Source organism: Pseudomonas sp. SA233, from assembly GCF_054792385.1.
Genome location: NZ_CP096449.1, coordinates 3,886,385 through 3,943,908, shown reverse-complemented (window position 1 = coordinate 3,943,908; position 57,524 = coordinate 3,886,385). Strand labels below are relative to the sequence as shown.

At 62.9% G+C, this 57,524-nt stretch carries 49 protein-coding genes (2 of these 49 running past the window's edge); 33 read left to right on the top strand and 16 right to left on the bottom strand.

The annotated features are described in order from the left end of the window. The 3 genes from M1D87_RS18205 to M1D87_RS18195 form a co-directional block, all read left to right on the top strand. A protein-coding gene (locus M1D87_RS18205) for a response regulator (protein ID WP_123085906.1) crosses the window boundary here: on the top strand, positions 1-16 show its end. The gene continues 668 nt to the left of window position 1, outside the view; only the last 16 of its 684 coding nucleotides appear in the window; its start codon lies beyond the left edge, outside the window; the stop codon is at positions 14-16. Further along, on the top strand, positions 13-1,335 hold the full coding sequence (locus tag M1D87_RS18200; protein WP_039615127.1) for an ATP-binding protein: 1,323 nt from the start codon (positions 13-15) through the stop codon (positions 1,333-1,335). Before M1D87_RS18205 ends, M1D87_RS18200 begins: the two co-directional genes overlap by 4 nt. 217 nt (positions 1,336-1,552) lie before the next feature. Continuing rightward, positions 1,553-2,944, top strand: a complete 1,392-nt coding sequence (locus tag M1D87_RS18195; RefSeq protein ID WP_123085907.1) for an aspartate aminotransferase family protein — start codon at positions 1,553-1,555, stop codon at positions 2,942-2,944. 39 nt (positions 2,945-2,983) lie between these two features. Here M1D87_RS18195 and M1D87_RS18190 read toward each other — a convergent pair whose 3' ends face one another. Then, positions 2,984-4,105, bottom strand: coding sequence for a cupin-like domain-containing protein (locus M1D87_RS18190; RefSeq protein ID WP_061551074.1), 1,122 nt, complete (start codon positions 4,103-4,105; stop codon positions 2,984-2,986). A 142-nt stretch (positions 4,106-4,247) separates the two neighbouring features. Here M1D87_RS18190 and M1D87_RS18185 point away from each other — a divergent pair, with 142 nt between their 5' ends. After that, a complete protein-coding gene (locus tag M1D87_RS18185) occupies positions 4,248-5,213 on the top strand; it encodes an alpha/beta hydrolase (RefSeq protein WP_322264649.1) in 966 nt (321 codons plus the stop codon). A 144-nt stretch (positions 5,214-5,357) separates the two neighbouring features. Here the strand turns inward: M1D87_RS18185 and pvdN are convergent, their stop codons facing one another. Further along, complete coding sequence (pvdN, locus tag M1D87_RS18180) at positions 5,358-6,644, bottom strand: pyoverdine-tailoring periplasmic protein PvdN (RefSeq protein WP_123085876.1); 1,287 nt, start codon at positions 6,642-6,644, stop codon at positions 5,358-5,360. Positions 6,645-6,661: 17 nt separating this feature from the next. Further along, positions 6,662-8,008, bottom strand: coding sequence for a pyoverdine-tailoring dipeptidase-like protein PvdM (gene pvdM / locus M1D87_RS18175; protein ID WP_013973463.1), 1,347 nt, complete (start codon positions 8,006-8,008; stop codon positions 6,662-6,664). 343 nt (positions 8,009-8,351) lie between these two features. On the opposite strand from pvdM, the gene pvdP reads away from it, so the two are divergent. Next, on the top strand, positions 8,352-9,971 hold the full coding sequence (pvdP, locus tag M1D87_RS18170) for a pyoverdine maturation tyrosinase PvdP (protein WP_123085875.1): 1,620 nt from the start codon (positions 8,352-8,354) through the stop codon (positions 9,969-9,971). A 133-nt stretch (positions 9,972-10,104) separates the two neighbouring features. Here the strand turns inward: pvdP and M1D87_RS18165 are convergent, their stop codons facing one another. From M1D87_RS18165 to M1D87_RS18155, 3 genes are read right to left on the bottom strand one after another with little or no spacing between them, the layout of a single operon-like run. Beyond that, the gene (locus M1D87_RS18165) at positions 10,105-11,523 is read right to left on the bottom strand and encodes an efflux transporter outer membrane subunit (protein ID WP_061551078.1); all 1,419 of its coding nucleotides are present in this window, start codon (positions 11,521-11,523) and stop codon (positions 10,105-10,107) included. A 3-nt stretch (positions 11,524-11,526) separates the two neighbouring features. Beyond that, positions 11,527-13,491 (bottom strand): MacB family efflux pump subunit, encoded by a 1,965-nt coding sequence (locus M1D87_RS18160; RefSeq protein ID WP_061551079.1) that lies wholly within the window; start codon positions 13,489-13,491, stop codon positions 11,527-11,529. After that, the gene (locus M1D87_RS18155; RefSeq protein ID WP_061551080.1) at positions 13,492-14,664 is read right to left on the bottom strand and encodes an efflux RND transporter periplasmic adaptor subunit; all 1,173 of its coding nucleotides are present in this window, start codon (positions 14,662-14,664) and stop codon (positions 13,492-13,494) included. It lies immediately after the preceding gene. A gap of 478 nt (positions 14,665-15,142) precedes the next feature. Between M1D87_RS18155 and M1D87_RS18150 the strand changes: the two genes are divergently transcribed. From M1D87_RS18150 to M1D87_RS18140, 3 genes are all read left to right on the top strand, one after another. Further along, positions 15,143-15,619, top strand: a complete 477-nt coding sequence (locus M1D87_RS18150) for a sigma-70 family RNA polymerase sigma factor (protein WP_123085873.1) — start codon at positions 15,143-15,145, stop codon at positions 15,617-15,619. Positions 15,620-15,787: 168 nt separating this feature from the next. After that, positions 15,788-16,267: a histidine kinase gene (locus tag M1D87_RS18145; protein ID WP_123085872.1), complete on the top strand. Its 480-nt coding sequence runs from the start codon at positions 15,788-15,790 to the stop codon at positions 16,265-16,267. Positions 16,268-16,339: 72 nt separating this feature from the next. Then, positions 16,340-17,665 (top strand): MFS transporter, encoded by a 1,326-nt coding sequence (locus M1D87_RS18140; RefSeq protein ID WP_421091799.1) that lies wholly within the window; start codon positions 16,340-16,342, stop codon positions 17,663-17,665. A gap of 182 nt (positions 17,666-17,847) precedes the next feature. Here M1D87_RS18140 and M1D87_RS18135 read toward each other — a convergent pair whose 3' ends face one another. After that, on the bottom strand, positions 17,848-19,512 hold the full coding sequence (locus M1D87_RS18135) for an electron transfer flavoprotein-ubiquinone oxidoreductase (protein ID WP_015271102.1): 1,665 nt from the start codon (positions 19,510-19,512) through the stop codon (positions 17,848-17,850). A gap of 556 nt (positions 19,513-20,068) precedes the next feature. Between M1D87_RS18135 and M1D87_RS18130 the strand changes: the two genes are divergently transcribed. The 9 genes from M1D87_RS18130 (at position 20,069) to M1D87_RS18090 (ending at position 27,195) form a co-directional block, all read left to right on the top strand. Beyond that, positions 20,069-20,818: an electron transfer flavoprotein subunit beta/FixA family protein gene (locus M1D87_RS18130; RefSeq protein ID WP_025339979.1), complete on the top strand. Its 750-nt coding sequence runs from the start codon at positions 20,069-20,071 to the stop codon at positions 20,816-20,818. Further along, positions 20,819-21,748, top strand: a complete 930-nt coding sequence (locus M1D87_RS18125; RefSeq protein WP_013973453.1) for an electron transfer flavoprotein subunit alpha/FixB family protein — start codon at positions 20,819-20,821, stop codon at positions 21,746-21,748. A gap of 77 nt (positions 21,749-21,825) precedes the next feature. Continuing rightward, positions 21,826-22,647, top strand: a complete 822-nt coding sequence (locus M1D87_RS18120; protein WP_123085871.1) for a substrate-binding periplasmic protein — start codon at positions 21,826-21,828, stop codon at positions 22,645-22,647. A gap of 9 nt (positions 22,648-22,656) precedes the next feature. Continuing rightward, on the top strand, positions 22,657-23,010 hold the full coding sequence (locus M1D87_RS18115; RefSeq protein ID WP_013973451.1) for a DUF4398 domain-containing protein: 354 nt from the start codon (positions 22,657-22,659) through the stop codon (positions 23,008-23,010). Beyond that, entirely contained in the window at positions 23,007-23,819 is an 813-nt protein-coding gene (locus M1D87_RS18110) for an OmpA family protein (RefSeq protein ID WP_123085870.1), read from the top strand. Before M1D87_RS18115 ends, M1D87_RS18110 begins: the two co-directional genes overlap by 4 nt. A gap of 336 nt (positions 23,820-24,155) precedes the next feature. Beyond that, positions 24,156-25,598 carry an aminotransferase-like domain-containing protein gene (locus M1D87_RS18105; protein WP_013973449.1) on the top strand — a complete coding sequence of 481 codons (1,443 nt, stop codon included), beginning with the start codon at positions 24,156-24,158 and terminating at the stop codon, positions 25,596-25,598. 63 nt (positions 25,599-25,661) lie between these two features. Next, positions 25,662-26,171: a hypothetical protein gene (locus M1D87_RS18100; protein WP_123085868.1), complete on the top strand. Its 510-nt coding sequence runs from the start codon at positions 25,662-25,664 to the stop codon at positions 26,169-26,171. 130 nt (positions 26,172-26,301) lie between these two features. Continuing rightward, on the top strand, positions 26,302-26,556 hold the full coding sequence (locus tag M1D87_RS18095; RefSeq protein WP_023661894.1) for a YkgJ family cysteine cluster protein: 255 nt from the start codon (positions 26,302-26,304) through the stop codon (positions 26,554-26,556). Positions 26,557-26,589: 33 nt separating this feature from the next. Further along, positions 26,590-27,195, top strand: coding sequence for an START domain-containing protein (locus M1D87_RS18090; protein WP_123085867.1), 606 nt, complete (start codon positions 26,590-26,592; stop codon positions 27,193-27,195). Positions 27,196-27,374: 179 nt separating this feature from the next. On the opposite strand, the gene M1D87_RS18085 is transcribed toward M1D87_RS18090, so the two are convergent. Together M1D87_RS18085 and gltA are read right to left on the bottom strand one after the other, a co-directional pair. After that, positions 27,375-28,685, bottom strand: coding sequence for an IS4 family transposase (locus M1D87_RS18085; protein WP_461241458.1), 1,311 nt, complete (start codon positions 28,683-28,685; stop codon positions 27,375-27,377). A gap of 123 nt (positions 28,686-28,808) precedes the next feature. Beyond that, a complete protein-coding gene (gltA, locus tag M1D87_RS18080) occupies positions 28,809-30,098 on the bottom strand; it encodes a citrate synthase (protein ID WP_013973445.1) in 1,290 nt (429 codons plus the stop codon). 352 nt (positions 30,099-30,450) lie between these two features. Here gltA and sdhC point away from each other — a divergent pair, with 352 nt between their 5' ends. The 11 genes from sdhC (at position 30,451) to M1D87_RS18025 (ending at position 44,622) form a co-directional block, all read left to right on the top strand. After that, positions 30,451-30,837, top strand: a complete 387-nt coding sequence (gene sdhC / locus M1D87_RS18075; RefSeq protein WP_012315350.1) for a succinate dehydrogenase, cytochrome b556 subunit — start codon at positions 30,451-30,453, stop codon at positions 30,835-30,837. After that, a complete protein-coding gene (sdhD, locus tag M1D87_RS18070; RefSeq protein WP_003254214.1) occupies positions 30,831-31,199 on the top strand; it encodes a succinate dehydrogenase, hydrophobic membrane anchor protein in 369 nt (122 codons plus the stop codon). Before sdhC ends, sdhD begins: the two co-directional genes overlap by 7 nt. A gap of 3 nt (positions 31,200-31,202) precedes the next feature. After that, a complete protein-coding gene (gene sdhA / locus M1D87_RS18065; protein WP_013973442.1) occupies positions 31,203-32,975 on the top strand; it encodes a succinate dehydrogenase flavoprotein subunit in 1,773 nt (590 codons plus the stop codon). An 11-nt stretch (positions 32,976-32,986) separates the two neighbouring features. Continuing rightward, complete coding sequence (locus M1D87_RS18060) at positions 32,987-33,691, top strand: succinate dehydrogenase iron-sulfur subunit (RefSeq protein WP_011534752.1); 705 nt, start codon at positions 32,987-32,989, stop codon at positions 33,689-33,691. Between the two features lie 245 nt (positions 33,692-33,936). Beyond that, positions 33,937-36,768, top strand: coding sequence for a 2-oxoglutarate dehydrogenase E1 component (locus M1D87_RS18055; RefSeq protein WP_013973441.1), 2,832 nt, complete (start codon positions 33,937-33,939; stop codon positions 36,766-36,768). 42 nt (positions 36,769-36,810) lie between these two features. After that, on the top strand, positions 36,811-38,031 hold the full coding sequence (odhB, locus tag M1D87_RS18050; RefSeq protein WP_013973440.1) for a 2-oxoglutarate dehydrogenase complex dihydrolipoyllysine-residue succinyltransferase: 1,221 nt from the start codon (positions 36,811-36,813) through the stop codon (positions 38,029-38,031). A 93-nt stretch (positions 38,032-38,124) separates the two neighbouring features. Next, entirely contained in the window at positions 38,125-39,561 is a 1,437-nt protein-coding gene (gene lpdA / locus M1D87_RS18045; protein WP_123085608.1) for a dihydrolipoyl dehydrogenase, read from the top strand. 172 nt (positions 39,562-39,733) lie between these two features. Further along, a complete protein-coding gene (gene sucC, locus M1D87_RS18040) occupies positions 39,734-40,900 on the top strand; it encodes an ADP-forming succinate--CoA ligase subunit beta (RefSeq protein ID WP_003254205.1) in 1,167 nt (388 codons plus the stop codon). Next, positions 40,900-41,784, top strand: coding sequence for a succinate--CoA ligase subunit alpha (gene sucD / locus M1D87_RS18035; protein WP_004376004.1), 885 nt, complete (start codon positions 40,900-40,902; stop codon positions 41,782-41,784). The genes sucC and sucD overlap by 1 nt, the downstream gene beginning before the upstream one ends. 479 nt (positions 41,785-42,263) lie before the next feature. After that, positions 42,264-43,577: a branched-chain amino acid transport system II carrier protein gene (gene brnQ, locus M1D87_RS18030; protein WP_015271095.1), complete on the top strand. Its 1,314-nt coding sequence runs from the start codon at positions 42,264-42,266 to the stop codon at positions 43,575-43,577. Positions 43,578-43,872: 295 nt separating this feature from the next. Beyond that, complete coding sequence (locus M1D87_RS18025) at positions 43,873-44,622, top strand: DUF599 domain-containing protein (protein ID WP_004375995.1); 750 nt, start codon at positions 43,873-43,875, stop codon at positions 44,620-44,622. A 67-nt stretch (positions 44,623-44,689) separates the two neighbouring features. Here the strand turns inward: M1D87_RS18025 and M1D87_RS18020 are convergent, their stop codons facing one another. Then, positions 44,690-44,983, bottom strand: a complete 294-nt coding sequence (locus M1D87_RS18020) for a hypothetical protein (RefSeq protein WP_015271093.1) — start codon at positions 44,981-44,983, stop codon at positions 44,690-44,692. A gap of 154 nt (positions 44,984-45,137) precedes the next feature. On the opposite strand from M1D87_RS18020, the gene M1D87_RS18015 reads away from it, so the two are divergent. From M1D87_RS18015 to M1D87_RS18000, 4 genes are all read left to right on the top strand, one after another. Next, positions 45,138-45,614 (top strand): PaaI family thioesterase, encoded by a 477-nt coding sequence (locus M1D87_RS18015; RefSeq protein ID WP_004375991.1) that lies wholly within the window; start codon positions 45,138-45,140, stop codon positions 45,612-45,614. Further along, positions 45,611-46,093: a PaaI family thioesterase gene (locus M1D87_RS18010; protein ID WP_421091845.1), complete on the top strand. Its 483-nt coding sequence runs from the start codon at positions 45,611-45,613 to the stop codon at positions 46,091-46,093. The genes M1D87_RS18015 and M1D87_RS18010 overlap by 4 nt, the downstream gene beginning before the upstream one ends. A gap of 71 nt (positions 46,094-46,164) precedes the next feature. Continuing rightward, positions 46,165-48,069 (top strand): molecular chaperone HtpG, encoded by a 1,905-nt coding sequence (htpG, locus tag M1D87_RS18005; protein ID WP_023661535.1) that lies wholly within the window; start codon positions 46,165-46,167, stop codon positions 48,067-48,069. Between the two features lie 79 nt (positions 48,070-48,148). Continuing rightward, the gene (locus M1D87_RS18000) at positions 48,149-48,874 is read left to right on the top strand and encodes a dienelactone hydrolase family protein (RefSeq protein ID WP_015271090.1); all 726 of its coding nucleotides are present in this window, start codon (positions 48,149-48,151) and stop codon (positions 48,872-48,874) included. 133 nt (positions 48,875-49,007) lie between these two features. Here the strand turns inward: M1D87_RS18000 and M1D87_RS17995 are convergent, their stop codons facing one another. Next, entirely contained in the window at positions 49,008-49,871 is an 864-nt protein-coding gene (locus tag M1D87_RS17995; RefSeq protein ID WP_123085605.1) for a pirin family protein, read from the bottom strand. A gap of 117 nt (positions 49,872-49,988) precedes the next feature. On the opposite strand from M1D87_RS17995, the gene M1D87_RS17990 reads away from it, so the two are divergent. Further along, entirely contained in the window at positions 49,989-50,990 is a 1,002-nt protein-coding gene (locus M1D87_RS17990) for an amidohydrolase family protein (RefSeq protein ID WP_061551087.1), read from the top strand. 176 nt (positions 50,991-51,166) lie between these two features. Here M1D87_RS17990 and fabB read toward each other — a convergent pair whose 3' ends face one another. The 5 genes from fabB to M1D87_RS17965 all read right to left on the bottom strand — a co-directional run. After that, positions 51,167-52,387 carry a beta-ketoacyl-ACP synthase I gene (gene fabB, locus M1D87_RS17985; RefSeq protein ID WP_013973429.1) on the bottom strand — a complete coding sequence of 407 codons (1,221 nt, stop codon included), beginning with the start codon at positions 52,385-52,387 and terminating at the stop codon, positions 51,167-51,169. A gap of 11 nt (positions 52,388-52,398) precedes the next feature. Continuing rightward, positions 52,399-52,914 (bottom strand): 3-hydroxyacyl-[acyl-carrier-protein] dehydratase FabA, encoded by a 516-nt coding sequence (gene fabA / locus M1D87_RS17980; protein ID WP_003251509.1) that lies wholly within the window; start codon positions 52,912-52,914, stop codon positions 52,399-52,401. Positions 52,915-53,121: 207 nt separating this feature from the next. Beyond that, positions 53,122-55,053, bottom strand: a complete 1,932-nt coding sequence (locus tag M1D87_RS17975; protein WP_123085604.1) for an ATP-binding protein — start codon at positions 55,051-55,053, stop codon at positions 53,122-53,124. Next, positions 55,050-55,940, bottom strand: a complete 891-nt coding sequence (locus M1D87_RS17970) for an ABC transporter substrate-binding protein (protein ID WP_123085603.1) — start codon at positions 55,938-55,940, stop codon at positions 55,050-55,052. Before M1D87_RS17970 ends, M1D87_RS17975 begins: the two co-directional genes overlap by 4 nt. Further along, positions 55,940-57,524 carry the 3' portion of a TonB-dependent receptor plug domain-containing protein gene (locus tag M1D87_RS17965; protein ID WP_183596767.1) on the bottom strand. 563 nt of this gene lie beyond the right edge of the window, so only the last 1,585 of its 2,148 coding nucleotides appear in the window; its start codon lies beyond the right edge, outside the window; it ends in the stop codon at positions 55,940-55,942. Before M1D87_RS17965 ends, M1D87_RS17970 begins: the two co-directional genes overlap by 1 nt.

Below are 57,524 nucleotides of genomic sequence, written 5' to 3'. Positions count from 1 at the left end.
GGAGGCGGCATCATGAGCCTGCGGGTACGCCTGAGCCTGATCCTGGGCAGCGCCTTCGTGATCATCTGGGCGCTGGCCGCCGCGTGGATGCTGCGCGACCTGCGCCAGCAGATGATGTTCTCCCTCGACCAGCGCCTGGTGGCTTCGGCGCGCATGGTTGCCGGGCTGATCGACCAGCTGCCGCAGCCGCTGACCGCCAAGGGCGGGGAGGCGCACTTTTCCGCCGACCAGTTCAGCGTGCCGGACGGCATGGCCTGTCAGGTCAGCTCACTGCGTGGCGAGATTCTCGCCAGCAACCACAAGCACGATGGCGTCATGGACGATGAACGCAGTGGTTTCCGAGACCAGACCATCGACGACGCCCTGTGGCGCACCTTTACCTACAACCATGGCGATGTGCGCATTACTACCGCCGACCGGCACATGGAGCGAGAGGCACTGAACCAGTCGATCCTGCTGGCGGCCTCCGCGCCGGTGCTGATGGCCCTGCTTGGCAGCCTGGGGTTGTTGTGGATCGGCCTGGGCAAGGGCCTGGAGCCGCTCAACCGCATGCGCGATGCCCTGCGCCGCCGGCGCGCGGACAGCGTCGAGCCGCTGCAGGTGGCGGGCATGCCCAGCGAACTGCAACCGTTGCTGGAAACCCAGAACCAGCTGTTTCTGCGCATTGCCCAGACCATCGAGCGTGAGCGGCGCCTGACCGACGATGCCGCGCATGAACTGCGCAGCCCGCTGACGGCGATCAAGACCCACCTGCAGGTAGCACGGATGACCGATGGCGCCGTGCGCGAGCAGGCGCTGGAGCATGCCGAGCAGGGCGCCGACCGCATGCACCGCACGCTGGAGCAGTTGCTGATGCTGGCGCGAGTGGAGGGCAGCCTGTCGTTCGAGGATGGCATACAGTGCAGCGCCGAGCAGGTGGCCCGGCAGGCGGTGCAGGATGCCGGCGGCGGTGACAACCGGCGCATCGTGCTGCGCTTGCCTGACTCCGCTACGCAGATCTACCTGGGCATGCCGGCACCGTTGGCGGTGGCGGCGCTGCGCAACCTGCTGGACAACGCCTTGCGCCATGGCGGCGACGAAGCGGTGGAGCTTGAGGTGCAGATGGCTGACGGCCAGGTGGGCTTCATGGTGCGGGACCATGGGCCGGGGATTGCCGAGGCGGACCTTGAGCACCTGACCGAGCGCTTCTGGCGTAACGGGCAGAGTGGTGGATGCGGGCTGGGGCTGGCGATCGTACAGGCGATCGTGCAGCGTTGTGCCGGTAGCCTGAAGTTCGACAGCCGCAGTGATGGGTTGCGGGTGTTGTTGCAAGTGCCGGCGCGCTCGGGGCATTGATTTTTATTGCCTGTGCCGGCCTCTTCGCGGGTAAACCCGCTCCCACAGGTACTGCATCAACCCTGAGATCTGTGCCAATCCTGTGGGAGCGGGTTTACCCGCGAAGAGGCCGGGCCTGCTTTCAAAAATCCCACAGCAACCGCTAAATCCTCCCCGCACTCAAGCGTTTTCCAAGCGACGAACACCCGCACTTTCGCTTGCTTGCGAGGATTCACCCATGTCCACCGCTTCCTGCCTTGCCCAGGTCCCGCCGGCCAGCGCGCCGCGTGCCTTGTACGAGTTCACCGATTCACCCTTGCTGCAACGCCAGCAACAACAGGAGTCCAATGCCCGCAGCTACCCGCGGCGCATCCCGCTGGCACTCAAGCGCGCCCGTGGCATCCATGTGGAGGATGTCGAAGGCCGCCAGTTCATCGACTGCCTGGCCGGCGCCGGCACTCTGGCGCTGGGCCACAACCACCCGGTGGTGGTCGAGGCGATCCAGCGGGTACTGGCCGATGAACTGCCACTGCACACCCTGGACCTGACCACGCCGGTCAAGGACCGTTTCGTCCAGGACCTGTTCGGCGTGCTGCCCGAGGCGTTACGCCGTGAAGCCAAGGTCCAGTTCTGCGGCCCGACCGGTACCGATGCGGTGGAAGCAGCGCTGAAGTTGGTGCGCACTGCCACCGGCCGCAGCACCGTGCTGGCCTTCCAGGGCGCCTACCATGGCATGAGCCAGGGGGCGCTGAGCCTGATGGGCAGCCATGGGCCGAAGCAGCCGTTGGGGGCCTTGCTGGGCAACGGTGTGCAGTTCATGCCGTACCCCTACGACTACCGTTGCCCGTTCGGCTTGGGCGGCGAAGCCGGGGTCAGGGCCAACCTGCATTACCTGGAAACCCTGCTGCTCGACCCGGAAAGCGGCGTGCCGCTGCCAGCGGCGGTGATCCTCGAGGTGGTGCAGGGCGAGGGCGGGGTGATCCCGGCCGATATCGAGTGGCTCAAGGGGGTACGCCGTATCACCGAGCAGGCCGGCGTGGCGTTGATCGTCGATGAGATCCAGAGCGGTTTCGCCCGTACCGGGCGCATGTTCGCCTTCGAGCATGCTGGCATCATCCCGGATGCGGTCACCTTGTCCAAGGCCATTGGCGGCAGCCTGCCGCTGGCGGTGGTGGTGTACCGCGACTGGCTGGACACCTGGAAGCCGGGCGCCCACGCCGGCACTTTCCGTGGTAACCAGATGGCCATGGCGGCGGGTTCGGCAGTGATCGATTACCTGGTCGAGCATCGCCTGGCCGAGCATGCCGAGGCCATGGGGCAGCGCCTGCGCCAGCACCTGCAGCAGTTGCAGCGGGATTATCCGCAGTTGGGTGATATTCGCGGGCGTGGCCTGATGCTTGGGGTGGAACTGGTGGATCCGCAAGGCCAGCGGGATGCGCTTGGGCATCCGGCAGCCAACCGCGAGTTGGCGGCGAAGGTGCAGCGCGAGTGCCTCAAGCGAGGGCTGATCCTGGAGCTCGGTGGGCGGCATGGGGCGGTGGTGCGCTTCCTGCCGCCGTTGATCATCAGTGGCGAGCAGATCGATGAGGTCGCGCAGCGCTTTGCCGAGGCGTTGATCGCGGCGGTCTGATCGATTGCCGGGGCCGCTGCGCGGCCCTGGCAATCCCGGCTACCAGCCGCGCCCGGAATTCACCCAGAAGTTCACCGACAGCGAGGTGGTCACAGACTCCACCTGGTGGAACCACCCTTCGGGCAGGAACAACAGGTCACCGGCCTGCAGCACCACGCGCAGGAACGGCACCTCGCGCGCCGCCGGGAAGCGCTGGTAGTCCGGGGCGTCGGGGTTGAAGTCGCAGCCGTCCAGGCCGCCCTTGGGGCTGGTCGACCAGGTACCCAGGGCCGGGCGATGGTGCGGCGCGGCAAGGATGAACGACTTTTGCCCCCATACCTGTGCGAACAGGTTGTCGGTGTCGTCGCGGTGCAATGGCGTCAGTGTGCCCTTGGGACCGATCCAGATGCGTGGCGCAATGAACTTCTCGCGGGCGAAGTACTGCGGGTAGCGAATAAGCGTCAGTAGCTTTTCCGGCACGATGTTGTTGCCCATGTAGGCCGGGGTTTCGCCGGGTTTGGCAGGGGTGTCCAGCGAGGCGATGAAGTCGGCCATGGAAGTGGAACGGAAGTCGCGGTCGGTGGAGAAGGTCTTCTTCACGTAGTCGCCGTGCCGGGTGATGCCCTGCAGTTCGGCAAAATGCTCCAGCGAAGCTTCGCGGCCCATGGTGAACAGCGGCCAGTCCTGCAGGGCATCGCTGATGACCACCGGCGTGCCGTGCTCCAGGTAATCGCCCTGGAAGCGCGCCAGTGGCATGTCGGCGCGGGCAATGCGTGCCACCTCGCGCTGCACCGGTTGCGCGGCCGACACCCGTTCGCTGAGGCGTGCCGGTGTCGGGTAGCGTTGGTTCATCGACACCTTGGTCGCTGGCGCGCCGCGCCGGGCGTTGCTGATGATCTGCGGCAGCAGGGTGGCCAGGCCCATGTTGCCGCTGATCTTCAGGCGGGCGCTGGCGAACAGTTCTTCGACGTTGGCGGTGCCGCCCATGATGCCCATGAAGTCACGCTCGGCCACCTCGATGGTGACGTCCGGGGCGCTGTGCCGGCCGGCACCGGTGCGGCTGCTGTCGCGCACCTCCGACCAGAAGGCCCGGTCCTGGCCGAAGACGAACTGGAAAACGCCTTCGATGCCGACGGCATGGGCGTTGGCGAACAGTTTGCTGAGGATGCTCTGAAGGTCCACGGTATGCCTCTGGCGGTCTTTCGTTGTGCAGGGATAACGAGTGCCTGCACCAACGATTTAGCCGTGTGGGCGGGTAATTTTTCGGCGTGCTGCTACGTCCCGTAGGGAGGCTCGAGTCACATTGTTCACCCAAGGAACCCACATGGCACTGCACCCTGATCTGGCGGCATTTCTGGAACTGGTCGAATTTGGCCGGCTGACGGGCAGGAGCCTGCCCATGCACGCGATGGACGTGGCCCAGGCCCGTGCCGAGTTCGAAGGCAGCTCGCCGGTACTCGACCCGAGCCCGCCCGGCAACGTCACGGCCAGCGAGTTGCAGATTACCGCGCGCGACGGTGCCCGCCTGGCTGCTCGCCTGTACCGCCAGGGCGATGCTGGTGCTGCCTTGCAGCCAGTGATCCTGTACCTGCATGGCGGCGGCTATGTGGTCGGCAGCCTCGATTCGCATGACTCGGTGTGCCGTCGCCTGGCGGCCCTGGGCGAGTTCGCGGTGCTGGCGGCGGACTACCGGCTGGCACCGGAGCAGCAGTTCCCGAAAGCCCTGCACGATGTGCTGGACGCCGCCAACTGGCTGGCGGAGCAGGCGGCCTCGCTGGGCCTGGACAACCGCCGGGTGGTGCTGGCAGGTGACAGCGTGGGTGCCAGCCTGGCGGCGGTGCTGGCCATTACGGCGGTGCAGCAGCCCGAGGCGCTGGCGTTCAAGCCGCTGGCACAGTTGCTGTTCTACCCGGTGACCGATATCTCCTGCTGGCGTGAGTCCCATCGCGAGCATGCCGAGGGTTACCTGCTGGAGACGCCTACCCTGGAGTGGTTTTATCAGCACTATGCGCCGCAGCGCGAGCAGCGCCTTGACTGGCGGGTATCGCCGTTGCTGTCGACGTTGCGCCAGCCGTTGGCACCAGCTTACCTGTTCGTGGCCGAATATGACCCGTTGCATGATGAGGGCATGGCTTATCGTGACTGGCTGGAGGCGGGTGGGACGGCGGTGACCTTGGCCCGGGTGGAGGGGTTGACCCATGACTTCTTGCGCATGTCGGGGATCGTGGGGCAGGTAGAGGGGATTTACCGGGATGTCGGGGCGTGGTTGAAGCGGGTCGGTGGCCTGTGATGGGCCGAGATTGCCGGGGGGGCGCTGCGCGCCCCTTTCGCGACACAAGGCCGCTCCTACAGTAGACCGCGTCAATTCGAACTTGGCGCTGTGCCTGTAGGAGCGGCCTTGTGTCGCGATGGGCCGCAAAGCGGCCCCCCGGCCTCACCCGCGAAGGTGCTTCTTCAACACATCGACCAATCGCTCGATCTCCGCCTCGGTATTCAACACCCCAGGCGCCGTCCGCACCACCGGCCCGACATCCCGAGACACCGCATCGACCACGATGCGCTGGCTGTTGAGATACCGGGCCACCTCGTCAGCATCCTGCCCCGTGACCCGGAAGAAGGTGAACCCCGCCGAATACTGCGTGCTGCGCGGTGTCACCAGCTCGACCCCCGGCAGCGCCTCTAGCCGCTGCCTGAGATAGCCATTGAGCCCATGAATCCGTGCCTGCACCGCCGCCTTGCCCAACTGTAGGTGCAGCTCGAACGCCTTGCCCAATGCCCAGCGGTGCTCGAACGCGTGGTAACCCCCGGGCGTCATCACCGTGGCAAAGTCCTCGTTCTCGGAAAACGTGGCAATGGTCGGGTTCAGCTGCTTCAGTTCGATGGACGCCGCGCAGATGATCCCGGTACCCCGCGGCCCGAACATCCACTTGTGCGTGCCGGCGATGAAGTAGTCGCAGTTGAGATCGGCAAAGCGCATGTCTTCGACGCCGAAGCCGTGCACACCGTCGATCACGTAGATGATCTGGTCCTGCTCGTCACGCTGGCGATTGACCTCGCGCACCAGTGCGCCGATCTCGCCGACGGGCAGTTTCACGCCACTGCCCGAGTGCACCCAGGTCATGCCCAGTACCCGGGTTTTCGGCCCGATGGCCGCGGCAATGGTGGTCAGTACCTGGTCGCTGTTGACCTTGGCGGGGTCGTCGAACAGGCGCAACCGGTGCACCGGTGTGCCATCGCGCGTAGTGCGAAAGCCCATGGTATGGCGGGCGGCCGAATGCTCGTGCACGGTGGTGAGAATTTCCTGCCCCGGGGCAATCTTCAGCCCGCCATAGATCAGCCCCAGGCCTTCGGTGGTGCTGCCGGTCAGGGCAATTTGCCGGGGCGTCACTTCGAGGTAGCGGGCTGCCCATTCACGCACGGCGGCCTCGTGCTTCCACTCCGATTGGCTGTCCCAGTCGACCATGCGGGCCGGGTGGCGGTCGAAGCGGGCGCGCAGCGCCTCGATGGCTTCGCGCACGGGCCTTGGGTGCGAGGTGATCAGGAAGTTGGCAAAGTGCGCGTACGCCGGGTCCAGCTCGAACAGGTTGCGAAACCCGGCCCAGTCGCTGGCGGTTGCAGGCTGCGCAGCCGCCGCTTGGGCGGCAGGCAGCAGTGGGCCTGTGAGGGGCAGGGCGGCCGCAAGCAGGCCGGCCTGCTTGAGAAAGGTGCGACGATCGTTCATCAAATGGCTCGCAAGGGTCAGGGGGATGAGGTGGCGACAGGTTGCGCGGCGCGCTGCACCTGCTCCCACACCCGCAGGAAGTTGCCGCCCCAGAGCTTGGCGATATCCGCTTCGGAGTAGCCGCGGCTGATCAGTTCGGCGGTGACGTTGCGTGCTTCACTGGCGTTCTGCCAACCGTCGATGCCACCGCCTTCGTTGAAGTCCGAGCTCAGGCCGACATGATCGATGCCGATCTTGCGCACGGTGTAGTCGATGGCGTCGCCATAGTCCTTGAGCGTGGCCGGCGGTTCCTCCTCTAGAATGCCGTACAGCGCGTTGGCATATTGGCCGACCTTCTGCTCGGGCCAGCCGGCAATCACCGGGTCACCTGGCATCAGTGCGTAGTCGAGGTTGGCCAGTGGTGGCAGGTCGTAGTGGGCGCGCAGGGCGTTGAGTTTGTCCTGGGTCTTGCTGCTCAAGGGCTTGAGGTAGGTGGAGAAGGCCACCAGCTGGACCACGCCGCCGCTGTCCTTGATCAGCTGCAGCTCCTTGTCGGAGAGGTTGCGCCTGATGTCGACCATCGCCCGTGGCACCGAGTGCGAGGCCACCACCGGCGCGCGGCTGAGGGCAACGGCCTGGGCCAGCGCCTTGCTGGACATTTGCGACACATCGATGATCACACCCAGGTCGTTCAGCCGCTGCACGGCGCGCTTGCCGACCGGCGACAGGCCGTCCAGGGCATCGGCGGTGTCATTGAAGAACGGCAGCGGGCGCGAAGAGTCGGCCCAACTGTTGTTGCCCACGTAGCTGAAGCCGAACATGCGCACGCCGCGCGCGGCCCAGCGGTCGAGCTGGTCGATGTCATCGCCCAGCGCATAGGCGTTGAGCATGCTGAGGAACACCGCGAACTTGCCTTCGCCGTGCAGGCGCCGCATGTCTTGCGGGGTATAGGCAATACCCACCTGCTGCGGGAAGTCGCGGACCATGGCGGTGATGGCGTTGTAGCGCACCTCTTGGGTGTGGCGGGCGGCTTCGACGAAACCTGGGGTCGGGCGGTGCGGGCCGCCGTCTCCGGTCCAGGACTCTGGCCAGGCGAAGATGGTCAGGGCCGCGCCGGACAAACGCCCGCGTGCGGCCTTTGCCAGGTCGAAGCGGCCATCGCCATCCTTGTCGGCCTCACTGCCTTCGGTGCCGAAGGTCAGCGGCAGGGTGACGTGGCTGTCGAACGAGATGATGCGTTCCTGCAGGTCGTTGGCCTGGCGGGTCACCTCCCTGGAATAGCCAGCGGGTGTGGCGAAGTAGTGCCAGGCGGCAAACCCGGCACCAGCGGCAACCGCCGCGGACAGGCTGATAAACAGGGCTTTCTTCCAGCGTGGAGTCGTCATCTTGGTCTCAGTAGGTTCACCGTCGAGGGATGGGCACAGAGGTCGCCGCTACCTGCAGTGAACGAGCTCGCACCCGGGAAATTTAGCCGCTATCAGGTCGCTGGCGCAGGGCCCTGTAGGAGCGGCCTTGTGTCGCGACAGGGGTGCGCAGCGCCCCAGGATCTTCGACCTCTGCAAAATTGCCGGGGCCGCCTTGCGGCCCTTTCGCGACACAAGGCCGCTCCTACATTGACCGAGTTGCCCTCAGGGCGGGGGTGGCAAGCTGTTAAATTTCGCCTGCCGTGCAACGTTCTAGCCTTGGACGGGCCGTGCTCCATGGCCGCAATGAATGCACAGGTATGCAATGACGATTTCCCGACGCGGTTTCATCGCCGGTGTGGCACTGACGGGTGTGGTGGTGCCCGGTGCGCTGGGGGCGCTGTATGTGCAGCGCCAGCGTGCCGCCGAGGAATTCCCGGAAACCCCTGGCGAGGCCGTAGTCGAGTTGGCCGATACCCGCCTGCAGCAGTTGGGCGATACCCTGCGCGGGATCTGGCGTTGGACCCTGCAAGGCAAGGATGCGGGGTTGGACGGCCTGCCCACAGGTGAACTGGAACTGTTCCTGGATGTGGCAACCAGCGGGCGCGCCCTGCGCGGCTACCTGGATACCCCCGAGCGCCTGCGGGGGCAGGAAGAGCCGCGCTACCGCGTGGTAGGCGACCTGTTGGCAGACAAACCGGGCACCCTGCGCTGGCGTCTGTTTTCGGCCCGTGCCCGCTATGAATGCCATATCGTGCTCGACGAGGTCTGGGGCCGGTTCGGCAACGCCGGGCCGGCGACCCTCAACGGGCGCATTGCACGCCTGGACCGCGCTCTGACATTGCCCGTGGAGGATAACCAGTTTCTGGCCTTGAAGCGCACCTTCCCCGAGGCGCGCGAGCGTACCCCGCTGAACCCGCAACTGCTGGCCTGGCTGACCGCCCCGGAGCATCGCCTGTTCCACCAGCTGTGGCATTCGTCGCGGGACAAATGGCACAAACTGGGCAAGGACAAGCAGGGCGCCCTGCGTGGCCTGGGCTGGCAGCCCGGGCCACGTGATCGCGAGCGTGATGCGCGGGGCCGGCACAAGGACCGCAACGGCTCGGGCGAAGACTTTTTCTTCATGCACCGGCACATGCTTGGCAGGGCCCGTGCCTTGCAGGACTTGCCGTCATGGACGCGCTTCCCGTTGCCACAGCCGGAACTGGAGCGCGACCGGGCCGGATTCGCCCGCTACTTCGACAACCATGACGGCAATGCCCTGCCGCCCACCTGGCTGGCCAGCGGTGATGCGGAATACACCCAGTGGGTGCGCGACATCAAGACGCCGGATACCTTCCATGGCAACTTCCAGGTCTGGGAGTCACGCTACACCGACCCGGAGTACCTGAGCACCTTGACCCTGGGCCAGTTCGGTTCGGAAGTGGAGCTGGGCCTGCACGACTGGCTGCACATGCGCTGGGCATCGGTGCCGCGCGACCCCTCCAACGGCATGCCGGTGCCGACGGCGCGCACGCCGGATGATTTTGCCGAACGCTGGTTCGCAGAACAGAACGATTTTCTCGGTGACCCGTTTTCATCCCATGTGAACCCGGTGTTCTGGCACTTTCATGGCTGGATCGACGACCGCGTCGAGGACTGGTTCCACGCTCATGAGCGGCTGCACCCGGGCGAGGTGCGGCGCCTGGAAGTCAATGGTGTGCCATGGTTTGCCCCAGGGCGCTGGGTGGAGGTGGCCGACCCGTGGCTAGGGCCGGATACCCATGGTTGCTCGACGGTGCCGGGTTTGCGGCCCGGGCGCAGTGTAGAGATGGACCCCGAGACCATGAAGCTGGCGTTGCGCATCATCTACAGCGATGACGACCTGCTCGACAAGCTGCGGCCCAAGGTACCGCAGCGGCCATGGTATGCGCGCAACCTGAAGGTGGCGCAGCGCTCGCGTTGAAGCCCCCGAGGCTTGTGCTGCCTTTTTGTAGGAGCGGCCTTGTGTCGCGATGGGCTGCGCAGCAGCCTCCGGATTTCAGCATTGATGCGGATAATGCCGGGGCCGCCTTGCGGCCCATCGCGACACAAGGCCACTACAACGGGGCGCGCAGGTGTTCTAGTTGCCACCCACCCCCCAATGCCTTGTACAACGCCACGCTACCCTGCAACCGGGCCAGGCGCAGTTGGGCCTGCTGGTCCTGCGCAGCATACAAGGTGCGCTGGGTCTCCAGCACGCTCAACAGCGTCTCCGCTCCCGCGCCATAACGCTGCTGCGCCAGGTCGAATGCCAGGCGCGCCTGCGCCACTTCTTCATCCTGCCACTGTCGCTGGCGGTCCACGCCCTGGATCGCATTGAGCGCCTTTTCGACATCGGCAAAACCGGCCAGGATGCTGCTGCGGTAGGTCTCCAGCAACTCTGCCTGTTCAGCCTCGGCCAGTTCACGCGCGGCGCGCAGGCGGCCGTTGTTGAAGACCGGCGCGACCAGGCCGCTGGTGAGGGTGTAGTAGGAGCTGTCGAACAAATGGGCAAAGGTATTGGCGCCAGCCCCCAGGTTGGCCCCGAGGGTGAGCTTGGGCAGCATGGCGGCGCGGGCGACCTGCACATTGGCGCTGGCGGCAGCGAGCCGAGCTTCTGCTGCGGCAATGTCCGGGCGGCGGGTGAGCAGCTCGCTGGGCACGCCGCTGCCAATGGCGGGCCATTGCAGGGTGTTGATCGCGTCCTGGCTGGTGGGCAGCGACTGCACCGGGTCGCCGAGCAGGGTCGCCAGGGTGACCCGGCTGTCTTGCCACTTCTGTTCCAGTAACGGCAACTGACGTTGCTGCGCGGCCACCAGGCTGCGCTGCTGGGCCAGTTCCAGGCGCGTGGCAGAACCGCTGCGCTGGCGTGCCTCGACCAGGCCCAGCACGTCCTGGGCATTGCGCAGGTTGAGGCGGGCAATGCGCAACTGTTCCTGCAAAGCCAGGCCCTGCAGGTAACTGTCGGCCACCGCGCTGACCAAGGTCAGCTCCACGGTCTGGCGGTCGAAGCGGCTGGCATCCAGGCTGCGCAGGGCGCTGTCACGGGTCGCCCGCAGGCCACCCCAGAAGTCGATTTCGTAGCTGGCGCTGAGCTGCATGCCGAACGAGGTGCTGGTGGGTTCGCTGCGGCTGACATCCAGCTGGTCGTAGCCGTCACCGTGCAGCAGGCGTTGGCGGCTACCATCCAGGCCCAGCTTCAGCTCCGGTAGCAGCGGCGCGCCGGCGATGACTGCGCGGGCCTGGGCCTGGCGTACCCGTGCCGTGGCAGCAGCCAGGTCGTGGGCATTGTGCAGGGCGTGCTGCACCAGGCGGTCGAGTTCGCGGCTGGCGAAGGCTTGCCACCACTGCGTCGTTGGCAGTTGGGCCGAGGGTGATGCGGCCTCGCCTTGCCAGGCAGATGGCGCGGCAATACCGCTGGCGGGTGTTTGCGGCGTGCTGCAGGCGGCGAGGCATACGCACAGGGGCAACAGGCTGATGCGGCTAGGCAGAGTCATGGGTTATTCGCTGGTAAGGGCTTTGACCGGGTCGAGGCGGGCGGCCTTGCGCGCTGGCATGAAGCCGAACACGATGCCGGTGACGACAGCACAGGCGAAGGCGCCGAGCATGGCGGGCAGGGCAAAGGCCACCGCCACTTCGGCCAGCATCAGGCCGCCACCGATGGCCAGGGCCAGGACGATGCCGGCCAGGCCGCCGACCATCGACAGCATCACCGCCTCGCTGAGGAATTGCCGCAGGATGTCGCGCTGGCGCGCGCCGGTGGCCATGCGGATACCGATTTCACGGGTGCGCTCGCGCACGGTCATCAACATGATGTTCATCACGCCGATGCCACCCACCAGCAGCGAGATCGCGGCGATCGCCCCCAGCATCAGCGACAGGCTGTTCTGCGTGCGCGCCTCGGCCTGGATCAGTGCTGCGTCATTGGTCAGCTCGAAGTCCTGGCGGCCGTTGTGGCGCTGGCGCAGCAGCTTGTCGATGGCCGCTTCGGCTTCGTTGACCCGCGTGGAGTCCAGGGCGGCAACGGCGATGTAGTCCGGGTCACGCTGGCCGAACAGACGGATGGCTGCGGCGGAGTAGGGCACCACGATGCGCCCGTCGCTGTCCTGGTCGCCAGAGCTGGCGCCCTTGCCGGCCAGGATACCGACCACCTGGAACGGCACATTGCCGATCAACAGGTACTGCCCCAAAGGGTCGCGCCCAGGGTCGAGCATCTTTTCCCGCACTTTCTGGCCGATCACCGCCACCGCGGCAGCGTTGGCTTCATCGGCATCGCTGTAGAAGCTGCCTTGCACCGCCGGCCAGTTGAAAATCTCGGGGAACCCGGTGTTGTTGCCACCCACATAGAACCGCTGGCTGTTGTTGCCGTGGCGCACCATCATCTTTTCGCCGATCACCGGCATCACGTGCTTGACCTGCGGCAGTTGGCCGATGGCAGCGACATCGTCGAGGGTAATGGTGCCGGCCTGCTCACCCAGGCTCGCCGGCTTGCCGTTCAGGTAGAGGATGTTCGAGCCGAAGGCTGCCATCTGCGCCATGACCTGGCGCTTGCTGCCTTCGCCCACTGCCAGCATCACCACCACCGAGGCCACACCGATGACGATCCCCAGCAGGGTCAGGGCGGTGCGGAAGCGGTTGACCCACATCACCCGCCAGGCCGCCTGCAGGGCTTCGAACAATTCACCTTTCCATGCCCCGTGCAAGGTTGCGCCATGGTCCAGGCGCTGGCGCAGCTGGTCGGCCTGTAGCCCGCGACTGTTTTCGACCATGGGCTTTTCGGCGGCCGAATCGCTGATGATCAGGCCGTCGCTAATTTCGATCACGCGCTGCGCCCGCGCCGCGACATTGCGGTCATGGGTGATCAGGATGATCACGTGGCCCTGGCTGGCCAGCTCGTCGAGCAACGCCATCACTTCGGTGCCGCTGTGGCTGTCGAGGGCGCCAGTGGGTTCGTCGGCGAGGATGATATGGCCACCGTTCATCAACGCCCGGGCAATCGACACCCGTTGTTGCTGGCCGCCAGACAACTGGTGCGGGCGGTTGCCAGTGCGGCTGGCCAGGCCCAGGCGGCCGAGCAGGGCGCTGGCACGGGCGTGGCGTTCGTTGGCGGCGATGCCGGCATAGATGGCCGGCATTTCGACGTTTTCCTGGGCCGAGCCCGAGGGGATCAGGTGGTAGCCCTGGAACACGAAGCCGAACGCCTCGCGGCGCAGCCAGGCCAGTTCGTCGCTGCCCAGCTCGGCCACATCCTTGCCGGCGAAGCGGTAACTGCCGGAGGTGGGGCGGTCGAGGCAGCCGAGGATATTCATCAAGGTCGATTTGCCGGAGCCAGAGGCGCCGACGATGGCGACGAACTCGCCGGGATGGATGCGCAAGCTGATGCCATGAAGGATATCGACCTTGGGCGTTTCGATGCCGCCGTAGGATTTACGGATGTCGACCAGCTCGATCAGGGGTGTGCTCATTCAACCTCCGCTGACGCCAGGGGCGCCTATCACCAGGCGTTCGCCTTCGTTCAGGCCGTCCAGCACCTGTACCCGCAGGCGGTCGCTGAGGCCGGTGCGCACCTGGCGCTGTTCCACCTTGCCGTCGCGGGTCAGCACATGCGCCAGGCGCAGGCCATCGCCTTCGTCCAGCGCGGCCAGTGGTACGGTCAGCACCTGGCTGGCTTTGCCGGCGACAAAGAACACCTGCGTGGTCATCTCGGCCATCAGGGCGCCGTCCGGGTTGTCGACATCCAGCAGCACGCTGTACTGCACCACCTGGCTGCCGGCACTGCCATTGCTGACGCTGGCCGGGCTGCCGCCGCCCTGGCTGGCCTGCTCCAGTGGCTTGGGTGGGATCGGCAGCACTTGCCGCACGGTGCTGGTCCAGCGGCGCTTGCCGCCGGCCAGGGTGGTGAAGTAGGCGGTCATGCCCGGGGTGACCTTGCCGATGTCGGCCTCCGACACCTGGGCCCACACGGTCATCGGCGAGAGCTTGGCGATGCGCAGGATCAACGGGGTTTGTTGTTGGGCATTGAGGGTCTGCCCCTCACGGGCATCCACCGCCACTACCGTGCCGTCCATCGGCGCGTAGATGCGCGTGTAGCCCAGCTCGGCCTCGTCGCTGCGCAGGCTGGCCTGGGCCTGGCGGATCTGCGCCTGGAACATGTCGATGCGCGCCTGGGTGACCTTCAGCTGTGCGGCGGCCGTTTGCACGTCCTCGTCACGGGTGGCGCCGGCGGCGGCCAGCTCCCGTTGGCGTTTGAGCTGCTGCCGGGCCAGTTGGAACTGAGCGCGTTGTTCGGCCAGCTGGGCCTTGAGGTTGTCGATCGAGTAGCGGCCGGCATCCAGCCGGGCCTGCTGGGTAGAAGGGTCAATCTCGACCAGCAGCTGGCCTTTGCGCACCGTGTCGCCGACCTCCACATGCAGGGTGTGGATCTGCCCCGATGCCTGGGCACCGACGTCCACGTAGCGCCTTGGTTGCAGGGTGCCCAGTGCGGTAACGCTGCTTTCGATGTCGGCGCGGGTCACGGCAACCGTGCTGAGCGGCTGTGCGCCGTAGGGCAGGGCCTTCCAGGCCAGCAGGCTGCCCAGGCCGAGCAGGCCCAGGCCGCTGAGCAGGAGCCGGCGACGGGTGTTGGTTAAAGGTCTCATGCAGACATCCAGCCGAGTGGGTGCCAGATAGACGAAAGCGGCAGGAGGGGATTTAGCGAATATTGAGCAGGGGCTGACAGGTGTATGGCGACAGGGTTGTGGCGCCTGTGAGATCGAGCGCCGCCCGCGCGGCGCTTCGCAGCACAAGGCTGCTCCTACATCTATTTCGGGCCAGTAACGCCTGTACCAATGCGCGCGACCGCCCTGTTTGTCCGACACGATATTGAGGTGGACGCCAGAGGGACGCGCGCCTCTGTCACAGGAATAATTGGCCCGAAACAGATGTAGGAGCAGCCTTGTGCTGCGAAGCGCCGCGCGGGCGGCGCGCGATTTCACAGGCGCGAAACCTCCCAAGACATACCCTTGTTGCTGAGAATAATTATAATTTGTAAGATCGCACGTTGACATCACTCGGTCCCGCGTTGCTGCCTGAAAAGGCTTTCTGGCATAGGCTGGCAGGACGATCTCAGGTAACGTCGTGGAACATTACTATCGCGAACTGGTGGGTTTTCTTTCTTCGCGCCTGGGCAGTCGTCAGGCCGCCGAAGACGTGGCGCATGATGCCTACCTGCGAGTGCTGGAGCGCACCGACGCCGAGCGCATCGAGCACCCGCGTGCTTTCCTCTACCGCACCGCGCTCAACCTGGTTGTCGACCGCCACCGCCGGCACCAGGTGCGCCGGGCCGAGCCATTGGAGGTGCTGGACAACGACGAGCGCTGGCACACCCCGGCGCCGACCCATGACATGCAGCTCGACCAGCGCCTGGCGCTGATGCAGCGCGCCCTGGATGAGCTGAGCAAGGTCTGCCGCGACTGCTTCCTGCTGCGCAAGCTCGAAGGCCTGTCACACCAACAGATTGCCGAGCACCTGGGTATTTCCCGCAGCCTGGTGGAAAAGCACATCGTCAATGCCATGAAGCACTGTCGTGTGCGCATGCGCGAGTGGGAATCCTGATCGCCGGGTTAAAGGCGGATGAAAATTCCGTCAGTCGATCACTTGATTTCCACGGTTTTCCCGACTTCTATCAAAGAAGACCCTTGCCAGGCGTAGCCTAGGCAGCAGCCGTTACTGGCGCAGTATGGTCATGGAGCCTAACCATTACCCAACTGCCCAGGTCCCACCATGGCCAACAAGACCCTGCGCATCCTCATCGCCGATGCACACCCCTCCCAGCGCCTGCAACTGGAGCGGCTGCTCAACGGCCTGGGCTACTACCGGATAGCGCCAGTGGAAAGCTTCGAGGAGCTGCAGCGCCTGGTGCTCAGTGCCTTGCAGCCTTTCCACCTGCTATTGGGCAATATCGAGCTGGCCAGTCATGTCGGGGTCGATCTGGCGCGCTTCTGTCGCGTCAGCACGCAGATCCAGCATGCCCTGCTTTATCACTCCAACCAGTTGCAAGTGCCGTTGGTGCCGCAGGCCGAGCGCCAGGCCGTCAGCATGAGCTTGCCCCAGGTGCCCGACAACGAGGCACTGGAGGCATTCATGGCGATCATCGATTCGCCGCTGCAGGTCGGCAGGCTACCGCTGCCGGGTGCCATGCCGGTTGCCACGGCGCGGCCACTGCCGAAGGCCAATTTCGTCAACACCCTGTTCAACCGCTAAAGCCGCAGCGGGCGGGGCAAGGGGGCAGCTATTTGCTATCCTCTTGCCTTTTGCCGATTTGCGGACCCTGCCATGACTGCCATCGATACCGCTCGCCCGCCACGGTTCAGCCGCGGCGACCACCGGACCCTGGGCCTGGCGGCGTTGGGCGGCGCGCTGGAGATCTACGATTTCATCATCTTCGTATTCTTTGCGCTGACCCTAAGCCAGTTGTTCTTCCCGCCCGAGATGCCCGAGTGGCTGCGCCTGCTGCAAAGCTTCGGAATCTTTGTCACCGGCTACCTGGCGCGGCCGCTGGGCGGCATCCTTATGGCGCACTTCGCCGACCACCTGGGACGCAAGCGGGTCTTCAGCCTGAGCATCCTGATGATGGCCCTGCCGTGCCTGTTGATCGGGGTGATGCCGACCTACGCCGACATCGGCTACGCTGCACCGCTGATCCTGCTGGCACTGCGTATCTTGCAGGGCGCGGCGGTGGGCGGCGAGGTGCCGAGTGCCTGGACCTTCGTCGCCGAGCACGCGCCAGCCGGGCGGCGCGGTTATGCCCTGGGCTTCCTGCAGGCCGGCTTGACCTTTGGCTATCTGCTGGGGGCACTGACCGCGACCTTGCTGGCGCAAGTGTTCACCCCGCAGGAAATCCTCGACTACGCCTGGCGCTATCCGTTCCTGCTCGGCGGGGTATTCGGCGTGATCGGCGTGTGGCTGCGTCGTTGGCTCAGCGAAACACCGGTGTTCCTTGCCCTGCGCGCGCGCCAGGAGCAGCCGGTGAGCTTCCCGCTGCGGCGGGTGCTGGGCGAACACCGCCGGGCGTTGATCCCGGCGGCGCTGCTGACCTGCGTGCTGACTTCCGCCGTGGTGGTGCTGGTGGTGATTACTCCGACAGTGATGCAGCAGCGCTTCGGCATGAGTGCCGGGCACACCTTTGCCCTTAGCAGCGTGGGCATCGTCTTCCTCAACATCGGCTGCGTGCTGGCCGGGCTGCTGGTCGACCGTGCAGGCGCCTGGCGCGCACTGATGTTCTACAGCCTGTTGCTGCCGGTGGGCATCGGCGCGTTGTATGCCAGCCTGGTGGGGCAGTGGGGCGTGACCTGGCTGGCCTATGCGCTGGCGGGCCTGTCCTGCGGCGTGGTGGGAGTGGTGCCGTCAGTGATGGTCGGGTTGTTCCCGGCCGAGATCCGCGTGTCGGGCATCTCCTTCACCTATAACGTGGCCTACGCGCTTTGGGCCAGCACCACGCCGCTGGCGCTGATTGCGCTGATGCCGTGGAGCCCGTGGTTGTGTGTCGGCTTTTGTCTTGCCATGGGCACGGTGGGGTTGCTGACGGCCTTGTACTTCGGGCGTCGGGAGCCATTGGCGTTCGCGGCAGAGCCGATGCCGGTAATGTGTGGTGAAAAATAGTTTTCTGTTGTTTGTTCTGGCCTCATCGCCGGCAAGCCGGCTCCCACAGGGATAGCGCATGGCTCGAGGTCGATGCGGTCGAGGTGGGAGCTGGCTTGCCGGCGATGAGGCCGGTACAGGTAAAACAAAAAGCCCCCGGCTCGTGAGAACCGGGGGCTTTTTGTCAGTGCAGGGCAGGGGCCTTACATGTTCGGGTAGTTCGGCCCGCCAGCGCCTTCAGGGGTGACCCAGGTGATGTTCTGGGCCGGGTCCTTGATGTCGCAGGTCTTGCAATGCACGCAGTTCTGCGCGTTGATCTGGAAGCGCTTGCTGCCGTCTTCCTGGGTGACAACCTCGTACACGCCTGCCGGGCAGTAGCGCTGGGCCGGCTCGTCGTACAGCGGCAGGTTGCTGGCGATCGGCACGTTCGGGTCGGTCAGCTTCAGGTGGCAGGGCTGTTCCTCTTCGTGGTTGGTGCTGGAGAGGAATACCGAGCTGAGCTTGTCGAAGCTGAGCTTGCCGTCCGGTTTCGGGTAATCGATCTTCTGCGACTCGGCGGCCAGCTTCAGGCAGGCGTAGTCCGGCTTGGTGTCGTGCAGGGTGAACGGCAGCTTGCCGCCGAACCAGTTCTGGTCCACATAGTTGAATGCCGCGCCCAGCAGCGGGCCGAACTTGTGCATGGCCGGGCCGAAGTTGCGGCTGGCGAACAGCTCCTCGTACAGCCAGCTGGCCTTGAAGGCGCTGACGTAGCCGTTGAGCTGGTCACCGCCTTCGCTGCCGGCGATCAGTGCATCAGCCACCGCTTCGGCGGCGAGCATGCCGGACTTCATTGCGGTGTGGCTGCCCTTGATCTTGGCGAAGTTCAGGGTACCCAGGTCGCAGCCGATCAGCGCGCCGCCGTTGAAGACCATTTTCGGCAGCGAGTTGAAGCCGCCCTTGCAGATGGCACGGGCACCGTAGCTGATGCGCTTGCCGCCTTCGAGGTATTGCGCCATCACCGGGTGGTGCTTGAGACGCTGGAACTCGTCGAACGGCGACAGGTAGGGGTTGGCGTAGGACAGGTCGACGATCAGGCCGACCACCACCTGGTTGTTTTCCAGGTGATAGAGGAACGAACCACCAGTGTTGTCCTTGGCCATCACGTCCAGCGGCCAGCCGGCGGTGTGCACCACCAGGCCCTGCTCGTGCTTGGCCGGGTCGATTTCCCAGATTTCCTTCAGGCCGATGCCGTAGTGCTGGACGTCGGCTTCGCTATCCAGGTTGAAGCGCTTGATCAGCTGCTTGCCGATGTGGCCACGGCAACCTTCGGCGAACAGGGTGTACTTGCCACGCAACTCCATGCCAGGGGTGTACATGCCGTCTTTCGGGTTGCCTTCACGGTCCACACCCATGTCGCCGGTGACAATGCCGCGCACCACGCCGTTTTCATCGAACAGCGCTTCCTGGGCGGCGAAGCCCGGGTAGACTTCCACGCCCAGGTTCTCGGCCTGCTGGGCCAGCCAGCGGCACAGGTTGCCCAGGGAGATGATGTAGTTGCCCTGGTTGTGCATGGTCTTGGGCACGAACAGGTCAGGCACCTTGGTCGAACTGCCTGCATCCTTGAGCACGTAGATGTCGTCACGCTTCACTTCGGTGTTCAGCGGCGCGCCGAGCTCCTTCCAGTCGGGGAACAGCTCGTTCAGGGCACGAGGTTCGAACACCGCGCCGGAGAGGATATGGGCGCCGACTTCAGAGCCTTTTTCCACCACGCAGACGCTGATTTCGCTACCGGCTTCGGCGGCCTTCTGCTTCAGGCGGCAGGCGGCGGACAGGCCCGCCGGGCCGGCGCCGACGATGACCACGTCGAATTCCATGTATTCGCGTTCCACTGGTTCTCTCCTACTCATCAAGGCTCGTGCTGTTGCTTTGTCTTATTGGGTGCGCGGGGCATTCGCAGCGGTTCTACGCAACGGCGGAACTGTAGCTGGGCAAATGACGGACTACACCGTTTTGTCTTGGCCGCGCATTATATCTACACCACTTGGCGGGTCCAATACAAACGTTTGTTTGAATTTGCCGCAGGCCAGTAAAATCACAGGAACGCGGCTGGAGGGTGACCGATTTGCCGTATTGACCGGATTGGGTGTTACGGTCAAGATACGAGCGGTTTTACGTTCGCCGTAGGCTTGCAGCCGGGCGCAGGTACACCTCTAAAGACCAGGTGTGGAGCAGGGTTTTGCGGCCTTTGGCCGGTTTGTAGTGGAGTTTACACGCCACGACAGAAAATGACCCGTGAGTATTTGTCGCAAGAGTCCGGACAAGACTGTTCGGTCACTGTGAAGTTACCGCCTCCCGGTACGTTTTTAGAGGTGCCCTTGTACCCACGCGCATCGCAGGGCTCTGCCCCTGGCGACTATCTATTCACCGGAGAGTAACGAGGAATCCATGAAGGTTCTTGTAGCTGTCAAACGAGTGGTCGACTACAACGTCAAGGTTCGCGTCAAGGCGGACAACTCCGGCGTCGACCTTGCTAACGTCAAGATGTCCATGAACCCCTTCTGCGAAATCGCCGTGGAAGAAGCCGTACGCCTGAAGGAAAAGGGCGTCGCGTCCGAGATCGTCGTCGTTTCCGTCGGCCCGACCACTGCCCAGGAGCAACTGCGTACTGCCCTGGCACTGGGTGCCGACCGTGCCATCCTGGTCGAAGCCGCTGACGAACTGAATTCCCTGGCCGTGGCCAAGGCGCTGAAAGCCGTTGTCGACAAAGAGCAGCCGCAGCTGGTCATCCTCGGCAAGCAGGCCATCGACAGTGACAACAACCAGACCGGCCAGATGCTGGCTGCGCTGACCGGCTTCGCCCAGGGCACTTTCGCCTCCAAGGTCGAAGTGGCTGGCGACAAGCTGAACGTCACCCGTGAAATCGACGGCGGCCTGCAGACCGTTGCACTGAACCTGCCAGCCATCGTCACCACCGACCTGCGCCTGAACGAACCGCGCTATGCGTCGCTGCCGAACATCATGAAGGCCAAGAAGAAGCCGCTGGAGACTGTTACTCCAGACGCGCTGGGCGTTTCCCTCGCCTCCACCAACAAGACCCTGAAGGTTGAAGCCCCAGCTGCCCGCAGCGCTGGCATCAAGGTCAAATCGGTGGCCGAACTGGTCGAGAAGCTGAAGAACGAAGCGAAGGTAATCTAAATGACTATCCTGGTTGTCGCTGAATACGAGAACGGTGCCGTAGCCCCGGCCACCCTGAACACTGTTGCTGCTGCCGCCAAGATCGGTGGTGATGTGCACGTGCTGGTCGCTGGCCAGAACGTGGGCGGCGTTGCCGAGTCCGCAGCCAAGATCGCTGGCGTGGCCAAGGTGCTGGTTGCCGATAACGCTGCCTACGCCCACGTCCTGCCAGAAAACGTTGCGCCGCTGATCGTCGAGCTGGCCAAGGGTTACAGCCACGTGCTGGCGCCGGCCACCACCAACGGCAAGAACATCCTGCCGCGCGTTGCCGCGCTGCTGGACGTGGACCAGATCTCCGAGATCATCTCGGTCGAGTCCGCCGACACCTTCAAGCGCCCGATCTATGCTGGTAACGCCATTGCCACCGTGCAATCGAGCGCCGCCATCAAGGTCATCACCGTGCGTACCACCGGCTTCGACGCCGTGGCCGCCGAAGGTGGTTCGGCTGCCATCGAAGCCGTTGGCGCTGCGCACAACGCCGGCATCTCGGCCTTCGTTGGCGAAGAGCTGGCCAAGTCCGACCGCCCAGAGCTGACCGCTGCCAAGATCGTCGTTTCCGGCGGCCGTGGCATGGGCAACGGTGACAACTTCAAGCACCTGTACAGCCTGGCCGACAAGCTCGGCGCTGCCGTCGGTGCTTCGCGCGCCGCGGTCGACGCCGGCTTCGTGCCGAACGACATGCAGGTCGGTCAGACCGGCAAGATCGTCGCGCCACAGCTGTACATCGCCGTCGGTATCTCCGGCGCGATCCAGCACCTGGCCGGCATGAAGGACTCCAAGGTGATCGTGGCGATCAACAAGGACGAAGAAGCGCCGATCTTCCAGGTAGCCGACTACGGCCTGGTCGCTGACCTGTTCGAAGCGGTTCCGGAGCTGGAAAAGCTGGTCTGATCCGCCTGCTTCACTTATAAAGAACCCGGCCCTTGTACAGGGGCCGGGTTTTTTTTGGTCTGTACAAGGAGTGAGCAATGGTGCTGCGTAAAGCAGGCGGGGTGCTGGCATGCATGGCGGTGCTGGTTTCGCCGCTGGCCATGGCGGCGGGCAAGTGTGAACGCCTGGTGGCAACCGGCAGCCCTGATTCTCCGCCCTATTCATGGCAGGACCCCAATGACCCGAAACACCTGATCGGCGCCAACGTCGACCTGCTGCGCCAGGTGGCTGGCGAGCTGGGTGTGAAAGTGGAGGTGCTGAGCGCCGGCCGTCGTGACCAGGCGCTGGAAGAAGTACGTAGCGGGCGGATGGACCTGCTGCTCGACACCCCCATGCAGGTGGAGCAGCTGACCGCGCTGGACTATATCCATCCACCCCTGCAGCTCAACGAATACCTGGTGTGGACGCGCCACGACGCCACACTGGCCTTCGAGGGCCCGGCTGACCTGGCCCAGTACCAAGGCAGTTTGTCCGAGCGCGCGCGGCTGACCCCGGCCTTTACCGCTTTCGCCAAGGCCCAGCTGAAGCTGGTGCCGGCACAGAACCTGACCCAGGCATTCCAGAAGCTGGTGCTCGGCCAGGTGGATTATGTGCTCGCTGGCCGCTATTCGGGCATGGCCATGGCCCAAAGCCTGGGCATGAGCAATGACCTGATCGCCCGCGGCCTGCCGGTGGATCGGCCGGGCCTGTATCTGGCCCTGTCGCACAATTCGGCCTGCAATGACAGCTGGTTGCGTGGGCAACTGGCGAAAAAACTGACAGAATTGCCGATCTCCGGTGCGTCCGAGGCTGTGCTGCAACGTAATGTCGAGCGCTGGAAAGCGCAGTTGCAGGTGCCGTCGGACGCCCCCAAACACTAGGAAGATTGCGTGAGAACCCAACCACTAATCCTTGCCCTGGCCGTGCTCGGCCTGGCTGGCTGCGCCAACGATCCGGCCCCGAACGAGCAGATGCGCATCTCCGAACAGGCACTGGAGCAGGCCAGGGCCGTCGGTGCCACCGAGCAGGTCGATGCGCTCAAGCTGGCTGAAGACAAGCTGGCCAGGGCCAAGACCAACATGCTCACCGAAGACTACCGCGATGCGCGCATGCGTGCCGAGCAGGCCGAACTGGATGCGCGTCTGGCCGAGGCCCAGGTACTGAACCAGAAGAGCGAAGAGCAGCTGCAACTGCTGCAGTCGCGGGTCCAGCGCCTGCGCAAGCAGTTGGAGGTGCAGCCATGATCCGTCGCATGCCATTGGCCGTGCTGGCAGTGCTGGCGCTGGCGGCAGGTTTGCAAGGTTGCGCCAGCCAGCGCAGCAGCGCAGCGCTGGATGATGCCACTGCTGCTTTCCAGAAGGTCAAGGATGATTCCAATGTGCTGCGCAGCGCGCCGCGTGACGTGATTCGCGCAGGCGAGTCGCTGGCCCGTGCCGAGCGCCTGTCCAGCTACATCGGCACCGGTGCAGACGTGCGCCATTACGCCTACCTGAGCCAGCGCTACAGTGAAATTGCCAGCGAGCATGCCAAGCTGGCGCTGAACCAGGAGCGCCAGGTAAAGCTCGACCTGGAGCGCCAGCGCCTGCAATTGGCCCTGCGCGAGGCCAAGCTGGCCAGTGTCCAGCAGCAGGGCAAGTGGGTCGAATCGCAGATCGCCGCGCTGGCCTCGGAGCAGGCCGACCGTGGTCTGGTGATGACCCTGGGGGACGTGCTGTTCGACACCGGCCGCGCCGACCTGAAGAACTCGGCCAGCCGTACCGTGCTCAAGCTGGTGCAGTTCCTCCAGCTCAACCCGCGCCGGGTGGTGCGGATCGAGGGCTATACCGACAGCACCGGCCCGGCGGAGGACAACCTGAAGCTGTCCCGTGACCGGGCGCAGGCCGTGGCCGACATGCTGGTAGACCTGGGCATCGACGAGAAGCGCCTGCAGGTCGAGGGGTATGGCGACCAGTACCCGATCGAAGCCAATGCCTCGGAGCGGGGCAGGGCGCAGAACCGTCGGGTGGAGATCGTGTTCTCCGATGACAAGGGCAAGCTGGCGCCAGCACGCTGAGTCTTTGAAATACCGGGGACCGCTCTGCGGTCCTTTCGCGACACAAGGCCGCTCCTACAGGCATTGTGCATGCCTTGAGTTTGGCACTGCTCTTGTGGGAGCGGCTTTAGCCGCGAACACCGGCAAAGCCGGTGCCATCCACCGCGTCACCTGCTTCGCGGGTGAACCAGCTCCCACAGGGGCGGCGCACCCCCGGCAGTTTGTCGGCTTAATCGTTTCGATAGCTGTCACGCTATTGTATTGTCGACTATGTTGCATTCTGTTCCAGTACACTCTGCAACTGTTACGGTATCCTCTACCGTCACTGAGCCGTACAAGAATAACGAGTCTGCCGCCATGACCAACCTGCTGTTGTACCAGCGTATCGCCCAGCAACTGGCCGATGACATCCGTCGTGGTGTCTACCAGCCAGGCGAGCGGGTGCCCTCCGTGCGCAAGATGAGCGCCCAGCTCAATGTCAGCCATGCCACGGTGCTGCAGGCCTATGCCAATCTCGAGGACCAGGGGCTGATTCGTGCGCGGCCGCAGTCCGGCTACTACGTGCACCAGACCCCGGCCCTGACGGCGCAGACCCCGGACATCGCCCGCGTGGAGCGCCCCGGCCTGGTCACCCGCGCCAGTATCATCCAGCAGGTACTGACCGAGGCTCGCCGTGATGGCGTGTTCCCGTTCGGCGCCGCTGTGCCGCATGTCGACTACCTGCCGGTCCGTGCCTTGCACCAGCAGATTGCCAAGGTGACGCGCTTCCACAGCCCGCGTGCCTTCAGCTACATGTTCAGCCCCGGCTTCGAACCGCTGCGCCGGCAGATCGCCATCCGCATGCGTGATGCCGGCGTACTGGTCGACCCGCGTGAAGTGATCGTGACCCATGGCTGTGTCGATGCGCTGCAGATGTCGCTGCGCGTGCTGACTCGTCCAGGCGACCTGATCGCGGCCGAATCGCCCACCTATTACGGTCTGCTCCAACTGGCCGACCTGCTGGGCCTGAAGGTGATCGAGATCCCCAGTGACCCGTCCACCGGCATCAGCCTCGAGGCGCTGCAACTGGCCGCCAACCAGTGGTCGATCAAGGCCCTGGTCCTGACCGCGCGCCTCAGCAATCCGCTGGGTGGCACTGTGCCGGAAGAGCGGCAGAAACAGCTGCTGCGCCTGGCGTCGGACTTCGATATCCAGATCGTCGAGGATGACATCTATGGCGAGCTGATGTTCGAGCAGGGCAAGACCAAGGCGCTCAAGGCATTCGACCGCCTGGACCGAGTAATCTATTGCTCGAGTTTTTCCAAGACGCTGTCCCCTGGTGTTCGAGTTGGCTGGATGATTGCCGGGCGCTATCAGGACGAGATCCAGCGCCTGCAAACCTTCACCACCCACTCGGCCTGTAGCGTGACGCAGATGGGTGTGGCGGCCTACCTGGAGAATGGCGGTTACGACCGGCACCTGCGTTACATTCGCCAGGAGTACCGCAAGAACCTCAGTGCCTACCAGTTGGCGGTGCAGCAGCACTTCCCCGAGGGTACCCAGATGACCCGGCCGACGGGCGGTTTCATCCTGTGGGTGAGCCTGCCGGGGCGGGTCAACACCCAGGAGCTGCATGTGCGCGCGCTGGAGCAGGGCATCAGTATTGCGCCGGGGCTTATCTTCAGTAACACCGAGCAGTTCAACCACTGCATCCGCCTTAATTGCGGTATACCTTGGAACAAGGAAGCCGAGCGCGCGGTGATCACTCTCGGTTTGCTTGCCCAGCAATTGTGTCGGGAGCCAGCGGCGGCATTTTTATAGGCTTGCCACGCGCCTGTGGAACAGGGAGCATACGCACTTTTCCTGCCAGTCTGTCCATTTGCCATGAATGCTCTGCGCCGTTTTGCCCTGATCTTGTGCCTTGGACCGCTCTGCAGCCTGGCTGGTGTTGCCCAGGCTGCGCAGCCGACAAGCCAGGCGCAGGCGGCCAAGCCGGTGCAGAAGGCCAAGCCGGTGCAGAAGGCCAAGCCGGTGCAGAAGGCCGCAGCCAGGCCAGCGCACAAACAATCAGCAAAAAAAGCCGGTAACAGCAAGGCCAGGCCGGCGCGCAAGCAGGTGAGCAAGGAGGTTGCCAAGCCGCTACCCAAGGCAAAGCTCGACCTCAGCCTGCCGGCCGAGATGGTCGATAACCTTGAGCCAGATGTGGGCAGCCTGTCGCCGATACAGCGTCGCAAACCTCTTCTGCCCCCCATGTTCACTGAAAAGCCGGAGACCAGCGACAGCCCGTTCCAGCTCAATGGTCGGTTGATCAGCAATGAAATGCAGCTGCAGCTACGCAATGACAGCCGTCGGGAAGTGGAAGGGGCGGCCATCGATTTCGAGTACCGCCAGTAGCTGGCGAACTGACTGCCGGGTCACAGCAGATTTCATCGTGCCAGCAATTTCAAACGCCTGTTTGAGCGGTTACTATCCAGGGACGTTCGTCCCGTTTTGTTTCAGGGAGTCCTGATTTTGGTGAATAGCCATGAACTGCCGTGAGGGCTGTGGTGCCTGCTGCATCGCCCCGTCCATCACCTCCGCGATGCCGCGCATGCCCAATGGCAAGCCGGCTGGCGAGCGCTGCCTGCACCTGACTGTCGACAACCTCTGCGACTTGTTCGGCAAGCCCGAACGGCCTGCGGTGTGTGGTGGTTTCAAGGCGGATGTCGAGGTGTGTGGCAGTGATCGCGATGAGGCCATAAGGATTCTCGGCTGGTGGGAACAGATAACGGCGGCGTGACAGGCTGGATCTTCGAAAACAAGGATAAACATGATGAGATCGTTCAAGCGTATTGCTCTGCTGTGTGGCATGGGTGTTCTGCTATCGCCTGCGGCCTGGGCCGAAAATTGGCAGGTGGCCAAGGACGAGGAGGGGATCAAGGTTTCCCTTAGCGAAGTGGCCGGTTCGAAGTACAAGGCCTATCAAGGTGTCACGGTGATCAAGGCGCCGCTGGCCAAAGTGCAGGCGTTGCAGGAGGACGTGGTCGGGGCTTGTGCATGGATTCACGAATGCAAGTCGCAGAAGCTGCTCAAGCACGAAGGTGACCAAAGCTGGACCTACACCCAGTTCAATACGCCATGGCCGGTGACGCCGCGGGACTCGGTGTTGCATGTGACTACTGTGAAGGAGGCTGATGGCAGCCTGGTGCGCAACCTGAAGGAAGAGCCGACCTATATCCCGGAAGAGAAGGGCTTTGTGCGGGTGGCGAAGGTCGAAGGCTTCTGGAAGCTGGTGCCCAAGGGCGACAGCACGGAAGTGACCTATCAGGTGCACACCGAGCCGGGTGGCAGCGTGCCGGCGATGGTGGCCAACAAGTTCGTGGTGGATGCGCCGTTCAATACCCTGAAAGGGTTGCGGGAGCGGGCTGAGAAAAACTGAGGCATTGTGTCACCTGTGCTGGCCTCTTCGCGGGTAAACCCGCTCCTACAGGTATCCCGCAAACTTTCGGGCCTGTGGGGTCCCTGTGGGAGCGGGTTTACCCGCGAAGAGGCCAGCACAGGACGAATAAAAAAGGCTGCCCGAGGGCTAATGCCAGTCAGTTAAGCTGACTGGCATTTTCATTTTCGGGTCGGATATTTTGCAGGGCGCTGCTTCACCACTCTGGGGAACCATCGATCGGGTCGCCGATGGGGTAGGACATACTGAGCCGCTGACGCCTGCAGATCTGCCAAAAAACCTGGCAAGTTGCCGGGATGGTTTAATGACGTGCCATGCAGCAAGCCCAGAATCGCCCAGCTACAAGCGGTAAAGCTCATCTCGCATGGGTACACGCCTGGGCACTGTCTCGACATCTGCACCATCTGATAACGCAATAGGTTGTAGCCCAACAGCACGCCCCACAGCTCTTGCGCAATCATCTCCGGCGTCTTGCTTCTCAGGGTGTATTCGCCCCCCAGAAGTCCTTGTTTGATCTCCCGATAACCCAGCTCGATTTCCCAGCGCTGACTGTAAAGATCAACGATCTCATCGCCAGGGAAGCGCTGCGCATCGGTCATTGAGGTCAAGACACTCACAACCTTTCCTTTGATTGTTTTGCTCAGCAGTCGTGCCCGCATTTCCAGCGGCAAGCCTGGCCATTGCTTGCGGGCCTGGGGCGATGTGCGCAGGACGACCACGGCATCGTTGCGTCCTAGCGTGTGTTCCACCTCGTACTGAGTGCCCTTTTTCACAGGGATCAGCCAGTGTCGATGCTCACCTTGTGACTGCCAGTGGTGCAGCAAGCCCAACGAATAGAAACCTTTATCGAACAGGGTCAGCGAGTGGTTCGGCGTGGTCGCGATCAGCTGCTCTGCCAGCTTCATTTCACTACTGTGGTAGCTCTCGAAAGTGCTGTTTATCAGTAAGTGGCTGGTCAGCTCCATCTGGCAGACCATCCTAACCTGAGGAAAACCGCCATCCCCATGCTGATTGGTAGCGCCCCCGTAAAACGCACGGTTTTCAGCTGTGTCAGGCGTACTCCAGACAACACCGTCCACACCAAGCAGCGTCAAGCCCAACCAGTGCGGGTGCTTGGTTTCTTCGTGCCACCGCCGCTGAGTGAGCGTGAAAACTTCACGTACAGCTTCACTGCCCAGTCGCTGCCGCCCTTGTACAACAGCACTGGGGGCCACCAGAGGCCTCTTGCCCGGCAGCATGATGTCCATGTGGTTTACGACATCCCAAGCCGACATACGGCGGAACAGCGCCATGCCGATGATGCACCACACCAGGCTCTCAAGCGGGAGGCGTCGCTTGCGAATGGTCGCGACACCTGCCGTCTCAAAAGCTTGTTGCACAAGATCAGGATCGAGCAACGCCCCCAGCCCCTCGAGGGCATGTGGCCGCGATGCCATTTCGTGAGTGAGGGAGAGGGCTTGTGACAGGCGCATAAAAAATCCGATGCTCGTTTCCAAGCATCGGATTTTGCGGCCTACGGGCTAAAGCTCAAAGCGTCAGTCTTAACTGACTGGCATTAGCCCGAGGGCAGCCTTTTTGCGTTCGGCTATGGAAGCTTACTTGCGGTCCTGCAGCGCAACGATGTCGCGCTTCTGCTCGCCGGTGTACAGCTGGCGCGGGCGGCCGATCTTGTACGGGCTGGAGAGCATTTCTTTCCAGTGCGAGATCCAGCCCACGGTACGTGCCAGGGCGAAGATCACGGTGAACATGCTGGTCGGAATGCCGATTGCCTTGAGGATGATCCCCGAGTAGAAGTCGACGTTCGGGTACAGCGAGCGCTCGATGAAGTACGGATCGGTCAGGGCGATCTCTTCCAGGCGCATGGCCAGTTCCAGCTGCGGGTCGTTCTTGATGCCCAGCTCGCGCAGGACTTCGTCGCAGGTCTGCTTCATCACGGTGGCGCGCGGGTCGCGGTTTTTGTACACGCGGTGACCGAAGCCCATGAGCTTGAACGGGTCGTTCTTGTCCTTGGCCTTGGCGATGAACTTGTCGATGTTCGAGACATCGCCGATTTCATCGAGCATGGTCAGTACCGCTTCGTTCGCACCGCCGTGGGCCGGGCCCCACAGTGCGGCGATACCGGCGGCGATGCAGGCGAACGGGTTGGCACCCGACGAACCGGCCAGACGAACGGTGGAGGTGGAGGCGTTCTGCTCGTGGTCGGCGTGGAGGATGAAGATCCGGTCCATCGCCTTGGCCAGCACCGGGCTGATCGGTTTGATCTCGCACGGGGTGTTGAACATCATGTGCAGGAAGTTTTCCGCGTACGACAGGTCGTTGCGCGGGTACATCATCGGCTGGCCCATGGAGTACTTGTAAACCATCGCGGCCAGGGTCGGCATCTTGGCGACCAGGCGCACCGCGGAAATTTCGCGGTGTTGCGGGTTATTGATGTCCAGGGAGTCGTGATAGAACGCCGACAGGGCGCCAACCACGCCGCACATCACCGCCATCGGGTGGGCGTCGCGGCGGAAGCCGTTGAAGAAGGACTTCAGCTGCTCGTGAACCATGGTGTGGTTCTTCACGGTGCTGACGAACTGGGCCTTCTGCTCGGCATTCGGCAGTTCGCCGTTGAGCAGCAGGTAGCAGGTTTCGAGGTAGTCGGATTTTTCAGCGAGCTGTTCGATCGGGTAGCCGCGGTGCAGCAGGATACCTTTGTCGCCGTCAATGTAGGTGATCTTCGACTCGCACGAGGCAGTCGCCATGAAACCAGGGTCGAAGGTGAAGTGACCAGTGGCCCCCAACCCGCGGACGTCGATTACATCAGGACCAACGGTGCCGGTTAAAATGGGCAGCTCGACGGGGGCAGCGCCCTCGATGACCAACTGCGCTTTTTTGTCAGCCATGTGGCCTCCTATTAATGCTTGAAATCATCAGACAGACCCCCCACGCAGGGCCCGCACCACTATAGAGGGATAAATTCAGATGTCAATTTGCCTAAAGGCTTGTTGAAACAGGCATTGAGGCCTGATTTTTCGCGAAATTCTCGCCCATTTACGCCTTTTGTGCGCTAAAGGCAATGCGCTATTTGGGCTACCCCGTCACGTTGTCATAAGCAGCCTAACTGTCTATACTCGCAACCCGACCGCCAGGGGCTTGCAAGCCCGAACTGCTGGGGGTCGCCGTTCCCTGGGTGGTGGGTACCTGACCAGTACACTTACCAACAACTTTGCCCTGATTCGCTAGGGGCTCTTCAGTGTGAAAAAAGCCGTGAAAAGCCAACGACCTGTAAACCTAGACCTAAGGACCATCAAGCTCCCCGTCACTGCGTACACGTCCATCCTGCATCGTATCTCCGGCGTCATCCTGTTCCTCGGCCTTGCCATCATGCTTTATGCACTGGGCAAGTCGCTGGGTTCCGAGGAAGGCTTTGGTGAGGTGAAGGCGTGTCTGACCAGCCCGCTGGCCAAATTCGTGACCTGGGGCCTGCTGTCCGCCCTGCTTTATCACCTCGTGGCAGGTGTTCGTCACCTGATCATGGACATGGGCATCGGTGAGACGCTGGAAGGCGGCAAGCTGGGCTCGAAAATCGTGATCGTCATCTCCGTGGTGCTGATCGTTCTGGTGGGAGTTTGGGTATGGTAACCAATGTCACGAACCTGTCGCGTTCGGGCCTCTATGACTGGATGGCGCAGCGCGTTTCTGCGGTCGTTCTCGCGGCTTACTTCCTCTTCCTGATCGGCTACGTGGTCGCCCACCCAGGCATCGACTACACCCAGTGGCATGGTCTGTTCTCCAACAACGCGATGCGGATCTTCAGTCTGCTGGCCCTCGTTGCCCTGGGCGCTCACGCCTGGGTCGGCATGTGGACCATTGCGACCGACTACCTGACGCCTATGTCGTTCGGCAAGTCGGCAACTGCGATTCGTTTCCTGTTCCAGGCGGTATGCGGCGTTGCGATGTTCGCTTACTTCGTCTGGGGTGTGCAGATTCTCTGGGGTATCTGATCCATGGCTAGCATTCCAACCATTTCCTTCGACGCCATCATCATCGGTGGCGGCGGCGCCGGCATGCGCGCTGCGCTGCAGCTGGCTCAAGGCGGCCACAAGACTGCCGTGGTCACCAAGGTCTTCCCGACCCGTTCGCACACTGTATCCGCCCAGGGCGGCATCACCTGCGCCATCGCTTCGGCCGACCCGAACGACGACTGGCGCTGGCACATGTACGATACCGTCAAGGGCTCCGACTACATCGGTGACCAGGACGCTATCGAATACATGTGTCAGGAAGGCCCGGCTGCGGTCTTCGAGCTGGACCACATGGGTCTGCCGTTCTCGCGTACCGAAACCGGTCGCATCTACCAGCGTCCGTTCGGTGGCCAGTCCAAGGACTTCGGTAAGGGTGGCCAGGCTGCCCGTACCTGCGCCGCTTCCGACCGTACCGGTCACGCGCTGCTGCACACCCTGTACCAGGGCAACCTGAAAGCCGGCACCACCTTCCTCAACGAGTACTACGCAGTTGACCTGGTGAAGAACCAGGACGGCGCATTCGTTGGCGTGATCGCTATCTGCATCGAAACCGGCGAGACCCTGTACATCAAGTCCAAGGCCACCGTGCTGGCAACTGGCGGTGCCGGCCGTATCTACGCCTCCACCACCAACGCCCTGATCAACACCGGTGACGGCGTAGGCATGGCCCTGCGTGCCGGCGTGCCGGTGCAGGACATCGAAATGTGGCAGTTCCACCCGACCGGCATCGCCGGCGCCGGTGTACTGGTCACCGAAGGTTGCCGCGGTGAGGGTGGCTACCTGATCAACGCCCACGGCGAGCGCTTCATGGAGCGTTACGCGCCGAACGCGAAAGACCTGGCCGGCCGCGACGTGGTCGCCCGTTCCATGGTCAAGGAAATCATCGCCGGCAACGGCGTGGGCCCGAACAAGGACCACGTACTGCTGAAGCTGGACCACCTGGGCGAGGAAGTGCTGCACAGCCGCCTGCCAGGTATCTGCGAGCTGTCCAAGACCTTCGCCCACGTCGACCCTGTGGTCGCGCCGGTACCGGTCATCCCGACCTGCCACTACATGATGGGCGGCGTTGCCACCAACATTCATGGCCAGGCCATTACCATGGACGCCGAAGGCAACGATCACATCATCCCGGGCCTGTTCGCCGTAGGTGAAGTGGCGTGCGTATCTGTTCACGGTGCCAACCGCCTGGGCGGCAACTCGCTGCTCGACCTGGTAGTGTTCGGCCGTGCTGCCGGCCTGCACCTGGAGAAGGCGCTGACCGAAGGCGTGGAATACCGCGACGCCAGCGATACCGACGTCGATGTTGCCCTGAACCGCCTGAACAAGCTGAACGAGCGCACCACTGGTGAAGACGTTGCCAGCCTGAAGCGCGAGCTGCAGAGCTGCATGCAGAACTACTTCGGTGTATTCCGTACTGGCGAATACATGCAGAAGGGTATCGAGCAGCTGGCCGGTCTGCGTGACCGTATCGCCAACGTCAAGATCAACGACAAGTCCCAGGCCTTCAACACCGCGCGTATCGAAGCGCTGGAGCTGCAGAACCTGCTGGAAGTCGCCGAAGCTACCGCCATCGCGGCAGAAGCCCGTAAAGAGTCCCGCGGCGCTCACGCCCGTGAAGACTACGAAGACCGTGACGACGAAAACTGGCTGTGCCACACCCTGTACTACCCGGGTGAGAAGCGCGTCGCCAAGCGTGGCGTCAACTTTGCGCCGAAGACTGTTCCAGCCTTCGAACCAAAAGTCCGGACTTACTAAGGGTGGCCGCTATGTTGCAAGTCGAAGTTTATCGTTACAACCCGGACACCGATTCGGCGCCGAAAATGCAGACCTTCCAGGTCGATACCGGCGGCAAGGATCTGATGGTTCTGGACGTTCTGGCACTGATCAAGGAACAGGACGAAGGTTTCTCCTATCGTCGCTCGTGCCGTGAAGGCGTTTGCGGTTCCGATGGCATGAACATCAACGGCAAGAACGGCCTGGCCTGCATCACCCCGTTGTCGGCGGTGGTGAAGGGCAACAAGCTGATTCTGCGTCCGCTGCCGGGCCTGCCGGTCATTCGTGACCTGGTCGTCGACATGAGCATCTTCTACAAGCAGTACGAGAAGGTGAAGCCGTTCCTGCAGAACGACACCCCGGCACCGGCCATCGAGCGCCTGCAGTCGCCGGAAGACCGCGACAAGCTGGACGGCCTGTACGAGTGCATCCTGTGCGCTTGCTGCTCGACCTCCTGCCCGTCGTTCTGGTGGAACCCGGACAAGTTCCTGGGCCCCGCCGCACTGCTGCAGGCCTATCGCTTCCTGGCCGACAGCCGTGACACCAAGACCCAGGAGCGCCTGGCGTCCCTGGATGACCCGTTCAGCGTATTCCGCTGCCGCGGGATCATGAACTGCGTCAACGTTTGCCCGAAAGGTCTGAACCCGACCAAGGCAATCGGCCACGTACGTAACATGCTGCTGCAAAGCGGCACCTGATACAAAGCGTTGTACCTGCAGTAAGCCGAGGTGCGGGTGGTGAGCCCGCACTGAGGTAAAACCCGAACAAGGGCCCACAAAGCCTGCGTTCATTACCTATGAAGATATGAGACCAGCAGGGGCTTCCGGGCTGGTACCCGGAAAATCAGCAGGATCCAAGTGGCGTGGTTCAGTCGCTGTATTCGGACTTTTCCAGGTTTGCTGTGGCTCTCGCCGATCAGTCCCCTAACCGAGGGTGACCAAGCATGCAAGAAAGCGTGATGCAGCGCATGTGGGAAAGCGCCCACCTTTCAGGTGGTAACGCTGCATATGTGGAAGAGCTTTATGAGCTCTACCTGCACGACCCTAACGCTGTGCCAGAAGAGTGGCGCACCTACTTCCAGAAGTTGCCCGCCGACGGCAGCACCGCTACCGATGTATCGCACTCGACAATCCGCGACCATTTCGTACTGCTGGCAAAGAACCAGCGCCGCGCCCAACCGGTATCCGCCGGGAGCGTGAGCAGTGAACACGAGAAGAAGCAGGTTGAAGTTCTGCGACTGATCCAGGCCTATCGTATGCGCGGCCATCAGGCTGCCAAGCTCGACCCGTTGGGGTTGTGGCAGCGTCCTGCGCCCGTAGACCTGTCGATCAATCACTACGGCTTGACCAATGCCGATCTTGATACGACCTTCCGTGCCGGCGACCTGTTCATCGGCAAAGAGGAGGCGAGCCTACGCGAGATCTTCGAGGCGCTCCAGAAGACATATTGTCGCACCATTGGCGCCGAGTTCACCCATATCGTCGATTCCGAGCAGCGCAGCTGGTTCCAGCAGCGTCTGGAAAGCGTGCGCGGCCGTCCGGAGTTTTCCGCTGACGTGCAGGCCCACCTGCTCGAGCGCGTGACCGCCGGTGAAGGCCTTGAGAAATATCTGGGCACCAAGTACCCGGGCACCAAGCGTTTCGGCCTCGAGGGCGGCGAAAGCCTGATCCCGATGCTGGACGAGATGATCCAGCGCTCCGGTTCCTACGGCACCAAGGAAGTCGTGATCGGCATGGCCCACCGTGGCCGCCTGAACGTTCTGGTCAACACCTTCGGCAAGAACCCGCGCGAGCTGTTCGACGAGTTCGAAGGCAAGAAGATGAACGAGCTGGGCTCCGGTGACGTCAAGTACCACCAGGGCTTCTCCTCGAACGTGATGACCCCGGGTGGCGAAGTGCACCTGGCCATGGCGTTCAACCCGTCCCACCTGGAAATCGTCTCGCCAGTGGTCGAGGGTTCGGTGCGCGCCCGTCAGGACCGCCGCAACGACACCGTTGGCGACAAGGTACTGCCGATCTCGATCCACGGCGACGCAGCATTCGCCGGCCAGGGCGTGGTCATGGAAACCTTCCAGATGTCGCAGACCCGCGGTTTCAAGACCGGCGGCACCGTGCACATCGTGATCAACAACCAGGTTGGTTTCACCATCAGCAACCCGCTGGACGCGCGCTCCACCGAGTACGCCACCGACGTTGCCAAGATGATCCAGGCGCCGATCCTGCACGTGAACGGCGACGACCCGGAAGCCGTGCTGTTCGTGACCCAGCTGGCCATCGACTACCGCATGCAGTTCAAGCGTGACGTGGTCATCGACCTGGTCTGCTACCGCCGCCGCGGCCACAACGAGGCCGACGAGCCGAACGGCACCCAGCCTTTGATGTACCAGCAGATCAGCAAGCAGCGCACCACGCGTGAACTGTACGCTGAGGCACTGATCCAGGCCGGCCGCATCGATGCCGAGCGCGCCCAGGCCAAGATCGACGAGTACCGCAACGCGCTGGACAACGGCCTGCACGTGGTGAAGAGCCTGGTCAAGGAGCCGAACCGCGAGCTGTTCGTCGACTGGCGTCCGTACCTGGGCCATGCCTGGACCGCGCGTCACGACACCCGCTTCGACCTCAAGACCCTGCAGGAACTGTCGGCCAAGCTGCTGGAGATCCCGGAAGGTTTCGTCGTCCAGCGCCAGGTCGCCAAGATCTACGAAGACCGCCAGAAGATGCAGGCCGGTGGCTTGCCGATCAACTGGGGTTATGCAGAGACCATGGCCTACGCCACCCTGCAGTTCGAAGGTCACCCGATCCGCATGACCGGCCAGGACATCGGCCGTGGCACCTTCTCGCACCGTCACGCGGTGCTGCACAACCAGAAGGACGCCAGCACCTACGTACCGCTGAAGAACCTGTTCCCGGGCCAGCCTCAGTTCGAACTGTACGACTCCTTCCTGTCGGAAGAAGCGGTACTGGCCTTCGAATACGGCTACTCGACCACCACGCCGAACGCGCTGGTGATCTGGGAAGCCCAGTTCGGTGACTTCGCCAACGGTGCGCAAGTGGTGATCGACCAGTTCATCACCAGCGGCGAGCACAAGTGGGGCCGTCTGTGCGGCCTGACCATGCTGCTGCCACACGGTTATGAAGGGCAGGGCCCGGAGCACTCCTCCGCGCGCCTGGAGCGTTACCTGCAGCTGTGCGCCGAGCACAACATCCAGGTCTGCGTACCGACCACCCCGGCCCAGATCTACCACCTGCTGCGTCGCCAGGTCATCCGTCCGCTGCGCAAGCCGCTGATCGTGCTGACGCCGAAGTCTCTGCTGCGCCACAAGCTGGCCATCTCGACCCTGGAAGACCTGGCAGAAGGCTCGTTCCAGACCGTTATCCCGGAAATCGACAGCCTCGATCCGGCCAAGGTCGAACGCCTGGTCCTGTGCGGCGGCAAGGTTTACTACGACCTGCTGGAAAAACGCCGTGCCGAAGGCCGCGAAGACATCGCCATCGTGCGTATCGAGCAGCTGTATCCGTTCCCTGAGGACGACCTGGTCGAAATCCTGGCGCCTTACACCAACCTCAAGCATGCGGTCTGGTGTCAGGAAGAGCCGATGAACCAGGGCGCCTGGTACAGCAGCCAGCACCACATGCGCCGTATCCTGGGCCGCCACAACAAGGCACTGGTCCTGGAATACGCCGGCCGCGACGCTTCCGCCGCGCCAGCCTGTGGTTACGCATCGAAGCACGCCGAACAGCAGGAAAAACTGCTGCAAGACGCCTTCACTGTTTAATGCCTTCGCGCACCTGAAACCGAATTTAAGGAAACACAGATAATGGCTATCGAGATCAAAGCCCCAACCTTCCCGGAATCGGTTGCCGATGGCACCGTTGCCACCTGGCACAAGCAGCCGGGCGATGCCGTCAAGCGTGACGAGCTGATCGTCGACATCGAGACCGACAAGGTCGTCCTGGAAGTACTGGCCACCGCCGACGGCGTGCTGGGCGCCATCGTCAAGGGCGAGGGCGACACCGTCCTGTCCGACGAAGTACTGGGTTCGATCGTTGAAGGCGGTGCTGCCGCTGCTGCACCAGCTGCCGCCCCGGCCGCTGCTGCCCCGGCTGCCGCTGCTGCCGACGCTGGCGAAGAAGACCCGGTTGCCGCCCCGGCCGCGCGCAAGCTGGCTGAAGAGAACGGCATCGACCTGGCTGCCGTTGCCGGCACCGGCAAAGGTGGTCGCATCACCAAGGAAGACGTCGTTGCTGCCGTCGCCAACAAGAAGTCGGCGCCTGCTGCAGCTGCCAAGCCTGCCGCCGCTGCCGCTGCTGCCCCGGTTGTCGTTGCCGCTGGCGACCGCACCGAGAAGCGCGTGCCGATGACCCGCCTGCGCGCCAAGATCGCCGAGCGTCTGGTCGAAGCCCAGTCGAGCATGGCCATGCTGACCACCTTCAACGAAGTCGACATGACCGAAGTCATGGCCCTGCGTTCGAAGTACAAGGACCTGTTCGAGAAGACCCACAACGGCGTGCGCCTGGGCTTCATGTCGTTCTTTGTCAAGGCTGCCACCGAAGCCCTGAAGCGCTTCCCGGCTGTCAACGCCTCGATCGATGGCAACGACATCGTCTACCACGGCTACGCCGACGTCGGCGTTGCCGTGTCCAGCGACCGTGGCCTGGTGGTACCGGTACTGCGTAACGCCGAGTCGATGAGCCTGGCGGAAATCGAGAACGGCATCGCTACCTTCGGCAAGAAGGCTCGTGATGGCAAGCTGGCCATCGAAGAGATGACTGGCGGCACCTTCACCATCACCAACGGTGGTACCTTCGGTTCGATGATGTCGACCCCGATCGTCAACCCGCCGCAGGCCGCCATTCTCGGCATGCACAACATCATCCAGCGCCCGATGGCCATCAATGGTCAGGTTGTGATTCGCCCGATGATGTACCTGGCGCTGTCGTACGATCACCGCCTGATCGACGGCAAGGAAGCGGTAACCTTCCTGGTCACCATCAAGAACCTGCTGGAAGATCCGTCTCGCCTGCTGCTGGACATCTAACCCTCTGGCTGCGTACCGTGCCGGCCCTGGCTTCCCAGGAAGCCATGCCGCGCGGTCCGCGGCTTGTAGCTTGTAGCTGATAAGGAATCTTTTATGACCCAGAAATTCGACGTAGTGGTGATTGGTGCAGGTCCTGGCGGCTATGTTGCTGCCATCAAGGCCGCACAACTTGGTCTGAAGACTGCCTGTATCGAGAAGTACACCGACGCCGAGGGCAAGCTGGCCCTGGGCGGCACCTGCCTGAACGTAGGTTGCATTCCTTCCAAGGCGCTGCTGGACAGCTCCTGGAAGTACAAGGAAGCCAAAGAGAGCTTCAACGTCCACGGTATCTCCACTGGCGAAGTGAAGATGGACGTCGCCGCGATGGTTGGCCGCAAGGCTGGCATCGTCAAGAACCTGACCGGTGGCGTTGCCACCCTGTTCAAGGCCAACGGCGTTACTTCGATCCAGGGCCACGGCAAACTGCTGGCCGGCAAGAAAGTCGAAGTCACCAAGGCTGACGGCAGCACCGAAGTCATCGAAGCCGAGAACGTGATCCTGGCTTCCGGCTCGCGCCCGATCGACATTCCACCGGCTCCGGTCGACCAGAACGTCATCGTCGACTCCACCGGCGCCCTGGAATTCCAGGCCGTGCCGAAGCGCCTGGGCGTTATCGGTGCTGGCGTGATCGGCCTGGAACTGGGCTCGGTATGGGCTCGCCTGGGTGCTGAAGTCACCGTCCTGGAAGCCCTGGACACCTTCCTGATGGCTGCCGACACCGCCGTGTCGAAAGAAGCCCAGAAGACCCTGACCAAGCAAGGCCTGGACATCAAGCTGGGTGCGCGCGTCACCGGCTCGAAAGTCAACGGCAACGAAGTCGAAGTGACCTACACCGACGCCAACGGCGAGCAGAAGATCACCTTCGACAAGCTGATCGTCGCGGTCGGCCGTCGCCCGGTGACCACCGACCTGCTGGCTGCCGACAGCGGCGTGACCATCGACGAGCGTGGCTACATCTTCGTCGACGACTACTGCGCTACCAGCGTGCCTGGCGTGTACGCCATCGGTGACGTGGTGCGCGGCATGATGCTGGCCCACAAGGCCTCGGAAGAGGGCATCATGGTGGTCGAGCGCATCAAGGGCCACAAGGCCCAGATGAACTACGACCTGATTCCGTCGGTCATCTACACCCACCCGGAAATCGCGTGGGTCGGCAAGACCGAACAGGCCTTGAAGGCCGAGGGCGTTGAGGTTAACGTGGGCACCTTCCCGTTCGCGGCCAGCGGCCGTGCGATGGCTGCCAACGACACCGGTGGTTTCGTCAAGGTCATCGCCGATGCCAAGACCGACCGCGTCCTGGGTGTACACGTGATTGGCCCATCGGCTGCCGAACTGGTGCAGCAGGGCGCAATCGCAATGGAATTCGGCACCAGTGCCGAGGATCTGGGCATGATGGTCTTCAGCCATCCGACCCTGTCCGAAGCGTTGCATGAAGCAGCGCTGGCAGTGAATGGCGGCGCCATTCACGTGGCCAACCGTAAGAAGCGTTAATTATAAGAAACCACGGCGGGCTGCCCGTCGTGAGTCTTGCGTGCATGACTCACCGCGGAAAGTCCGCCGGACCGGATCACACGGGAAAACCCGGGGTCAACGGTCACAGGTGGTGCGGCGCCAGTGATGGCGCAGCGCCGAAGCGCAGTACCTAACGAAGACGGTAAAAAGCATGAATCTTCACGAGTATCAGGGTAAGCAGCTGTTCGCTGAGTACGGCCTGCCAGTTTCCAAGGGTTTCGCTGTCGATACCCCTGAGCAAGCTGCAGAAGCCTGCGACAAGATCGGCGGGAACGAGTGGGTGGTAAAAGCCCAGGTTCACGCGGGTGGTCGCGGTAAGGCGGGCGGCGTCAAGCTGGTTCGCAGCAAAGAAGACGCCAAGGCGTTCGCTGCACAGTGGTTGGGCAAGAATCTGGTTACCTACCAGACCGATGCCAACGGTCAACCCGTCTCCAAGATTCTGGTCGAATCCTGCACTGACATCGCCAAAGAGCTGTACCTGGGCGCTGTAGTCGATCGTTCGAGCCGCCGTATCGTGTTCATGGCTTCCACCGAAGGTGGCGTGGACATCGAGAAAGTCGCTCACGAAACGCCTGAGAAGATCCTCAAGGCCACCATCGACCCGCTGGTCGGCGCTCAGCCGTTCCAGGGTCGCGAGCTGGCATTCCAGCTGGGCCTGGAAGGCAAGCAAGTTCAACAGTTCGCCAAGATCTTCGTTGGTCTGGCCAAGCTGTTCAAGGATCACGACCTGGCCCTGCTGGAAGTGAACCCGCTGGTGATCAAGGCCGACGGCGACCTGCACTGCCTCGATGCCAAGATCAACATCGACGCCAACGCCATGTACCGTCAGCCAAAGCTGAAGACCTTCCACGACCCGTCGCAGGACGACGCCCGTGAAGCCCACGCTGCCAAGTTCGAACTGAACTACGTTGCCCTCGAAGGCAACATCGGCTGCATGGTCAACGGTGCCGGCCTGGCCATGGGTACCATGGACATCGTCAACCTGCACGGCGGCAAGCCGGCCAACTTCCTCGACGTTGGCGGTGGTGCTACCAAAGAGCGCGTTACCGAAGCGTTCAAGATCATTCTGTCCGACAGCAATGTCGCGGCCGTTCTGGTCAACATCTTCGGCGGCATCGTTCGCTGCGACATGATTGCCGAAGGCATCATCGGTGCAGTGAAAGAAGTCGGCGTGAAAGTTCCGGTTGTCGTTCGCCTTGAAGGCAACAACGCCGAACTGGGCGCTAAAGTACTGGCAGAAAGCGGTTTGAACATCATTGCGGCAACCAGCCTGACCGACGCTGCTCAACAAGTTGTCAAAGCTGCGGAGGGCAAGTAATGAGCGTCCTGATCAATAAAGACACCAAAGTCATCTGCCAGGGCTTCACCGGCTCGCAGGGTACTTTCCACTCCGAACAGGCCATCGCCTACGGCACCAAGATGGTCGGCGGCGTAACCCCAGGCAAGGGTGGCACCACCCACCTGGGCCTGCCAGTGTTCAACACTGTGAAAGAAGCTGTGGAAGCTACCGGCGCCGACGCTTCGGTGATCTACGTTCCGGCTCCTTTCTGCAAGGACTCGATCCTGGAAGCTGCCTTCGGCGGCATCAAGCTGATCGTGTGCATCACCGAGGGCATTCCTACCCTGGACATGCTGGATGCCAAGGTCAAGTGCGACGAGCTGGGCGTGACCCTGATCGGCCCTAACTGCCCAGGTGTCATCACCCCGGGCGAGTGCAAGATCGGCATCATGCCTGGCCACATCCACCTGCCAGGCAAGGTCGGTATCGTTTCGCGTTCCGGCACCCTGACCTACGAAGCTGTGAAGCAGACCACCGACGCCGGCTTCGGCCAGTCGACCTGCGTCGGCATCGGCGGTGACCCGATCCCGGGCTCCAACTTCATCGACATCCTGAAACTGTTCCAGGAAGACCCGAAGACCGAAGCGATCGTCATGATCGGCGAGATCGGCGGTTCGGCTGAAGAAGAAGCTGCGGCCTACATCAAGGCCAACGTCACCAAGCCTGTCGTTTCCTACATCGCTGGTGTTACCGCACCAGCGGGCAAGCGCATGGGTCACGCTGGCGCCATCATCTCCGGCGGCAAGGGCACTGCGGACGAGAAGTTCGCCGCTCTGCAGGACGCTGGTGTGAAGACCGTGCGTTCCCTTGCTGACATCGGCAAGGCCCTGGCCGAGCTGACTGGCTGGGAAGTCAAGAAGTAATACTGCTACACCCCCCACGCGCACAAAGGCCACCTTCGGGTGGCCTTTGTCGTTTCTGGGGGGAATTCCTGTGCCGGCCTCTTCGCGGGCTTGCCCGCTCCCACATGAGATCTCCACTTTCCGGGGCTGTGGTGATCCCCTGTGGAGCGGGCAAGCCCGCGAAGAGGCCGGTACAGGCGACATGGATTTTTCGATGGGTTTGATAGGAATTTTCACGCAGACGAATGTTTCAATTCGAGGATAATTCTCGCTGTCCTCGGTCGCACAGACGACAAACATGTACGCACATCGGACAAGCAGTACTGTGCCAGTGCGTTTGACTGACAAAACAGTTACATTACGCGCTCACTCTGTGCCCGTGCCCCAAAAGGGAACGACACGCTAAACGGGTCTGGCCTATCAAGCCGGGCAGCATTTCCCCTCATCCAAAGGGAAATCCCCTCTCGAATCCCGATTTCAGCAGTGTGGTACTACCTTAAATGAAAGTTCTCAAAGGCCAGGATATCCTGGCGCTTGGCTTTATGACGTTTGCGCTTTTCGTGGGCGCTGGCAACATCATCTTCCCGCCTATCGTCGGTCTGCAGTCTGGCCCGCACGTATGGATGGCGGCCCTTGGCTTCCTGGTTACCGCCGTAGGCCTGCCGGTCATCACCGTGGTCGCCCTGGCCAAGGTCGGCGGCGGCATGGATGCCCTGAGCAGCCCGATCGGCAAGTTCTTCGGTGGCCTGCTGGCGGCCGTGTGCTACCTGTCGGTCGGCCCGCTGTTCGCCACCCCACGCACCGCGACCGTATCGTTCGAAGTGGGCGTTGCGCCGCTGACCGGCGAAAGCCCGCTGGCGCTGTTCATCTACAGCCTGGTGTACTTCCTCGTGGTGCTGGCCGTGTCCATGTATCCAGGCAAGCTGCTCGACACCGTGGGTCGCTTCCTGGCACCGTTGAAGATCATCGCCCTGGCGGTGCTGGGCATCGCCGCCTTCGCGCTGCCTGCCGGTACCATTGGTGAAGCGCAGCCGGCCTATGCCGCCGCAGCGTTCTCCAAGGGCTTCTCCGATGGTTACCTGACCATGGACACCCTGGGTGCCCTGGTGTTCGGTATCGTCATCGTCAACGCCATCCGCTCGCGCGGTGTCGAGTCGCCGAAACTGATCACCCGCTATGCCATCATTGCCGGCCTGATCGCCGGCGTCGGTCTGGCCCTGGTGTACATCAGCCTGTTCCGACTGGGTGCAACCAGCCACGAGATCGCGGCTGACGCTACCAACGGTGCGGCGGTCCTGCATGCCTACGTGCAGCACACCTTCGGTTCGCTGGGCAGCGGTTTCCTCGCCGTGCTGATCGCGCTGGCCTGCCTGGTGACCGCGGTTGGCCTGACCTGTGCCTGCGCCGAGTACTTCAGCCAGATCCTGCCGCTGTCGTACCGCGCACTGGTGGTGATCCTGGCGGGCTTCTCGCTGTTGATCTCCAATCTCGGCCTGACCAAGCTGATCATGTTCTCGATCCCGGTGCTTACGGCGATCTACCCGCCGTGCATCGTGGTGGTCGGGCTCAGCTTCGTGAAGGACCTGTGGAACTCGCCAACCCGCATCCTGGCACCAGTGATGCTGGTATCGCTGCTGTTCGGCATGGTCGACGCGATCAAGGGCAGCAGCATTGCCCACGTGCTGCCGGACTTCATGGCTCACCTGCCGCTGAGCGACCAGGGCCTGGCCTGGCTGGTGCCTTCGGTGGTGACCCTGGTTGGCGCCGTGGCCTGCGACCGCATGCTCGGCAAGCCGCGCGAAGCGCTGGCCTGATAGTCGAAGCCTGAGGGCGGCACCGGCCACAAGCCGAAGGGTGCTCGCCAAGGGTGGAGACTCAAGAGCCCCGTATCCGAGAGGATGCGGGGCTTTTTCTTTGCCTGTACCGGCCTCTTCGCAGCACAAGGCTGCTCCTACAAGTGCAGTGCCGTACCTGTAGGAGCAGCCTTGTGCTGCGAAGAGGCCAGAACAGGCAGTGCGGATTTCTGGGTGGATGTGTGCCTTTTGCCGCTTGCCAGCGTCGAAATCCGGTCCCTATCCTTCAGGTATCTGGCCCTCCTGGGAACCGTGCATGAACTTCATCCAAAGCAACTTCAACAATCTTTTGGCCATCATCTGGTTCGCCCTGTGCTGGGGCGGTTACACCCGTTATGCCATCTGGAAGGGCCGCGACACCGCGTGCCTGGCCAGCGTGCTGCACCTGTACCGCGAAGACTGGATGCGCCGCATGCTGCTGCGCGACAACCGCATTGCCGATGCGAGCGTGATCGGCAACCTCGAGCGCAACGCCTCGTTCTTCGCCTCCAGCACCCTGATCATCCTCGCCGGTATCCTCACCGTGCTCGGGGCTTCCGACCGGGCGCTGTCGCTGCTGGCCGACCTGCCGCTGGTGCAGCAGACCTCCCAGGGCATGTCGGAGATCAAGCTGCTGTGCCTGGCCATGGTCTTCGTCTACGCCTTTTTCACCTTCAGCTGGTGCATGCGCCAATACAATTTCGCGGCAGTACTGGTGGGGTCGGCGCCGATGATAGGTGAACGTCTGGTAAATGAGCTTGAACGCAAGGCATTCGCCTCGCGGGCGGCGCGGGTGCTGTCGCTTGCCGCCAACCAGTTCAACCTGGGCCTGCGTTCCTATTACTTTGGCATGGCCATGTTGAGCTGGTTCATCAGCCCATGGTTATTCATGGTCATGAGTGTCGGGGTGGTGCTGATTCTGTACCGCCGCGAGTTCCATTCGGATGTATTGGATGTGATGGTGTTCACACCTACCGAAAGTGTTTCGATCGAACCCGCCAAGGAAAGCACCGCTCCTGGTGCCTGAAACGTTTAACCCATAAGTTTCAGGTACAAAAAAACCCGACAATGTCGGGTTTTTTTGTTTTAGCCGATTACTGCTTGGCAGGTTCGGCTGGAGCAGCTGGGGTAGCTGGGGCGGCTTCCGGAGCCGGAGTAGCCGGAGCGGCTTCTTCGGCGGCCTTCTGCTCGGCTTCGGCCTGATCTTTGGCGGCTTCGGCGTTTTCCTTGGCAGCCTCGTTCATTTTATCCTGAGCTTCGCCCGCTTTTTCCTGGGCTTGCTCGGCGTGTTGCTGTGCGTCCTGGGCTTTGTCTTCGCTCGCTTTATCGCAAGCGGCCAGGCCCATGGCAGCGGCCAGCATCAGAGCAAAAGCAAAAGGTTTACGCATGGGGGTGTTTCTCCTTGGTGGAATAAGTGACTTGTTCCTTCGAGTGCAACTACGCGGAATAAGTTCCGCGAAGATTACACATATATAACGTCCCGTTCTATATAGACTTTTTAACGATTTTATGCCGCTGCGGCAATGCGCAGGGAAACAGCCAATGAGTGATTCAACCTTGATGGCCATGGCCGAGCGTTTTCTCTCAGCCCTGAAACATTGTCAGTTGTTGCAAATGCGTGTGGTGCAAACCAATGCCGATGGCATGACCCTGGTGCTGCCATGGTCTGCGGCCATTGTCGGCAACCCGCAGACCGGCGCCGTGCATGGCGGCGCGCTGACCACGCTGATGGACACCACTTGCGGCATGGCCACGCTGTGCGTGCTGCCGCGCTTCGAAGTGTGCCCGACACTGGACCTGCGCATCGACTATATGCATCCGGCCAAGGCCGGCAAGGACATCTACGGCCATGCCCAATGCTACCGAGTCACCCGCGATGTGATTTTCACCCGTGGCACGGCCTATCAGGATGACCCCGCCCAGCCTATCTGCCAGGTGGTGGGCACGTTCATGCGCCTGGGCCAGGAAATCAAGGGTGGCATCCGCTTCGGCAACAGCCTGAAGGAGGGCGGGGCATGATTCCGCACAAGGTTCGCCAACAGCTCAACGCTGCTCATGCGGTGGGAGAATATCGGCCCTTGCTGGCGCTGATCCCCTATGCCGGCCTGATCGGCATTGAATGCGAGGGTCAGGGCGATGACCTGCTGTTCCGCCTGCCGGCCAACCAGGACAACATCGGCAACCCGCTGCTGCCGGCCATCCACGGCGGGGTGATCGCGGGCTTCATGGAACTGTCGGCAGCGCTGTACCTACTGATCTTCAGCGAGAGCGCAAGCATTCCGAAGATCATCGACTTTTCCATCGATTACCTGCGCGCCGGGCACTTTCGCGATACCTACGCCCAGTGCCAGCTTTGGCGCCAGGGTCGGCGGGTGACCAATGTGGCCATCACCGCCTGGCAGGGGGACAGGCAGTCGCCGATCGCCACGGCTCGCGCCCATTTCAAGATCGAACCGGAAAAGCCCTTGAAATCATCCGGGCAGCCCCCATCTGCATGACATCCGCCGCTAAACGCTGGCCAACCTGGCCGCCAGGCGTCAACTGCCATCAGATCGGAGTTTTGAAGACCATGAGTGTGGAGACTCAAAAAGAAACGCTGGGCTTCCAGACCGAGGTAAAGCAGCTGCTGCACCTCATGATCCATTCCCTGTATTCGAACAAGGAGATCTTCCTGCGTGAATTGATCTCCAACGCCTCCGACGCCGCCGACAAGCTGCGTTTCGAGGCCCTGGCCAAGCCAGAGCTGTTCGAAGGCGACGCCGACCTGAAGATTCGCCTGAGCTTCGACAAGGACGCCGGTACCGTGACCCTCGAGGACAACGGCATCGGCATGAGCCGCGAAGACGTCATCGCCCACCTGGGTACCATCGCCAAGTCCGGCACTGCCGACTTCATGAAGAACCTCACCGGTGACCAGAAGAAGGACTCGCACCTGATCGGTCAGTTCGGTGTGGGCTTCTACTCCGCGTTCATCGTTGCCGACAAGGTCGACGTTTACAGTCGCCGTGCCGGCCAGCCGGCCGCTGAAGGCGTGCACTGGTCGTCGAAGGGCGAAGGTGAGTTCGAAGTCGCCACCATCGACAAGCCACAGCGCGGCACCCGCATCGTCCTGCACCTGAAGAAGGGCGAGCAGGAGTTCGCCGATGGCTGGCGCCTGCGCAACGTGGTCAAGAAGTACTCCGACCACATCGCCATGCCGATCCAGCTGCTGAAAGAGCAAGCTACCGCCGAAGGCGAAGAGCAGCCGGCCGAAGAGTGGGAAACCGTCAACCGTGCCAGCGCCCTGTGGACCCGTCCGCGTACCGAAATCAAGGACGAGGAATACCAGGAGTTCTACAAGCACATCGGCCATGACTTCGAAAACCCGCTGGCCTGGAGCCACAACAAGGTAGAAGGCAAGCTCGAATACAACTCGCTGCTGTACGTGCCGGCCCGTGCGCCGTTCGACCTGTACCAGCGCGAAGCGCCACGCGGCTTGAAGCTGTACGTGCAGCGCGTGTTCATCATGGACCAGGCCGAATCGTTCCTGCCGCTGTACCTGCGCTTCATCAAGGGTGTGGTCGACTCCAACGACCTGTCGCTGAACGTGTCGCGTGAAATCCTGCAGAAAGACCCGATCATCGACTCGATGAAGACCGCGCTGACCAAGCGCGTGCTGGACATGCTGGAGAAGCTGGCGAAGAACGAGCCCGAGCAGTACAAGGGCTTCTGGAAGAACTTCGGTCAGGTGCTGAAGGAAGGCCCGGCCGAAGACTTCGCCAACAAGGAAAAGATCGCCGGCCTGCTGCGCTTCGCTTCCACCCAGGACGACAGCGGCGAGCAGAGCGTCGCCCTGGCCGACTACCTGGCTCGCGTCAAGGAAGGCCAGGACAAGATCTACTACCTCACCGGCGAGTCGTACGCGCAGGTCAAGAACAGCCCGCACCTGGAAGTCTTCCGCAAGAAAGGCATCGAAGTGCTGCTGCTGACCGACCGTATCGACGAGTGGCTGATGAGCTACCTGAACGAGTTCGACGGCAAGGCCTTTGTCGACGTAGCCCGTGGCGACCTGGACCTGGGCAAGCTGGACTCGGAAGAAGACAAGAAGGCCCAGGAAGAAGTCGCCAAGGACAAGGAAGGCCTGGTCGAGCGCCTGAAGGGCGCGCTGGGTGACAGCGTGGCCGAAGTGCGCGTGTCGCACCGCCTGACCGACTCGCCGGCGATCCTTGCCATCGGTGAACAGGACCTGGGTCTGCAGATGCGCCAGATCCTCGAAGCCAGCGGGCAGAAGGTGCCGGAGTCCAAGCCGATCTTCGAGTTCAACCCGACCCACCCGCTGATCGAGAAGCTGGACAACGAGCAGAGCGAAGACCGCTTCGCCGAGCTGTCCCACATCCTGTTCGATCAGGCGGCCCTGGCGGCCGGTGACAGCTTGAAGGACCCGGCGGCTTACGTTCGTCGCCTGAACAAGCTGCTGGTCGAACTGTCTGCTTGAGTTGATGCATAGGAAAGCCCGCTTCGGCGGGCTTTTTTCATGGCGAGCATATTGATGACGAGTGCCAAAGGAGTGCTTGATGAGCAAAGTAATCGTCGAATCGCTGGTCTATCACCTGTCCGGCAAGGCGTATGAAAGCCGCCTGGTATACGAGCCGGGCGCGCTGGGGCGGCCAGGTCTGGTGATGGCGCCGAACTGGATGGGTATCGGCGAAGGTGCCGAGCGCATCGCCAAGGAAGTGGCCGAGAAAGGTTATGTGGTGCTGATTGCCGACCTGTACGGGCAATCGGTGCGTCCGTCCAACGCGGACGAGGCCGGCGCGGCGATGATGCCGTTGAAGAACGATCGTGGCGAGCTGCGCAAGCGCATGCAGGAAGCCCTGGCGCAACTGTTGGGGCAGTCGAAGGCGCTGCTGGAACCGGGCAAGGTCGGCACGTTTGGTTTCTGCTTTGGTGGCTGCTGTGCACTGGAGCTGGCCCGTACCGGCGCCGATTTGCGTGCGGCGGTGTCGTTCCATGGCACGCTGGACACGCCGAATCCGGAAGATGCCAAGCGCATCAAGGGCTCGGTGCTGGTGCTGCACGGCGCTTCCGATCCACTGGTGCCGAAGGAGCAGTTGCCGGCGTTCGAGGAGGAGATGAACGCGGCCAAGGTTGACTGGCAATTGCTGAGCTATGGCGGCGCGGTGCACTCGTTTACCGACCCGAGTGCCAATGTGCCGGGCAAGATGCAGTATGACCGGCGCACCTCGGAGCGGGCGTTCCGCTCGATGCATAACCTGCTGACCGAAGTGTTCCAGCGCTGAGATTGCACGGGGCTGCTTTGCAGCCCATTCGCGGCACAAGGCCGCTCCTACAAAGGTCGCGCAAGCCATGAGTTACGCGATTCCCTGTAGGAGCGGCCTTGTGCCGCGAATGGGCCGCAGAGCGGCCCCAAAATCACCTAGGCAATTCGATCCTCAAGGTTTCCCCCGGCACCACCGGCCAGTCCCTTGCAGCCCACTTGGCCCGGGCCTGTTCGATCAGCTCCACATCACTGGCGACAAAGTTCCAGTTCATCCGCCGCGGCCCATCCAGTGGTGCGCCACCAATCAGCACCAGCTGGCACTCACCCTCCGCATACAGCGTCACCTCTTCGCCCTCCGGCAGGACCACCAGGCTGCAGGGTTCCACATCCTCATCGTTCATCACCAGCTCACCATCGAGCAGGTAAATCGCCCGCTGCGCATGCTCGTTCGGCACCAATAGCGTGGTTGCCGGTTGCATCTGTACATGCGCGTACAGGGTAGGGGAGAGCACTGGCACCGGCGATTCCAGGCAGAACCCGCTGCCGGCGATCATGCAGATGCGTACCCCCAGGCTGTCGCTGACCGGCAGGCTCGCCGCCGGGTGATGGCTGTAGCTTGCCGGGCCTTGTTCATGCTCGCGTGGCGACGCCAGCCATACCTGCAGCCCGTGCAGGCGTGAGCCATGGGCCAGGGCATCTTCAGGAGTACGCTCGACATGGGCCACACCGCTGCCTGCGGTCATCCAGCTGACGTCGCCCGGCAGCACCCGCTGCGCCGAGCCGAGGCTGTCCTTGTGCAGGATTGCCCCTTCGAACAGGTAGGTAAGGGTCGACAGGCCGATATGCGGGTGCTGGCGGATGTCCATGCCATGCCCCGGGGCATAGTCGGTTTCGAGCATGTGGTCGAAAAACACGAACGGGCCGACGCTGCGACACTGGGCCGATGGCAGCGGGCGCAGGATCGGCTGGCCCTCGACCGATTCAGCACGTGGGCGGATGACCAGGGGGCTGCTCATGGGAAGGCTCCAGGCAAGGTGGAAATGCCCCAAGCATAGCGGTTTGCCCGCCCCGGCTGAACCGTCTCGCAGGCCGGCCGGTCTAGAGATCTGATACCCGGAAAAGGAAGCTTCATCATGATCGTGAGAGCGTTGGCCTGCGTGCTGTTATCCACCTGGCTGTGCCAAGCGGCGCAGGCACGCGACTACCGCTACAGTGATGCCCACCTGCACTACGTCGACTTCTTCCAGGAAAGCGAAGGCATGCCCGCGCTGATCAAGGCAATGGATGCTGCCGGTATAGAGCAGTCGATGATTTCCGGCGTGCCGGTGGCCAAGAAGTGGCATGAAGACGAGCCCAAGCGCCCACGCTATTACGCTGGGGATGACGCCGAAGCCTACTGGTACAGCGCCACCGATACCTACGTGGCGGCGGCGCTACAGCAACTGCCCGACGAGCAGCGCAAGCGCTTTCATCCGTTCCTGGCCGGCTTCAATCCGGTGGACAAGAACGCCGCCAGCCATATCGAGCGCATGCTCGATCTGCATCCAGGGCTGTGGCAGGGCATTGGCGAGGTGTTCACGCGCCACGATGACCTGACTGCTCTTACCAGTGGTGACACGCCGCGCGCCAACAACGAAGCCATGGCGCGTATCTACCACCTGGCGGCGGAGCGCGACCTGCCGGTGCTGCTGCATTCCAACATCACCTCCAAGCGCGAGCGCAACCCGCTGTACCTGGCGGAGATCGAAGAGCCGCTGCGCAATCACCCGCACACGCGGTTCATCTGGGCGCACGCCGGCAGCAGCATGGAGATTCACCGGCACCAGACGCAGATGGACTTTCTGCTGCCGGTGCTGACGCGGTTGTTGGAGGATTACCCGAACCTGTATGTCGATTTGTCGTGGAGCGTGCTGAAACCCTATCTGCTGGATGACCGGGGTGTACCGCGCAAGGCGTGGCTGGCACTGGTCGAGAGGTTCCCGGAACGGTTCATGCTGGGTTCGGATGTGGTGGGGCGGTTTGGTAGCCTTGGGGAGCAGATGCACGGGTTCAGGCCGTTTCTGGATGCATTGCCGGAACAAGTTGCGAATAAGGTGGCCAGGGAGAATTTTCTGGATGTGTTGCCCAAGCAATAGTATTTCGCCTGTGCCGGCCCTTTCGCGGGTAAACCCGCTCCCACAGGGGTCGCGCTGCTCTTGAAACCGGTGCTGTACCTGTGGGAGCGGGCGCGCCCGCGAAGAGGCCGGTACAGGCAACACAAATGAAAACGCCCCGAACCAGTCGGGGCGTTTTCGTTTACCGCAGCAGCGTCTTACTTGCCTTCCCAGCGCTTGAGCACCAGGGTGGCGTTGGTGCCGCCGAAGCCGAAGCTGTTGCTCATGACCGTGTCGATCTTGGCGTTTTCTTCGGTCTTGCGCAGGATCGGCAGGTCGGCGACCTCCGGGTCCAGCTCGTCGATGTTGGCGGAGCCGGCGATGAAGTTGTTTTCCATCATCAGCAGGCAGTAGATCGCCTCGTGTACGCCGGCAGCGCCCAGCGAGTGGCCCGACAGGCTCTTGGTCGAGCTGATTTTCGGTGCCTTGTCGCCGAACACGGCGCGAACGCCCTTGATCTCGGCAACGTCACCGACCGGGGTCGAGGTGCCGTGGGTGTTCAGGTAATCGATCGGAGTGTCGACGGTCGACAGCGCCTGCTGCATGCAGCGGATAGCACCTTCGCCGCTCGGGGCAACCATGTCGTAGCCGTCGGAAGTGGCGCCGTAGCCGACGATTTCCGCGTAGATCTTGGCGCCACGGGCCAGGGCGTGTTCCAGCTCCTCGACCACCACCATGCCGCCACCGCCAGCGATGACGAAGCCATCACGGTCGGCGTCGTAGGCGCGCGAGGCCTGTTCCGGGGTTTCGTTGCGCTTGGTCGACAGTGCGCCCATGGCATCGAACAGGAACGACTGGCTCCAGTGCTCTTCTTCACCGCCACCGGCGAAGACGATGTCCTGCTTGCCCCACTGGATCTGCTCCAGCGCGGTGCCGATGCAGTGTGCCGAAGTGGCGCAGGCCGAGGAGATCGAGTAGTTGATACCCTTGATCTTGAACGGGGTAGCCAGGCACGCCGAAACGGTGCTGCCCATGGTGCGGGTAACGCGGTATGGGCCGACGCGCTTGACGCCTTTCTCACGCAGTGTGTCCAGCGCTTCCATCTGGTTCAGGGTCGAGGCGCCGCCGGAGCCCGCCACCAGGCCGGTACGCGGGTTGGAAACCTGCTCCTCGGTCAGGCCGGCGTCCTTGATCGCATCCTGCATCGCCAGGTAGGCGTAGGCAGCAGCGTGGCCGACGAAGCGGTAGACCTTGCGGTCGATCAGTTCCTCGAGGTTGAGGTCGATGGACCCGGAAACCTGGCTACGCAGCCCCATTTCCTTGTATTCCGGGTTGTAACGGATACCCGGACGGCTGTTGCGCAGGTTTTCGGTGACGGTAGCTTTGTCATTGCCCAGGCACGATACGATGCCCAGACCAGTGATAACGACGCGGCGCATGCGAATAACCCTTAGAAATTGTCAGTGGAGGTGAACACGCCGACCCGCAGGCCTTCGGCAGTGTAGATCTCGCGGCCGTCGACGCTGACCGAGCCATCGGCGATGGCCATGTTCAGCTTGCCCTTCAGGACGCGCTTGATGTGAATGTTGTAAGTGACTTTCTTGGCTTCCGGCAGTACCTGGCCGAAGAACTTCACCTCGCCCGAACCCAGGGCGCGCCCGCGGCCTGGCAGGCCCTGCCAGCCGAGGAAGAAACCTACCAGCTGCCACATGGCATCAAGCCCCAGGCAGCCCGGCATTACCGGGTCGCCTTCGAAGTGGCAGGCGAAGAACCACAGGTCCGGATTGATATCCAGCTCGGCGACCAATTCACCTTTGCCGTACTTGCCGCCTTCTTCGCTGATATGGGTGATGCGATCGACCATCAGCATGTTCGGCGCGGGCAGTTGCGCATTACCTGGGCCGAACAGCTCACCGCGACTGCAGCGCAGCAGGTCTTCCCGAGTAAAGGCGTGTTGTTTGGTCATGCGAGCTCCTCAATAACCCCCTGCGGCAGGGGATGAATCTTCCCGGCCGGCCCGATACGCATCGCGTTCGGGGCGGCAGCCTACAGGTAGACTATTGCGTTGTGGTGAAAGTCACAGTGCACCCGGTGAAAGAAGTACAGGTGTGCACTGAAACGTCTATTTTCAGGTCCGATGAAGGTCCTGTCCAGTGTTTAAGACTGCCGCACTTTAGCATTTATCGCCAGTCGCGGTTGTCTGACCGGGTAGCCAGCGCTGCAGCACGCGCTGCAGTTCGGTGCGGCGCAAGGGTTTGCTCAGGTAGTCGTCCATGCCGGCCGCCATGCAACGCTCGCGGTCGCCCTGCAAGGCGTTGGCGGTCAGGGCGATGATCGGTAGCCTGGCGCCGTTGGGCAGCTGGCGGATACGCCGGGTGGCTTCATAGCCGTCCAGGTGCGGCAGGCGGCAGTCCATCAGCACGGCGGCAAAACGCTGCCGGCTGACACGTTCGACCGCCTCCAGGCCGTCCTCGGCCGTGCATACCGCCAGCCCGAGGCTACGCAGCATGGCTTCGATGACACTTTGGTTGACCGGATTGTCCTCTACCAGCAGCACCTGATCATTGTCGGCCACCGCCGGTGGCGCAGCGCTTGGCTGCGTCAGCGAGAGCGGGGCAGGGCTGGCCAGGGCCAGAGGCATCTCCAGGGTAAAGGTCGAGCCCAGGCCCTCACGGCTTTCGCCACGCAGCTTGCCGCCCATGCGTTCGGCCAGGGTGCGGGCGATCGACAGTCCCAGCCCGGTGCCGCCATAGCGGCGGGAAATCGAGCTGTCGGCCTGCTGGAAGGCGACAAACATCATTTCCAGGCGTTCGTTGTCGATGCCGATACCGGTGTCGCGCACACTGCAGGTCAACCAGATCAGTTGGCGGTCCAGCACCTGCCAGCGCGCCTCGACCTGAACCTGGCCGCGTTCGGTGAATTTCAGCGCGTTGCCGACCAGGTTCAGCAGGATCTGGCGGATGCGCGTGGGGTCGCCGTTCACCTGCAGCTGCTCGATACCCGCCGGCATTTGCAGGTGCAGGGCAAGGCCGCGCTGTTGGGCGCTGTGCTGGAACGACTGGACGCTGCTGGTGATCAGTTCGCCCAGGTTGAAGTCGATGTGTTCCAGTTGCAGCGCGGCGCGTTCGATGCGCGAGAAGTCGAGGATGTCATTGATGACCTTGAGCAGGTGCCCGGTGGATTCGCTGGCCACCGCGGTGTACTCGGCCTGCTCGCTGTTCAGCTGCGTGGTTTCCAGCAACTGCAGCATGCCCAGTACGCCATTCATCGGCGTGCGCAGTTCGTGGCTCATCATCGCCAGGAAATCCGATTTGGTGCGGTTGGCCTGTTCGGCCTCCTCGCGGGCTTGGATAAGCTCGGCAATCGCCTGCTTCTGTTCATTGCTGGCCTGCGCCAGGCCATGGGCCAGGTTATTGATGTGGCGTGCCAGATGGCCCAGTTCGCTGTCATCGACCACCGGCAACAGGGTGTGGTACTCGCCCTGCTGGATGGCCTTGACCGCGTGCCCCATGTCGCTGATCGGCTTGGCGAGGCTAAGGGCCAGGCGGCGCGCCAGCAGGAAAGTGAACAGCAGGGCGAACAGCGCGAGGATACCGGCCTTGATCACGATTTCCTGCTGGCGCTGGCTGAAGGCGTCATCGGACATGCCGACGATGACCCTGCCCAGGTAATCGTCGCCAATGGCCGGGCTGGTGGCTTTGCCCTGTTGCAGGAAGTCGCTGTCCAGGCGGATCTGCTGCAGCCGGATGGGCGCCTGGAACACTTCGACGCGCTGCGCGCGGTTGGCGCTTTCGTCGGACTGCTCCACATAAACCAGTATGTGGTTGCGGCTGTCCTGCACCTCGAGGAAGCGCACGTGGGGGATGCTGAGCGTGGCGCGCATCAGGCCCTCGAGCACTTCGTTGTTGCCCGAGATCACCCCGTATTCCGAGGCTGGCGCCAACTGGTTGGCGATCAGTTGCCCGGTGTGGTTCAGTTCCTGGCGCAGGTCCTGGATACGCACGAAGGTGAAGAAGCTGATCAGCAGCAAGGTCAGCAGCAGGGCAGGGCCGAGGCTGATGATCTGGGTGCGGGTGTGAATGTCCCAGCTCAGGCGCTTGCTCATGGGGTGGGTTCTCCTTCGGCCAGGGCCTTGGCGGCGGCGTTCGGATCGATCGGTTCAAGGCCCAGGGCGCGCGCCACCTGCTGGTTGCCGCTGACGCCGAAGCGTACCGGGTACAGGCTGCGTGGCCAGCGCGCCGGTGGCTGGTCGAGCAACTGGTCGAGCACCGCCAGCCAATCGTCCTGGTCGCTGAAGGTGCTGGCCAGGGCGCCGGCGCGGACGAACCCGGCGTTCGGGCCGATCAGCGCCATCTGCCGGCCATAGCTGCTCAACAGCAGGTTTTTCGCAGTCTTGGAGTTGTACAGGTCGGCATCGTCCAGGCCCAGCAGCACGTCACTGTTGGCCAACAAGTGTTGCAAAGGGCGGCTGTCGCGCGGGTCGGGCCAGTCCTGGGCAATGATCTCCAGGCCCAGCGCGCGGGCGGCATGGCGCAGCTCTTCGAGCAGAAAGCTGCTGTGCTCACCGTACAGCACACCAATGCGCTGGGCCTGCGGCAGCAGGTAGCGCGCCAGGCGCAACTGCCGGCCCAGCGGCGGATCGCTCCACAGCAGCGTGAGGAACGCGGGCCGCGACTTTCCCAGGCGCTGTTCAGCCTGTACTCGGCTGACCCTCATGGCCAGGGCCGGCGGGCCGGCAGTTTCCCCGAGGCGCCATTCCAGTGCGGCGTTGTCCAGCAGGATCAGGCGCTGGTCAGCCTTGAGCTTGCCCGGGGGGGGCAGGTCGGCGGTGGTCTGGAAATGTACATGGTCGCTCGGCCGGCGGCTTTCCAGCGCGGCGACGAAACTGCGAATGCCAGGCTGGTCTTCCGCGCCTACCAACAGGATTTCGCTGGCGAACAGCGGCCCTATCGGCCACAGGCACAACAGCAACAGGCGCAGCAGCAGGGCCATCAGAACTCCAGCTCCGCGCTGACGCTCAGGCGGTGGCGGCTGTCGTAGCGGTTCTGGATTGCCGTGGTCGGCTCATCGTCCAGGCGCTGTTGCCACAGCGCCGCAAGCTCCAGGTTGCTGCCATGCACCCGGAAACGTTTGGCCAGACGCAGGTCCAGGCGCTCGTAGCGATACTGGTTGAGTGCATCGTCACCGTAATAGAACAGCGCGCTCGACCAACCGTCACCCCACTCGCGCATCCACCCGGCCGAGCCGCTGTTGCGCGCGCTGAGGCGGCGGTCGGCGGGGTTGCTGGCCCAGGCATCCACGTAGGCGTAGGTCACCCGCAGGCGGTCGCGCAGGGTCGGGCGCCAGTCCAGTTGCGCCTCGCTGCCGCTGAAACGGGCCTTGTTGGCATTGCTGGCAATGTATTGGTTGTTCTTCAGGGGCTCGCTGATCATGCCGGTGATCTCGTCATAGAACAGCTTCATATCCATGTTCAGGTCGATGTCGCTGAAGTAGCCGTTGTAGCCGAGTTCGCGCGAGCGCATGCGTTCCTGGTCGAGGTCGCCCGGGCCGCGGGTCTTGACGAAGTATTCGCCGTTTTGCAGGCCGAAAGCGTTGGGGGTCAGGTTCTTGACCGTGTAGCTCCAGTTGACGTTGTTCTCGAACATGTCTGGCGAGCGCACTGCCTCGGAATACACTGCACGCAGGCCATGGCGCGGGGTGATCAGGTAGTTGACCGCCACGCGTGGGGTCAGCGAGCTGCCAGACAGGCGCGAGTCCTCGAACATGGCACCACCCTGCAGGATCCAGTGTTCGTCGGCGCGCCACTCCAGTTGGCCGAACAGGCGCCAGGTCTGGTCGTCGATGCTGCCATTGAAGTAGGTCTGCGAGTCGGCACGATCATAGCGGTAGTTCATGCCACTGAGCAGGCGCAGGCTGTCGGTCAGGCTCAGGGTGTCCTGGATTTCCAGGTCGTAGCGGGTTTCGCGGGTGCTCTGGTCGACGTCGCCGCAGACCTGCTGCTTGCCACCGTTCGCCCATTGCTGCTGGACCTTCTCCAGAAGCCCTCTCATGACAGGATCGTTGGTCGAAAGTGGAGCGCCGGTAGCAATGCCGCGCGCCACTTTTTCGGCGAAATCGGGGTTCATTTGCCAGAGCTGGGTCAATTCCGGGCTGAACGACTGCAAAGCGTCACAGGCGCGCCACACCTGCTGACGGTCGAAATGCTGGGCAGAGCCTTGGATATACAGGCTGTGCTCAGAACTGAAGTCCTTGGTCCAGCGCAATGAGCCGGCGTAGTCCTTGGCACTGACGTCAGCGTTGTTACCGGCTTCGTATTTGGCGAACACCGGCTGGTAGGTATAAGGCCGCTGGTTGCTGCCTTCCTTCGCCGCAAGTTGCCATTCCAGGGTCTGGTCGTGTGCCAGGCTGTGACTGGCGTTGATATTGAAGCGGGTCAGCCGGCGGCTGTCGCGGTAGTCCTGGCCGAACTGGTTCTCGTCGAAGCCATCGTCCTGCTGGCCTGACAGCGACAGACGCATGTCGCCACCCTCCCAGCCGAAGCCGTGGCTGGCGTAGAAATCGTTGATACCATCCTGG

What these genes read in the sequence shown, in the direction of transcription:
- M1D87_RS18200 (WP_039615127.1), top strand. Translation starts at nt 13, where the DNA reads ATGAGCCTGCGGGTACGCCTGAGCCTGATCCTGGGCAGCGCCTTCGTG.
- M1D87_RS18195 (WP_123085907.1), top strand. Translation starts at nt 1,553, where the DNA reads ATGTCCACCGCTTCCTGCCTTGCCCAGGTCCCGCCGGCCAGCGCGCCG.
- M1D87_RS18185 (WP_322264649.1), top strand. Translation starts at nt 4,248, where the DNA reads ATGGCACTGCACCCTGATCTGGCGGCATTTCTGGAACTGGTCGAATTT.
- pvdN (WP_123085876.1), bottom strand. Translation starts at nt 6,644, where the DNA reads ATGAACGATCGTCGCACCTTTCTCAAGCAGGCCGGCCTGCTTGCGGCC.
- pvdM (WP_013973463.1), bottom strand. Translation starts at nt 8,008, where the DNA reads ATGACGACTCCACGCTGGAAGAAAGCCCTGTTTATCAGCCTGTCCGCG.
- pvdP (WP_123085875.1), top strand. Translation starts at nt 8,352, where the DNA reads ATGACGATTTCCCGACGCGGTTTCATCGCCGGTGTGGCACTGACGGGT.
- M1D87_RS18165 (WP_061551078.1), bottom strand. Translation starts at nt 11,523, where the DNA reads ATGACTCTGCCTAGCCGCATCAGCCTGTTGCCCCTGTGCGTATGCCTC.
- M1D87_RS18160 (WP_061551079.1), bottom strand. Translation starts at nt 13,491, where the DNA reads ATGAGCACACCCCTGATCGAGCTGGTCGACATCCGTAAATCCTACGGC.
- M1D87_RS18155 (WP_061551080.1), bottom strand. Translation starts at nt 14,664, where the DNA reads ATGAGACCTTTAACCAACACCCGTCGCCGGCTCCTGCTCAGCGGCCTG.
- M1D87_RS18145 (WP_123085872.1), top strand. Translation starts at nt 15,788, where the DNA reads ATGGCCAACAAGACCCTGCGCATCCTCATCGCCGATGCACACCCCTCC.
- M1D87_RS18140 (WP_421091799.1), top strand. Translation starts at nt 16,340, where the DNA reads ATGACTGCCATCGATACCGCTCGCCCGCCACGGTTCAGCCGCGGCGAC.
- M1D87_RS18130 (WP_025339979.1), top strand. Translation starts at nt 20,069, where the DNA reads ATGAAGGTTCTTGTAGCTGTCAAACGAGTGGTCGACTACAACGTCAAG.
- M1D87_RS18125 (WP_013973453.1), top strand. Translation starts at nt 20,819, where the DNA reads ATGACTATCCTGGTTGTCGCTGAATACGAGAACGGTGCCGTAGCCCCG.
- M1D87_RS18120 (WP_123085871.1), top strand. Translation starts at nt 21,826, where the DNA reads ATGGTGCTGCGTAAAGCAGGCGGGGTGCTGGCATGCATGGCGGTGCTG.
- M1D87_RS18110 (WP_123085870.1), top strand. Translation starts at nt 23,007, where the DNA reads ATGATCCGTCGCATGCCATTGGCCGTGCTGGCAGTGCTGGCGCTGGCG.
- M1D87_RS18105 (WP_013973449.1), top strand. Translation starts at nt 24,156, where the DNA reads ATGACCAACCTGCTGTTGTACCAGCGTATCGCCCAGCAACTGGCCGAT.
- M1D87_RS18100 (WP_123085868.1), top strand. Translation starts at nt 25,662, where the DNA reads ATGAATGCTCTGCGCCGTTTTGCCCTGATCTTGTGCCTTGGACCGCTC.
- M1D87_RS18095 (WP_023661894.1), top strand. Translation starts at nt 26,302, where the DNA reads ATGAACTGCCGTGAGGGCTGTGGTGCCTGCTGCATCGCCCCGTCCATC.
- M1D87_RS18090 (WP_123085867.1), top strand. Translation starts at nt 26,590, where the DNA reads ATGAGATCGTTCAAGCGTATTGCTCTGCTGTGTGGCATGGGTGTTCTG.
- M1D87_RS18085 (WP_461241458.1), bottom strand. Translation starts at nt 28,685, where the DNA reads ATGCGCCTGTCACAAGCCCTCTCCCTCACTCACGAAATGGCATCGCGG.
- gltA (WP_013973445.1), bottom strand. Translation starts at nt 30,098, where the DNA reads ATGGCTGACAAAAAAGCGCAGTTGGTCATCGAGGGCGCTGCCCCCGTC.
- sdhD (WP_003254214.1), top strand. Translation starts at nt 30,831, where the DNA reads ATGGTAACCAATGTCACGAACCTGTCGCGTTCGGGCCTCTATGACTGG.
- sdhA (WP_013973442.1), top strand. Translation starts at nt 31,203, where the DNA reads ATGGCTAGCATTCCAACCATTTCCTTCGACGCCATCATCATCGGTGGC.
- M1D87_RS18060 (WP_011534752.1), top strand. Translation starts at nt 32,987, where the DNA reads ATGTTGCAAGTCGAAGTTTATCGTTACAACCCGGACACCGATTCGGCG.
- M1D87_RS18055 (WP_013973441.1), top strand. Translation starts at nt 33,937, where the DNA reads ATGCAAGAAAGCGTGATGCAGCGCATGTGGGAAAGCGCCCACCTTTCA.
- odhB (WP_013973440.1), top strand. Translation starts at nt 36,811, where the DNA reads ATGGCTATCGAGATCAAAGCCCCAACCTTCCCGGAATCGGTTGCCGAT.
- lpdA (WP_123085608.1), top strand. Translation starts at nt 38,125, where the DNA reads ATGACCCAGAAATTCGACGTAGTGGTGATTGGTGCAGGTCCTGGCGGC.
- sucC (WP_003254205.1), top strand. Translation starts at nt 39,734, where the DNA reads ATGAATCTTCACGAGTATCAGGGTAAGCAGCTGTTCGCTGAGTACGGC.
- sucD (WP_004376004.1), top strand. Translation starts at nt 40,900, where the DNA reads ATGAGCGTCCTGATCAATAAAGACACCAAAGTCATCTGCCAGGGCTTC.
- brnQ (WP_015271095.1), top strand. Translation starts at nt 42,264, where the DNA reads ATGAAAGTTCTCAAAGGCCAGGATATCCTGGCGCTTGGCTTTATGACG.
- M1D87_RS18025 (WP_004375995.1), top strand. Translation starts at nt 43,873, where the DNA reads ATGAACTTCATCCAAAGCAACTTCAACAATCTTTTGGCCATCATCTGG.
- M1D87_RS18020 (WP_015271093.1), bottom strand. Translation starts at nt 44,983, where the DNA reads ATGCGTAAACCTTTTGCTTTTGCTCTGATGCTGGCCGCTGCCATGGGC.
- M1D87_RS18015 (WP_004375991.1), top strand. Translation starts at nt 45,138, where the DNA reads ATGAGTGATTCAACCTTGATGGCCATGGCCGAGCGTTTTCTCTCAGCC.
- M1D87_RS18010 (WP_421091845.1), top strand. Translation starts at nt 45,611, where the DNA reads ATGATTCCGCACAAGGTTCGCCAACAGCTCAACGCTGCTCATGCGGTG.
- htpG (WP_023661535.1), top strand. Translation starts at nt 46,165, where the DNA reads ATGAGTGTGGAGACTCAAAAAGAAACGCTGGGCTTCCAGACCGAGGTA.
- M1D87_RS18000 (WP_015271090.1), top strand. Translation starts at nt 48,149, where the DNA reads ATGAGCAAAGTAATCGTCGAATCGCTGGTCTATCACCTGTCCGGCAAG.
- M1D87_RS17995 (WP_123085605.1), bottom strand. Translation starts at nt 49,871, where the DNA reads ATGAGCAGCCCCCTGGTCATCCGCCCACGTGCTGAATCGGTCGAGGGC.
- M1D87_RS17990 (WP_061551087.1), top strand. Translation starts at nt 49,989, where the DNA reads ATGATCGTGAGAGCGTTGGCCTGCGTGCTGTTATCCACCTGGCTGTGC.
- fabB (WP_013973429.1), bottom strand. Translation starts at nt 52,387, where the DNA reads ATGCGCCGCGTCGTTATCACTGGTCTGGGCATCGTATCGTGCCTGGGC.
- fabA (WP_003251509.1), bottom strand. Translation starts at nt 52,914, where the DNA reads ATGACCAAACAACACGCCTTTACTCGGGAAGACCTGCTGCGCTGCAGT.
- M1D87_RS17975 (WP_123085604.1), bottom strand. Translation starts at nt 55,053, where the DNA reads ATGAGCAAGCGCCTGAGCTGGGACATTCACACCCGCACCCAGATCATC.
- M1D87_RS17970 (WP_123085603.1), bottom strand. Translation starts at nt 55,940, where the DNA reads ATGGCCCTGCTGCTGCGCCTGTTGCTGTTGTGCCTGTGGCCGATAGGG.